Genomic DNA, 57,671 nt, shown 5'->3' with positions numbered 1-57,671 from the left:
ATTAATAGCAATTTTTCTAAATAATTTTTATCATCGTTACTGTTGCTTAAATAATTTTCCTTTAAAGGCATTTCACCTAATACACTTTTCAGGTAAAAATAACTTTCAATATCATTGGTCTTTTTTAATTCGAGGCGGTTATCCTGCACACAAGCTATTGATACCGCACCTTGCAAAGGCTGTCCATTCTGGCTTAGCATCTGCATACTCAGTTTAACCTTTTCGCGTGTATGATAAGTGTTTTTATCTGTTTTAATTTTCAATAAATCGCGCTCATTGTAATGTGCAAAAAAAATTCGCTCGGCATAAGGTTTACCCAGGCTATCGGTTAGGGTAATTACTGCCAAACCCTTAGGTATATTATTTAAACTAACCTTTACTTTACGTGCCGACAAAGCATTTACTTCTATTGCAGTTGATATAAATTGTTGCTGGTAATTATGGACATTTAAATATACCGTATTGTGCTGGCTGCTTTTTAATTGCAAGTGCAGGGTATCGTTCACAATTGCTTTATGCATGGTTAAAGTTATGCCGTTAGGCAATACAGCAGGTAATTGATACGCCGTATCTTTTAAGCCGGTAGTATTTAATTTTACCCAATATTTAGCGGCTGTTTGTGGATTGATGATAAACCTGCCCATACCGTAGCTGTCAGTTTCAATAGTATCTATAACCGTGTTATAATTATACAGCAGCCCGCTAATTTTTAACGGCCGCCCATCAGATGTTTTCACCTCTACGCCTACCTGCGATACTAAATTATTGACTAAACTACCGCCTTCGGGGTAAAACTTCACTTTGGGCTGGCCTTCACTTTGAGGCAGATACAAATGCAGGTACTGTGCGTTATTTTTACTTTTTACCTGTACCTGTACCATGTTTTTATTACTTGGTACCTGTATAATATATTGCCCTGCTTTACTGGTTTTACCCTTGCCATTTATTGTGGTTGTATCATTCCCCAATACTTTATAATCTACCGAAGCATTGGCTAAGGGTAAATAATCATTTCCATTAACATTAAGTAAAACCTGCCTGGGTTTATGGTAACTGTTTTTAGCAGTATCGGTTAACGATAAAATAGCTTTAAAGCCCGGTACCGAGGTTGATTTGATAGTAACTGGTTGACTAAAAAGAACTTCGGGAGCTTTATTAATTATTATGTTGGTGTACACGTTAAATGTATAATTACCTGGAGAAATAGAATCGGGGATGAAAAGGTTACCCAAACCAATTCCATTAACCATCACAAATTTTTCTTCCAGCGCAATCACACGATCTACATCGTTAACTAAACTCACCGAAAGCGTATGATGCTCTTGCTTATCTTCAGCATTAAGCAAATAAGCTGTAAACCAAACATTATCATTATTGGTGTAAAGCGTTTTATCAAAATGTACAAATAGTAACGAGGATGGATTAGATTGCCTGTAAAGATTCAATTGATGCTGCAGCGAATCACCCAAATGAGTATTACCCTGGCCATATACCCGCAAAGCAAACATGCTACATAACGTAGTCAATATCATTAGCCGGTAAAAAAAACTTTGTGTGCTCTTTATTTTATGCAGCAACATAGGTGTTTAAGTGTACTCATATTACACTCAATTGTTTGCCGGCAATTTATAAAAAAAGGAACCCTGTTAGAGTTCCTTTTTTTATAATATCATTTTTTCTTAGTTTCCTAATTCAGAGAAAAACTTGATCCTCATGAGCTGTATCTCTTCGCGCGTGTAATCGTTCGCGCCCAGGTCAACCAGCGCGTCATCAATCGAATCAACTTCGGCCGTGCGGAAATAGTCAAACACTTCTTCTTGCTTATCCTCATCTATCACCTCATCTACATAATAATTAAGGTTCAATTTGGTGCCCGAATTTACTATAGATTCTACTTCGTGCAGGATCTCTTCGTAAGTTAAACCTTTGGATGCCGCTATATCTGTTAAATCCAGATGCCGGTCGATATTTTGTATAATATAAACTTTGAGTGCCGATTTGTTAGCTGCGCTTTTGATCACCATATCAATAGGGCGGTCAATGTCATTATCTTCCACGTACTTTTTAATCAACTCAATAAAAGGTGCCCCAAACTTAGCGGCCTTACCTGCACCCACACCCGATATTTGTTTCAATTCATCGGTTGATATGGGGTAGTGCGTACACATTTCTTCTAAAGAAGGATCCTGGAAAATAACGAACGGCGGCAGGCTTTTCTGCTTCGCAATTTTTTTACGAAGGTCTTTCAGCATTTGCAGCAATTGCGTATCCAAAGCAGTACCACCTTGCTTAGGACCATCTTCCGAGTCATCGTCATCGGTAGATTCCATGGGCTTGTTGAGCACAAAACGCATGCTGTAAGGGTTATCCAAAAAGTCGTGACCTTTTTCGGTTAACTTTAACAAGCCATAATTATCAATATCTTTCGATAAAAAATTATCAAGCAAAGCTTGGCGCAGCAACGAATTCCAAAGATTTTTATTTTCCTCTTTACCAGAGCCAAACACATCCAGCAAATGATGTTCGTAATGGTGAACATGCGGATTGTCTTCGCCCATTAATACGCTGGTAATATGATGATCGTCAAACTTATCACCCAATTGCTTTATTAAACTTAATGCCCGGTGCAATTGTGATTCGGCATCAAAGAACTGACGGACGGAGCTGCAATTATCGCACATGCAGTTACAGTTGGCCGCATCATAATCTTCACCAAAATAATGCAGGATCTGCTTACGGCGGCACACAGCCGATTCGGCATAATCTATCACCTCTTTTAATATCTGAGTACCAATTTCTCGTTCCGAAACCGGCTTGTCTTTCATAAATTTCTGCAGCTTATCTACATCTTTTTCAGAGTAAAAAGCTACGCAGATACCTTCGCCTCCATCGCGGCCCGCTCTACCGGTCTCTTGGTAATACCCCTCCATGCTCTTCGGTACATCGTGGTGTATCACATAGCGTACATCGGGTTTATCTATCCCCATACCAAAGGCAATGGTTGCTACAATAACGTCAGCATCTTCCATCAAAAACCTGTCTTGCGTATCGGCACGTACCTTGGCATCTAAACCGGCGTGGTAAGGCAACGCTTTAATGCCGTTAAGCTTTAAGGCTTCGGCAACTTCTTCTACCTTTTTACGGCTCAGGCAGTATATAATACCCGACTTGCCCTGGTGCTGCTTAATAAAACGTACAATTTCTTTAAGCACATTTCGTTTGGCACGAACCTCGTAATACAAATTTGAACGGTTGAACGATGATTTGTATATCGTTGCGTTATTCATTTGTAAATTCTTTTGAATATCGTGCTGAACCTTTGGTGTAGCAGTAGCCGTTAAGGCTATAATGGGGATGTTTTCGCCCAGGTTGGTAATTACCTGGCGTATTTTACGGTATTCGGGCCTGAAATCGTGCCCCCATTCCGATATACAATGCGCTTCGTCAACCGCCACGAACGACAATTTATTCAAACGCAAAAAGTCTATATTATCTTGTTTAGTTAACGATTCGGGTGCTACGTATAAGAGCTTGGTTTTTCCGGCTAATACATCTTCTTTAACTTTAGCTGTTTCGGCTTTGGTTAAAGACGAGTTTAGGAAGTGGGCTACACTTTCTGAATTGCAAAAAGCCCTGAGCTGGTCTACCTGATTTTTCATCAGGGCTATGAGAGGAGAAATTACAATGGCTGTACCTTCCGTCATTAATGCCGGGAGCTGGTAACACATGGACTTTCCGCCGCCAGTAGGCATAATTACAAATGTATCATTGCCGGCCATTATGTTGGTTATAATCGCTTCCTGCTCACCCTTGAAATTATCAAATCCGAAAAAATTCTGTAGGTTATCAAAAAGCGACTTTTTTATTTCAATCATTTTTTTGTAGAAAGTATGAAGTTTTGCTTTTAAAGTTCAAAATAACAAAAAAATATATGCAGAGTGTGTAATGTTAACGAAATAGTAAACTAATATGATTTTTCTGCTATAATGAACCTTGATAATTAATAACTAAATATACCTTAAATTTATTACAAAACCGAATAATTTTTTACAAATTTGAGCACTGTGTTATCACTTCATCACACACTGTAAATAATATGAATAAAAATTATTATGCCATAATTATGGCCGGTGGTATCGGAAGCCGTTTCTGGCCAATTAGCCGTACCTCACATCCAAAACAATTTATAGATATTTTGGGTACTGGAAAAACGCTCATACAACACACTTACGACAGATTTCTGAAGATTTGCCCCAAAGAAAATATTTATGTAGTTACCAATGAGATTTATACCGACCTGGTAAAAACACAGATACCAGCCATGACCGATTCGCAAATATTAACCGAACCGGTAATGCGCAATACCGCCCCATGCGTGGCCTATGGCTGTTATAAAATTGAAAGCATGGACCCCGATGCGGTTATTGTGGTTGCCCCTTCCGATCACCTGATTATGGACGAAGCCGGCTTTGTAAATTCCATAGAGCAATCCTTGCAAACCGCGGCTAAACATCAGTGCCTGGTTACCTTGGGCATCAAACCCTCGCGCCCCGATACCGGTTACGGTTACATTCAGTATAACGACCGGGTTATTGATGAGCAGTTTCATAAAGTGAAAACCTTTACCGAAAAACCAACGCTTGATATTGCCAAAACATTTATACAAAGCGGCGACTTTTTATGGAACGCAGGAATCTTTGTATGGTCGGCCAAAGCAATTGTTGGTGCTTTTGATAAGTACCTGCCCGATATGCATGAGATTTTTGCCGAAGCACGTACCGTTTATAATAGTGCCGAAGAAAAACCGCATGTGCATAATGCCTATCAACGTTGCACCAACATTTCTATTGATTACGGTATTATGGAGAAGGCTGAAAATGTTTACGTACTTCCGTCAGAATTTGGCTGGAGCGATTTAGGTACCTGGGCGTCGGTTTATCAACTGGCCGAAAAAGATTACGTGGGCAATGCGGTTATCCCCTCCGAAAAAGTGATCATGTACGATTCATCAAACTGTATGGTGAACATGCCCGATGATAAATTAGTGATCATTAAAGGCCTGCACGATTACATTGTGGTAGAATCGAACAACACACTATTGATCTGTCCTAAAAACGATGAGCAAAACGTTAAACAAGTAGTAGCCGACGTTAAGCAGAAATTTGGAACGAAGTATATTTAATGTGCAAATTTTAAATGTGCGAATGTGCAGATGTTTAAAAGCATCTGCACATTTTTAATTTGCACATCAGCACATCTACTGCCTCTGCCTGATAGCTTCATACAATATCACCCCTGCCGATACCGATACGTTCAGTGATTCAATTTCACCGAACATGGGTATTTTAGCCAGGTAATCGGCCGTACGAATCAGTTCATTACGGATGCCTTCATCTTCCGAACCCATTACTATGGCGGTTGGTGCGGTATAATCGGGTTTATAAATATAATCGTTGGTTTTTTCGGTGCAACACACTATCTGCAAACCCGATTCTTGCAAAAATTTAACCGTTTGTACAAAATTATCATGACGACAAACCGGTATTTTATATAAAGCGCCGGCGGATGTTTTTACGGCATCTGCGTTAATTTGTGCCGAACCTTTTCCTGGTACTACAATGGCATGCACACCTGCACACTCGGCTGTACGGGCAATGGCACCCATGTTACGCACATCGGTAACGCTATCCAGTAATAAAATTAACGGCACCTCCCCTTTTTCGTAAATTTCAGGAATAATATTCTCAATTTTATGGTAAATAATGGGCGAAATTACGGCCACCGCACCCTGATGGTTTTTAGGGGTCATGCGGTCCAGTTTTTCAACCGGTACAAACTGTGCCGAAATTTCATGTTCGGCTACAACCTTTTTCAATTCCTGATACAGATCGCCGGTTAAACCACGTTGAACATACAAGGTTTCTATTTCTTTGCCCGATGTAATAGCTTCAATAATAGCACGGATGCCGAATATAAACTGATTGTTGCTGTTGTTGCGCTTGGGCGGATAATTGCCTGTCATTTAAATAAAAATAAGGCAGCAAAAGTAAGTATATTTATTTACCTAATGTTCATCACATTTTTAAGCATATTTTAAGGACCATTTAACACTTTCTAATTTATTAAGCTCATAATCAACCGCATAAAATTTACCAACATGGTTGTTAATTAATGGTTACGAAATGTTGACTAAGCAGGCCTGTTTTTTCTATATTTTTGTTCAGTATGATTTTTGAGAATAATAGCCGAACCAATAACGACCGTCGCACTAAAAATTACACCAGTACCAGCCTTGCCACAGGTAAATTACCGCCCCAGGCACGTGACCTGGAAGAAGCTGTTTTAGGTGCCCTGATGCTGGAAAAAGATGCCCTGTCATCTGTAATTGATGTGTTGAAACCCGAGGTTTTTTATGTAGAAAGTCATCAGAAAATATTTAATGCCATACGCGTACTTTTTGAAAAAACCTCACCTGTTGATATTTTGACCGTTACCGCGCAACTGCGTATGCAGGGCGAACTTGAAATGGTGGGCGGTGCTTATTACATTACCGAGCTTACCAACCGCGTGGCATCGGCAGCTAACATAGAATATCACGCCCGTATCATTATTCAGAAATTTATTCAGCGCGAGTTGATCCGCATTTCTACCGAGGTAATTAACATTGCGTACGAGGATACCACCGATATTTTAGAACTGTTAGATAAAGCAGAAAAAAACCTGTTCGATATTGCCCAGAACAACCTTCGCCGCGATTCGCGTAAAATGGACGATCTGATGCAGGAGACCTTGAAGGAGATAGAAGCACTAAAAGATAAAACAGACGGCCTTACCGGTATAGGTACTGGTTTCACCGATTTAGACCGCATGACCTCGGGCTGGCAAAAATCTGACCTGGTTATTATAGCGGCCCGCCCGGCCATGGGTAAAACGGCATTTGTTTTAACCTGCGCGCGCAATGCCGCTGTAGATTTCAATAAACCGGTAGTGGTGTTCTCCTTAGAAATGTCGTCGGTACAGTTGGTTAACCGTTTAATATCCGGCGAAGCCGAAATTGAGCAGGAAAAAATCCGTAAGGGTAAAATGGAAGAATGGGAATGGCAGCAAATCCACTCCAAAATTGGCCGTTTGGAGGCAGCCCCTTTGATTATTGATGATACCCCGGGTTTGAACATATTTGAGTTTAGGGCTAAATGCCGCCGTTTAAAATCACAGCACGACATTCAGTTGATTATTATTGATTACCTGCAATTGATGACCGGTAAGGCCGATGGAAAAAACGGAAACCGCGAACAGGAAATTGGTAGCATATCGCGTGCGTTAAAAATGGTAGCTAAAGAGTTGCAGGTACCGGTTATTGCCCTGTCGCAGTTAAGCCGTGCGGTGGAGAGCCGTCCGGGTGGTTCCAAACGCCCGATGCTATCGGATCTGCGTGAATCGGGATCTATTGAGCAGGATGCGGATATGGTATTGTTTTTATACCGACCAGAATATTACGGTTTAGAATTTGACGAAGACAACAACCCAACCAAAGGCGTGGGCGAAGTAATAATAGCCAAGCACCGTAACGGGGAAACCGGCACTGTACGCTTAAAATTTGTGGGTAAGTATGTAAAGTTTACCGATTTGGAAACAAATATGGACAGCTATATGCCACCATCGGCAGGTGGTGCCTTTTCAGGTTTAGGTCCGTCGCAAGGGTTCGATAGCAACCCGGGTAATATCATTATTCGCCCATCGCGCATGGATGATATGGAAGATGAGCCACCTTTTTAATTTAATAATTTAACCACTCTTCATTTTAACGATAAGGAGACCTTCGTAAACACAATTACTTACCAGGTGTGTTGAAGATATTTCGTTAACACCCCAATGGCAGGTATGCTGATATAAAAACGGCATTAGCTACACTTTAAGGCCGTTTTACATGTCTGTTTAACCAGGGATATGCTATGCAAATCAGGGTTTTTTTTCTGTTTGTGGTGTTATCCTTATTTGATGTTTGACCGTACCATTATCTGCCATCGTTACTTATACCTTTGGTTTCTGAACTTCTTTTTAGTCAACAAAGCTTAGGCGGGCAGTAGTGCTACTTGTGCAATTTTGTTTAAATTTTCCCTGGTTTTTACATTGAATAGGTTACCAATACATATTTTGGGTAATTTATAATCTGGTATATTACAGGCTACAACAACTGCCATTAAACCAAATAAAAAATCTCATCCAACCTCACAAACTAAAGGTTTATGGTTGAAGAGCAAAACCAGATAAAGGCAGTACTTTTAATAAATTTTTGGTGATATTAACGTTGAATGGCTAACTTGCCCGCAGCCCTCAATATTAACAACCTGGCCATGGATAAACAGCAAATTCTGGATTATTTAAAGCAAAACGATATACACCATATTAAGTTCGCGTTTGCCGATATGGATGGTATTTTACGCGGCAAGGTGATCCATACCCAAAAGTTTACCGCCGGGCTGGACCAAGGCTACGGCTTTTGCGATGTGGTATTTGGTTGGGACAGCAATGACCAGGCGTATGATAATGTGAACGCTACAGGCTGGCACACCGGTTACCCCGATAAGCCCTGCCGTATAGATCTATCTACCTTTCGTACAGTACCGTGGCAAAATAATATCCCTTTTTTTTTGGGTGATTTTAGCGGAGAGGGTAACGACCAGGTTCCTTGTCCGCGTACTTTGTTAAAAAAAATAGCCAAAGAATGTGATGACATGGGGTACCACCCCGAGTTTGCGCAGGAATTTGAATGGTTCAATTTTAGTGAAACACCGAAAACCTTGCAGCAAAAATCGTTTACTAACATACAACCGTTTACGCCGGGTATGTTCGGCTACTCTATACTGCGCCCGTCGCAACAAAGCGATTTTTATTTCGACCTCGTTAACCTCTTAGAACAGTTCGGCATCCCGCTGGAAGGTTTGCATACCGAAACCGGCCCCGGTGTGTACGAGGCCGCCATTATACACGACCACGTACTTGCCGCCGCCGATAAGGCCGCGCTCCTGAAAAATGCCATTAAGGAAATAGCCTCCAAACACGGTATTATGGCCTCATTTATGGCCAAATGGAAGGAGGACCTGCCCGGCTGCAGCGGCCACGTACACCAAAGCCTGTGGAGTATAGATAAAGCGACTAATCTTTTTTATAACGAGGGTGAAGAAAATAGGATGAGCGATTTGATGAAGCACTACCTGGCCGGCCAATTATATTGCCTGCCGCACATCATCCCTATGTATGCGCCCACGGTTAACAGCTATAAACGTTTGGTAGAAGGTGCCTGGGCCCCAACTACCATTACCTGGGGCGTAGAAAACCGTACCACCGCACTGCGCGTAATTAATACATCGCCCGAATATATGCGACTGGAAACCCGTATTCCGGGATCGGACACCAACCCCTACCTGGCCCTATCGGCCGCGTTGGCTTCGGGTTTGTACGGCATTAAAAATAAATTAACATTAAACGTACCGCCCGTAAAAAGAAACGGTTATAACGATAAAAGCAATGGAAGCATTGCCCCCAATTTGTTAGAAGCGGCCACCACCATGAAAAATTCGGCTATTGCGCGCGAACTGTTTGGCAATGCCTTCACCCGGCATTTTACCAATACCCGCATTTGGGAATGGCGGCAGTTCAGCAAACAGGTAACAGATTGGGAATTAAAAAGATATTTTGAAATTATATAAGAAGCTTTATACAATATAGAATGTTATTACAGTTATGCGCTTGTTGAAAACTTAGCAGCGCGGCAGATGCTTAAACAAGCTCATACTTACATGGGTATTTTAGGGTATAAAGGAAATTATTACAGCTTTTAGGTTAACCACCAAATATGGACCACGAATTAGGTACGCACATTGTAAAGAAAGCATGGGAAGGCTACGACGCTTCAAAAGTGATCAGGAGCATCGACGATATTAGTGCAAATGTATCAACCAACTTTGTTTTCCGCCTAACGTTTGAAGACGACGACATTATTATTGCTAAGCTATCCAACTTTGGCCAGCACGATTATTTTAAAGAAGATCACCGCATTATACACAGCCTAAGTAATAATTTACTGTACCCTTACGAGAACTTTTTGGCAAAATCGTTACTTAAAAACAACCGGGTATATATATACAGGTACCGGTTAAGCGGCACCGATGCCTGGGTGGTTTTTTACAATCCTACCCGTATTATGGAACGCCTGCCGCGTAGGCTGGAAGACAGCCACATTAAAAAACTGGCCCAGCAAACGGCCAAGTTTCATAAGGCTTGTTCACGCGCCAGTAAGGTACTGCCCAAATCATCCAAAACCATGCGAACCGATATTAACAGTTTGCTGGATCAGTTGAACAACGACGAAAACAGTTTTGGTTCCCGAGCACAGGTTGACCTGCTGCGTTATCACTGCGATTTGTACCTGAAAGGGCGTGCTAAATATGCGGCCAATACCTTTGAAACCATCCCGGTATTTATCGACTGGAACATCGGTAACTTTTCGGTTTCGCACAAACTGGAATTTTACTCGCGCTGGGATTACGATTGGTTTAGGATGAGTACACGTATGATGGATTTTTATTTTTTTAGCCGGGTGGTATCTGACGCGGGCGACCGTACCGTTTTCAGCTACCTCATTACCACCATGATGGAAAAACGTTTTATCCTGTTTATGGAAGAGTACCACAAACACAACCCTTTTACCATTAACGAGATCTATTTCCTGAAAGAAGCTTACCGCTTTTTTATATTAAATTATGTGATTAAGGACGGTAAACACTTTTTTCATGAGCAATACGCCGTGAAGCTACAGCAGGAAGCATACGATATTTACCTGCCCTCGGTTGACCGGGATTTTGATGCCGACGTATTAATCAGCGCATTAAAATTGAAGCATTGATGAACCTCTCCACAACCGTCTCTAAAAAAAAGATGCCTACTATTATTTTAAAGTCCTCTTTTTTAGAGAGAATTTAGGTGAGGCTGTTTGCGTTAGGAATTGAAGCGGATACCGGCCTGTGGCTAAGGCCTGTGCAGTATGAGCGTAAAGCCCGGCCCTGAGGGAAACGCCAATAAAATAGTTAAAAATAAACACACCCTTGCCCCTCTCAAGAAGGGAACCGCCTCACATGGCCTTTAAATATTAATTATTACAACGAACACCTCCAATGATAAACCCTGTTGAATTTAAAAGTATAGTTGACCGTTATAAAGTGATCTTTTTCGACTCGTTTGGGGTGATTAAGAATTACAAAGGCTTGGTGCCGGGCATGAAAAATACGTTCGATTACCTGGAAGAAAATCAAAAGGAATATTACATCGTTACTAACGATGCCTCGCGCAGCCCGCAGCAACTGGCCGAAAGCTTTGTAAAACTCGGCCTGGATATGATCACGGCCGATAAGATCATCTCTTCGGGCATGCTGGCCAAGGAGTATTTGGAACTGAAGGTACCCGATGGTATTGTAGCTTATATGGGTACCGATGATTCGGCACATTATATTGAAAGCGCGGGCTTGCGCACCTTGCCGGTTAAGGCTATTGACGACAGCAACATTAACGAAGTGAACGCGCTTGTATTTATGGACGATGAAGGCTTCAACTGGTTCAGGGACCTCAACAAAGTGGTAAACCTGCTGCGCAAACGTAACATACCAGCTATTGTGGCCAATACCGATTTTGCCTACCCACTCAACATGCACGACGTAGCCATTGCCGTAGGGGCCTTAGCTAACATGATAGAGCATGTGGTGGGCAAAAAGTTCATTCACTTTGGCAAGCCCGATTCGCAGATGTTTATGTTTGCGTATGACCTGGTGCGCGCCAAAGGCCCCATTAGTAAAAAAGACATTTTAATGGTGGGCGATACCCTGCATACCGATATTTTGGGTGGTAACAAATTCGGGCTGGATACTGTGCTCGTTTTCTCGGGAAATACCCAGCCTGAGGATGCCGAAACCAGCATTACCTCCACCGGTATAGTGCCCACTTATATTTGTGAAACGGCGGTAGTTTGCGGGAAATGAGGTTGCGAGGTACGAGTAAACTATTCAAAATTATTTAATTGCGGGCATAGCATGGTAACCACACGAGTTTAAATATACATGCGCGCAGTTGCTATGCCTATACTTAAAACTTGATTTTTATGCAGTAAAATAGGGTTGCCTATTACTAAACTACATGTTTAACTTCCGCAGTACTTTACGAATATAGTTACCAGCCGGAGTTAGCTGCTCTTTTGTCCAGCCGCCGTTAACCGGCGCACCGGGCCTTAAAATTGCCGTAGTCTCTTTTTTATCGGTAATGTTCCAGTTTGCCCAGCTTAGTTGATGTTGCTGCATCCATTTTAACCATTTGCGGTTTTTACCTTTATTAAATTCGCCATCGCCGTTAGCTTCGCCTACTCCCCATTCGGTAACAAAAAGTGGTAACCCTTTAGCAATGGCATAATTAGCCCTTAGCCGTAATCCATCCTGATGGGATGGCTCGGTGGCGTAGAAATGAAAGGAGTATGCAATGTTTTGGAAACCTGTAATAGGGTTATTGGCAGCTACATCTACGTCCTGGTCCCAATGCGGGCTTCCCACCACTATCAGGTTATCTTCATCGTACTTACGTATTTCGGTTATTAGTTCTACTGCGTAATTTTTTACCGTATCCCATCCTATACGTTCGGGCTCATTCCAAATTTCATAAATTACGTTTGGTACGCCTTTATATTTCCGGGCCATGTTTCCAAAAAATTCTTTGGCTTGCGGCGTATGCAGGTGAGCGTTGTGGTCGTGCCAATCTATTAAAACGTATATACCGTTTTCTATAGCCTTATCAACCATCGCAGTAATTAGTTGCCTTTGCTTATCTGGTTGTTGCAGGTAGCCGCTATCGGGCTGTACGGCCATTGATACCCGTAATAAACTAATCTTGAAATCCTGACAGAGCCAATTTACAACTGCCGGGTTATAATATTTACGCCCGCCCCATATACTCCAGGATAAGCTAATACCTGTTAGTTGTGCCGGAAGCCCCCCTTGGTTAACTATTTGCCCGGATTGTACATGCAGCTTACCGTTGTTTACAACAGGTGTGCTTTGCGCAAATGCAAACAGGCTACAGCTAATTAATATAAGCGAACACAGTATGGTTTTCATAATTGGTAAAATATGATTTGCAAATTATGCCAATTAATACCAATACGGTATAAAGTATAAAATTGAATTAAGAAACGTTAAAAGAGTATGATACGCCTTATTAATTGATAAAATTAAACACGAACAGCATACAGGTAGCAAATAGTATCATGAGCCCTCCTATGAAAACTAAATCGGCAATATCTTTGTACCTGCTGCCTACCTTAATATTGCCGCGTATAGCCAAAAAAGACAATAAACAACTCAACATAAAAAAAACGATAGCCATAGCAACCGTTTCGTCGATCATGGTTTTTTCTGATATTTTGAGAAACTTTAATGAGGTGAGCACTACAAAACATAACCCCAGTAAGTTGGATGATGCGTTTAATATATGCGGCGATTTATCGTTAATCATTAAATGTTTACAACTTATGCTACCTAATGATAAGATATTGCTGCCTGTTGCAGTGATAACAAATGTAGTATCTTAAAGGTAAAAAAAACAACAACAATTTCACGTACCGTTTGCGCGGCACTCGGTGCAGCGGCGTTTTGCCACATTTTGGGCATAGCATTCGGTTATAAGTTTCCATTGAGTTAAAGATTTAATAGCAGTTAGCAGAAGCGCATTAAAATTAATACTTACCATTAATAAATTAAAATATTTTTTGAATAATAAATTTACAACTAATTAATTGTTAATATATTATCGTTTTATACTTAACGTTGTTAACTATTATTATAATAATAAATTTACAGGCCGGGCATTAGGTTGCAGGTTGTTTAGCGATAATCATTTACCGTAGGTTTAGCCTTAAACACAACCGCTTTATTTACCTGGATTTTAACAAGTACATGTTTATACACTCATTACAATTTACTAAATGCCAGGTTTATAAAGCTTTAAAAAAATGTAATTAAATAACAACCTGCAGTTATAACAAATTTTCTCAAACATAAACCAGCACAAAATGTATAAATATCGCATTTGTAGTTAAGCTGTTCGTTATTAAATTTGATAAAAAACTATGCTAATTAAGCCTAATTTTAAGCTGATCCGTATATTAAAAACTACCTGGAAAGTGGATATACTGATGTTACTAATATGCGGTATAACATTTTACATACACGAGTACGTCACTAAAACCCCTATACAGCTGCCTGTTGCCATAGCAACCCTCTTGGGTACTGCTATAGCCTTTTTTGTGGGATTTAGCAATAACCAGGCGTACGACCGCTGGTGGGAAGCCCGTACCATTTGGGGCGGACTGGTTAACGATTCGCGCAGCTGGGCGCGTAACATATTACACAATATACCAAATTTGCCTCAAAACCAGGATTTAGCCGTTACCAAAAAACAAATGATACGCCGGCATATAGGATTTGTATATGCCCTTAAAGAAAGTTTGCGTGGAAAAAAGGAAGGTTACTTCAAAACCTTTTTAAGGGATGCTGAGCAGCAGGAAGTAACCAGGCAAACCAACGTGCCTAATGCTGTTATAGCTTTAAATGCTATTGACCTGCAGCAATTATCTGAAAGTGAATGTATAGATGGATTTCGGTTTATGCAGCTCAACCAGTTACTTACCCGCTTTACAGACCATATGGGTAAATGCGAACGTATTAAAAATACGGTTTTCCCTACCTCCTATGTGGTAATTACCCGGTTGTTTATATTTATTATGATTGTTTTTACTACCCTTATTTTAACCGAAAGCATTGGTGCATGGGCTATACTTATAAGTTGGATACTGGGTTTCGTTTTTCATATCACCCATCAAAACGGCATGTATTTAATGAACCCATTTGAGGAAATTGCTACAGGCATCCCACTCAACCAAATTGCCCGTACAATTGAAATAAACCTGTTAGAAATGCTGGGCGAGAAAGATATACCACCGGCTGAGAAACCGGTTAATGATGAATATTTTTTGTAGTGAGGTGATTGTTTTTATTTACGCTTGTATTAAAAAGCAGTACATTTAAAGTAAATCTTCTATATAATATCTGATATTATCGGCACATTCAACAGCCAAGTCGGGACTTTTCTTTGCCAAATCCAAGCAGGCCAGTTTACCATAAACATGGTCAACCGTGTATGCATAACCATGGCTAAGTTCGTGTGCTAAAATGCCTAATTGTGAATCGGCACCCGATATTGGCCTCGTCCAAAATAATGCACATAAAAATATCCGATGACAATAATGCATGCCGGCAGAACATTGCCGTGGATGCTCATTGTACTCCCTGGTATAAATTATATAAGCATAAGTATCTGGTTTACAGCTGGTAGTGCCTGAGCCGTCAAAAACAATATAGGAAGGACAAGCCCCAGGTTTTGCCGAAAGCATGGCATTATTAACTTTATTTAAATTGGCCGCACTGTAGGTACCAAACCATTTTTTATACAGGGCATCATTTTTCACCGGTTTAAATGTAAAAACCATTAACTCGAACAATGCCCTGGTTATTTGATTAACCCTATCCTTTTTGGCACTACTAAGATTGGAGGTTACCGGAAAACCCAGAACAAACCTTGACGTAGGTCCCAATTGTACATACCCATCATTATGCCCCGCTACACACAATGGTACATCATTTGTTGAAAACGAAAGATTCAAGTCTGTTTGGCTTTCCGCTTCTCTCCTGCTTAACACTTCTTCAATAAACCTGCCATCTACCAATAATTCATTGCTAACGGCAACAACTTTATAAAAGCTTTCAAACTTGTTCTTTAATGATGCATCGGTGTCATAAACGGAAAAACTTTCGTTAGCTATGACAATGCCGATGGGTTTTCCAGCTTCCATAACTTCCACGTTAAACTGCTGTAATATGTCTACAATGTCATACTCAATCGTTATTATTTCATCAACGTCAAATTCTTTGGTACTAACGTTGTCAACAAATTTCCGCTGATATATAGGCCCTGTGTATTTTACAATTTTTTCCTCTTGTTTTAGCATAAAGCCATGCACATAAGGAAAATCTAAAACCGTATTCCACACCAATACGCTGCACTTAACCGGTAAATTATTTTTAACAATAACAACAAGCTTGGTATCTGTTTGCTTTATAGAAATTTGAAAGCTTGTATTTTCCATATTAATTGATAACGGGGAAGTTGTTGATACCCGATGTACTGCATAAATATTTATTTTATTGGAATATTTGTTTACCTGCTAAGTATCATTATCTATTATGTAAAGTGCAGGTAACCTCCGTTAATTTTTATAATATAAGTGTACAAACCTTTTACCATCATCACCCTGGTGTATGGCTACCCTAATTGATGATAAATTTTTGATCTTATTAAATTCATCGTTTATGGTAAATAAAAATTCTGGTTCTACCTCAATTTTAACCATATCCCATTGGGCACCTTTTACTTTCTCTACAACACTTGCCTTAAAGTTTTCGGGAACTACTGTTAAATCAACCACTTTCAGGCTATCCTGCGCCTGAGGAAATGTATAGCCGCCATTGTAAAATACCCAGTATTCGTTTTTTGCCGGCTCTACAATTAAAGCAGATGAAGGCTTTTTAAGCACTTCGTTCAGAATATAAGCAACCTTTTCTGCCTCATAAGTAAATATGGTACCTTCAAAACCGTTACCCTTAATTTTACTTTCCATTTTATTTTAAATTTAAAATGATAATTGATGAATAGATAATTTCACAGGCAATAAGTTTTATATGTAACCGTAATTATTACCCTGTTAAAATTAGCAAGAACATTAAGAAAAAAATACAGTGTTTTAACTGTATTTATATCGTTAAAATATTCACGCCTTATCCTCAAATTTAAAAAGCTGCACTCTGTTACTTTATTAAAAGTATCTGAAGGGTAGTATTCTATTCAAAAATTACCTAAATTCATATCGCATACCCAACCTGTAATACATGAATTCTTTTCTTTATGAATTTCCGGCCATCTTAATTGCGTTCAACCTGTTTGTGCTGATGATTGCGGCTAACCTGGCGGGCTACTACCTGCAGCAAAGGGAAGCAAGCCGCCACCCCGAGCATGTTTCGGAAGGTTTGGGGCCGGTAGAGGGATCGTTATTAGGTTTACTGGCTTTGCTGCTGTCGTTCACGTTTGGCATGTCGGCATCTAAAAATGATGCGCAAAGGCAATTGATTGTGCAGGAAGCTAATAACATAGGCACGGCTATCCTACGGTGTGATTTGTACCCCGACAGTGTGCGTGACGAACTCAGGCCACTATTTACCTCTTACGTTAATACCCGCATAGCTTATTACGAGTGGGGTATAGATGAAGATCAGCTCAACCTCACGCTTAAACTTGGTAACGATTATTCGGCCAAGATCTGGAAACGGGTCATGGAATTATCGCAGGATAAAGAAAATACGCTCCGCACCCAGCAAATGGTGCCAGCACTAAACGATATGATGGATATAGCGACCACTCGTGATACCGGCAGGACCGCACATGTGCCCGAATCTATTTTATGGGTGTTGTTCATCCTTACCTTGGCGGGCAGTTTTGTAACAGGATACGGCTCCAAAACCAAGCGGTTTAACTATGTAATAGTTTGTAGTTTTGCTTTAATGACAGTAACCACCATCTACCTTATTTTAGACCTCGACCGCCCTCGCCGCGGCCTCATTAATATGGATGCCACACACCAAAAAATTGTGGAATTGAAAGACCTGCTTAAAGATAAACCGGAACCTACTCTGCCAACAAATTAAAAAAACCGGCAACCCAATGGTACCGGTCTGTAATTTTTTTCATTTTGTTTCAGCACGTGATGTATTGCCTTTGATGGGCCTTTTGCCGTAAGCTAAAAAACGAATGATAAAAATGCGGAAACATGAGGTTTCGTAAACTTTTAAAGCAACTATTTAGGTGATTAAGCGGTAGCTACCAACTTGCTCATGCTGCGGTAAACAAACTCATTAAAAATGTGCCTGCGTGCAAATCTTCCCGGCGAATCGGCATTGATGAACTTAACATATACCGCCTTGGGCACATCAAAATACTCGTACTCGCTGCCATCGGTAAAGCTAATTTTAAGCACCTGCGATTTGTAATCAAAGTCTGAAATACCTGCTGTAGTAGTTGTTGTGGTGTATTCGGCCAGGCTTTGGGCACGGGTTTCGGGCGCTATACTCACTAAAAAGTGGTAGGCTTCTATAATGGTCTTACTTTTTTCTTCGGCTTCTAAACGGCTTTCGGCACTATCGGTAAACTTATCGGGGTGCCAGGTTTTCATTAAACCACGGTAAATGCTTTTTAATTCCTGTAATTCGGCATCTTTGGTTACGCCTAATAATTTCCTGTAATCAACGATCTTTTTCATGCTATTATTCTTGTAATTTATTGTCGATGAAGAGAATAGCGTTATTAAAGCCAGTTACTTATTCAAAGAAAATAATTTTGCAAAGGTATGTTTTATTCAGCATAATTTTACCTAATAGCAAGTATTTACGCCAATAAGTTAATAATAGATTATCCATAGTACATGAAGTACAAGCATTGTAAATAAGTTTTTTTAAAAATTTATTTATGCACTGTAAACGCTTCAGCTATTGGGTAGCGAAACACAATTACCTGATAAATTATGCAGTAGTTATTTTATTCATTATTTTTATACGGCATAAACTACTAATATGCAAAAGCTTAGCAAAGCTTGTATAAACTAACGTTGCTCAGTACTTTGTATAGCTACGTAATACATTAGTATTAACACTGAACTCACAAAAGGTAACCGAATTTAAATTCATGATCAAAAGCATAACACGTAATCCATACATCATATTTCTCCCGTTTTTGATCTTTTACGCGTGCTTCATTATTATCAACAGGGCACCGGAATTACATGACGACGAAGTGAGGTATCTGGAGTTTGCACAACACCTGCTTAAAGGGTTTTATTCCCCAAAATACCCGCACATTAATTTATGGAATGGGCCAGGTTATCCTATTACACTAATGCCATTTGCCGCATTTAACGTACCAGTGATTTTTATTGCGCTTTTAAATGCCATATATATGTATATGGCGGTGGTGTTTTTATACAAAGGGTTACTCATTATCACTAATTATCAAACTGCCATACTATGTGGTATAATCATGGGCATATATCCCAATATTTTATCGGTACTTACCATGGTTTATACCGAACCATTAACCTACTGCCTGGTATCAGGGATGCTATACAGTATTATACGGTGTTGTTATAATAAAGAAACAAAATATCTGATTGTTGCTGGCTTAACATTGGGCTTTTTAACTTTAACTAAAATCATTTTTGGTTATGTGCTCATTATGTGTCTGATTATATGCTTAGCATTTATTTTATTTAAAAAATATAAAACTAATTATATCAGGTCGGCCAAGGTGTTATTAATAGCTTTTGCATGTACGCTACCCTACCTGGCTTATACATACACATTAACCGGCAAGTTACTATATTGGGGTAATTCGGGCGGGCTAAGCCTATACTGGATGAGTTCACCTTTTAACTATGAGTACGGGGACTGGAAACACCCGGGATTAACCAACAGGCAATACCCCAAATTATATAACATCAAATTAAAAGAATTTACCGGCCTGCTCAAAAAAAACCATTTACAAGAAGTTAAGATCATATTACGGCATAACGAAATAGACCGGGATGAACTGTTTAAACAGGCTGCTGTCAAAAACATTAAGCACAACCCCATCAAATTTTTGCAGAATTATTACTACAATATTTCGAGGATGCTATTCAACTTTCCCTACTCTTATGCTTACCAGGATGCGGCCATTATTCGTAATATTTTAACAGGCTCGTTGGTGTTATGGTCCTCATTAGCCTGTTTGGTTTTTACAATTTACAACTGGCGCAAAACTGTTTATCCTGTAAAATTTATATTGTTAATTACGGGTGTTTACTTATTATTAAGTGGTGCGTTAAGTGCTTACCCACGGCAATTGGATGTTATGATACCGGTATTATTATTTTGGTGCGGGTTTGTGAAAGCCAACGCTATGAAATTTAATTTTAAATATACAGTTGAGGGGCAAAATGTGATTGATGAACATCAACTTACATCAATAAATATCCCACTTCCGGTTGCTGTAGAACATGCACCTCCTTACGCTTCAGGCATTCCAACAATTAAATAGAGTTATAGATATTCCTGAAACTATCTGTACTGGCAGATGTTAAATCTATCATAACCAGGAAACTGTATGAGCGATAAACCCAATCCATTAACCAAGGAAGAACAAAAGCTATTTGGCGATCTGATGCCGGAAGAACTGGATGAGATCATTCAAACCGGCTTAAACCGGCGTCATTTTATGAAGCTGGTCGGCCTCGCTTCGGCGGGTTTACTGGCCGGGCACCTCATCGGGGCCGAACAGGTCCTGGCTCGTGGCGTAGCCTTAGGCGAGATCGAAGACTTACCGGCGGCAGCAATAGAAAATGGTGTTCAGGTCAGCTTCAAGGTTAACACTGCACCAACAAAGGTAATGGTAGATTCCCGCATGACCCTGCTGGATACCCTGCGAGAGCGTTTGGGGCTAACCGGCTCCAAAAAAGGCTGTGATCATGGTCAATGTGGTGCTTGTACGGTTATCGTTAACGGTAACCGTGTGCTATCCTGCCTGACGCTGGCCGCTACCTGCCAGGGCAAATCGGTCATCACAATTGAAGGGTTGGCTAAAGATCAGGTGCTAAATCCTATGCAGGAAGCCTTTTTAAAGCATGATGGTTTCCAGTGCGGCTTTTGTACATCCGGGCAAATCTGTTCGGCAGTTGCCCTGATGAAGGAAGCCAAAGAAGGCCAGGCCAGTTATGTGACCGCCAACCTTCGGCAAACGCAAACATCGCTGATGCTGAATAACGAGGAGATTGCCGAGCGTATGTCGGGTAATATTTGCCGTTGCGGTGCTTATCCAAATATTGTGGCTGCCATCAAAGAGGCCCAAACCGGTAAAAATGTGGAACAAAACTGGCTAACGATATGAGACCATTTAAATTTACGCCGGCCAAAACCGCAATAGCGGCCGTGAGCTTGTTAACTAATAATACGAAGGCCAAATACCTTGCAGGTGGAACTAACCTAATCGACCTGATGAAGGAAGATGTAGAGCGCCCGAACGAACTGATTGATTTAGGGGAAATAAACCTGGCTACGATTAAACCATTGGTCAATGGCGGCATTTCCCTGGGCGGACTGGGTAAAAACACAGCTGCTGCTAATTCTCCGTTGGTTCGCAAAAATTATCCCTTATTGAGTAAGGCCATTTTGGCCGGAGCTTCTGCACAGATCCGCAATATGGCAACTAATAGCGGCAACCTGCTGCAGCGTACTCGTTGCAGCTATTTTTATGATGTGGCTATGCCCTGTAATAAGCGTGAGCCGGGAACGGGTTGCGCGGCCCTACAGGGAATAAACCGCATGCATGCCATATTTGGCTGGTCGGACGCCTGTGTAGCCGTTTACCCCTCAGATATGGCGGTAGCTTTGATGGCACTTGATGCGCACATTAAAGTGATGCAGCCCGGCGGAACTGAACGCGCTATCCCGATCCAAAACTTTCACCGGTTGCCGGGTAATGAGCCGGAAAAGGACAATGTGCTGAACCATGGCGAACTCATCACCGCGATAGAACTCCCTGCCAATGCCTTCGCGGGTCATTCCGCTTATGCAAAAGTGCGTGACCGTAATTCTTACGCCTTTGCGCTGGTATCCGTTGCGGCGGGCCTTGTACTTGACGGAAGTAAGATCATATCGGCCCATTTGGCCATGGGTGGAGTGGCGCATAAACCCTGGCGGCTTTTACAAGCCGAAGAGTTTTTAAAAGGCAAAGCGGCCACCAACAACAATTTTACTTTAGCGGCCGAGGCGGCCATGCGTACTGCCAAGCCCTTAACCCATAATAAATTCAAAATTGAACTGGGCAAGCGCACGATCATCAGCGCGTTGGAACAGGCATTAAAAGGCGATAGCTATACCGGATAATCATAATGGAAGACAAAAAAAACATTGGCAAAGCCATTACCCGTATCGACGGTTTACTAAAAGTAACCGGTAAGGCAACCTATGCCACCGATTATCCGGCAAGGAATATGGCTTATGCGGTACTGTTTAAAAGCACGATCGCTGCAGGCCGCATCACTTCCATCAATACCTCGGAAATTAAAACCCTGCCAGGTGTTTTGGAAGTGGTTACCCACGAGAACGTACCTAAGCTTAATGTGAAAGGCGGCTTACGCGGCGGTGCGCTGCTACAGGGGCCCGAGGTGTATTTTTACGGTCAGCATATCGGCATTGTGGTCGCTGAAACTTTTGAGCAGGCTACTCATGCGGCCAAAATGGTGAAAGTAACTTATACTCCGGGCAATGACCCCAAAACGGATTTTGAAAAGCTGATGCCCGGCGCGGTTATGCCCAAGGGCAAGGAATTGGCCGATCATCACCGGGGAGATGCCCAAAGTGCCTTTAATAGCGCAGAAGTTAAATTTGAAGGTACCTACCATACACCGATAGAACACCATCACCCTATGGAACCGCATTCTACCGTTGCGGTTTGGGAAGGTGATAAAGTAATTTTGTACAATGGTTCTCAAGTTATCAACGGTGCGCAAAACTCCGCTGCAGCAACCCTGAACTTAAAACCGGAACAGGTACGTATCGTATCGCCATTTATTGGTGGAGGATTTGGTTCAAAAGGCGGGCAATGGGCCAACCTTGCGCTGGCGGCTGTAGCGGCCAAAGTTACCGGCCGACCGGTGAAGCTGACACTTACCCGGCAGCAGATGTTTAACTCGGTAGGCTTACGCCAGCAAAATTTTCAAAAGATTAGTCTCGGCGCCACACGTGAGGGTAAGCTGATTAGTCTTTCGCATGAAACCACCACCCATACCGCTATTCAGGATGAATACATTGAGGGTTGTGGCGAAGGTGCGAAGATCATGTACGACACCCCTAACCTGTTGGTGAGTTACCGGGTTGTGCCGATGAACATCATTTTACCGACCTATACCCGCGGGCCTGGTCACTCTACCGGCAGCTTTGCGCTCGAATGCGCTATGGATGAACTGGCACATCAGTTGGGGATGGACCCGATTGTGTTGCGCTTAAAGAACCAGCCGGAAAAGGATCCGTCCAGCGGCAAACCCTGGTCTTCGCGTGCAACTGTAAAATGTTTACAGGAAGGTGCCAAGGCTTTCGGCTGGGAAAAACGTAAACAGCAGCCAGCACAGAACAAAGTAGGCGACGACCTGATTGGGTACGGTGTAGCCTGCGGTACCTACCCGGCCCGGCAGCGGCCCAGCTCGGCTACGGTCCAATTAATTCGTAGCGGCAAAATCATTAATGCTGTAGTATCCATTGCAGCCTCAGACCTTGGTACTGGCACCTTCACTATTTTAACGCAAACAGCAGCGGATGGCCTGGGTATGCCGCTGGAAAATGTTACAGTTAAACTGGGTGATTCGGATCTGCCTCCGGCAGCCGGCTCGGTGGGATCAGTTGGTGCGGCCAGTTTTGCCAATGCGGTTAACGATGCCTGCGAAAAGATCACCAATGAACTGCTGACTAAATCGGGAAAACAGTTTTTTGTAAGACCTACAGCTTATCAGCTGATGCAATCCGAACAGCTAACTACATTTGAAACCCGTGCCGATGCCAAGGCACCCGAAACCGCTGCCGAATATTCTTCGCACAGCTTTAACGCTAACTTCGCCGAAGTAAGGGTTAATAGCCTAACGGGCATGGTTAAGGTAACGCGTTTTTTAGCCGTAGTAGGTGCCGGGAAAATTCTTAACCCTAAAACTGCACGTTCCCAGATCATTGGTGGAAACACCTGGGGCGTTGGTATGGCGCTGAGTGAAGAATCATTGATAGACCCGCGCTGGGGTAATTTCGCAACCCGGTCATTAGCCGATTATCATGTACCGGTTAATATGGATGTAGGCTACATGGATGCCATATTTGTGAATGAAAATGATAGCTTCGTTAATAAAATGGGTATTAAGGGAATAGGCGAAGTTGGAATTGTTGGCGTGGCAGCCGCAGTTGCCAACGCCATCTTTAACGCAACCGGCAAACGAGTACGCAATGCCCCTATTACACCTGATAAGTTATTGTAATAAAATATTGAGAGAACATTTTATGCAGTTTATACCTTAGTTATTTCAAACTTTGAAGCTGCCAAATGGTCACATCACCCGCATAAGTGCAACTACTACAAATTAATTAAAATATCATTAACGCACTGGTTTGCACTAATTTAAGGGAGGAATACTTAATAGTGCAGGAACGACATCTTACTCATTGGCCATAACAAAGTGTACTATTTTTAAATATATAATGTTACCCGATTCACCTTTATCATATTATTTAGAGATGTATGTATTCACCAAGTCGCTGTTGGCTCTTATTATAGTTTGCAGCAACTTGAGTAAAATGATTAAAGGCAAACACATCTTTCAGTCTTTTTAAATAAATCAGGCGGATTAAAAACATAAAAAAAGCCCTTTTACTGCTGTAAAAAGGCTTTTTAAAAAAGGGTAAATGATGGGGCTCGAACCCACGACCCTCGGTACCACAAACCGATGCTCTAACCAACTGAGCTACATCTACCGTGCTTGCGGGTACAAAAATAGAAATCTTTCGGCTCTTTGCAAACCCTTTTTTAAATATTTATTAATGGTTAAAAGCTGCTGTTTTCCTATCATTGCATTAAATTTATGATCGAAATATTTACAGACGGCGCATCAAGCGGTAACCCTGGACCAGGGGGTTATGGTGTAGTATTGCGCGCCGGGCAGCACTATAAAGAACTCTCGGAAGGTTTCCGCAAAACCACCAATAACCGTATGGAATTATTGGCGGTAATTAAAGGCCTGGAGGCTTTAAAATCTCTCAGCCAGCAGGTTACCATTTTTTCCGATTCTAAATATGTAATAGATTCGGTAGAGAAAAAATGGCTTAACGGTTGGGTTTTAAAAGGCTTTGCCGGCAAAAAAAACAAAGATCTTTGGCTGCGTTACCTGGAAGTTAGCAAACTGCACCAAGTACGTTTTGTATGGGTGAAGGGCCACGCCGGGCACCCCGAAAACGAACGCTGCGATCATCTTGCTGTTGCCGCATCGCAACAAAGAGATTTACTGGTAGATTCTGTTTTTGAGATAGAGAGCAGCAAAAGTACTCAATAATTAAGGCAAAATACGTAATTTCAGGTAATAGGATCAAGGAAATCGTTTGTAAAAGCTGAGGATTTTGCCGTAGCTTTTGAGAGGGTTAGAAGGGTTTGTACACCTTATACAGGTTATGGTTGAAGTACAAAGCCACTTACAATACACCCCCTCACAATGTTCAATCAAGCGCTAACACGCTCAAAAATGGTTAAAAAATCAAGCACGATTTCCTGGTAAACAGGGTGTGATGCTATACAACAGTGATACGTATTAACTATTTTTAATCAGGATACTTTCTACCACATAAGTCACTTGTTCACACTTGTCGGTAGTACGTTCTAAAGCACCTAATATTTCGCTGTGTTTAATTACCTGAAACGTATCGGTTTCCTGGGCATTCAATTGCGCAAAAGCCTTATCGTAAATGTTATCGGCATCGTGTTCCAATTGTTTAATACGGTTACAGCTTTGTGTAATAGTATCAGGATCGGCAATATTGCTTAATGCACTTATACATATTTCTATCTCCTGGCTGGCTTGGTATATAATAGCGCAAAGCTCACGTATTGGAGGGGTAATAGCATCAATAGAATATAAATTGATACGGCGGGCAGAAGCATCAATATAATCGGATACTGCATTTACCGCCGATACCAGCGCATACATATCGTTACGCTCAAACGGTGAAACCAATGCCTTTCCAGATACGGCATACACCTGTCTCTTAATTTCGCTCGATTGTGCTTTTAACCTGCTTATTTGCGCAAACTCGGTTTTTTGCTCGGGAATCCATTCGCCGTTAACTGCCTCATTTAACAGTTTGGCCATGGCTGTACTATTGGATGAAGCCCGGTTAAACAAATTAAAAAATACTTTATCGTTATCGGGCATTAACCGGGTTAGGAAATTTTTCATCAGGCTGCAAAGTTATAAATAAGAAGCAAGGCGTTACAAATAAATTTTAATATGATAAACCTATCGTATATCAACTAACTGGCAATGAAGTAACTCCATTAATGTTAAAAAAATATTAACAAAATGTTATTATACAATTAACAACAGGGGAATTGTTTTTTAAGAACTTATTCACAATTCAGAAAGGGAGAGCCGGATTAAGCACTGTCAGAGGTGTATTAAAGGTTAATTTATAGATGGTTTGCAGCCGGTAAAAGAAAGATACCCCTTTACCTCTCAAGAGGAAAACTGCATATTCCACAAATTTAAAGACGATCCCCTAAAATAAATAACCCTTAAATATAGCGCAATTATAAATGCAGTTAATTCAATTTTTTAATAACGTATAGAGTAACTGCAATTATTGAGGCTATACCTGCAGCACGAACCACTTTTTTGTTACTCATTTTTTTAGAAGAATAGCCTCCCGAAATTTGATTATGCTGACGGGTAGGTTCAAATACACTACCATTGGTTACAGCAGCAGGTTCGGCATTTTTTAAATACAGCTTCATAAATTGAGCAGTAGCCCAACGGGTAAGAGACGGTGATACCATTTGCCCAAACCTGGCCACGTAAGCCGCACTACCCAGCGTAACCGAATTTCTAGGATGCTGTGCTAAAGAAACTACCGTATGCGCCACCCTATAGGTAGGAACCACAGGCGGCGCGGGTTTCAATAGTTTACCAGTATAATTAGCCGCATGGCTTGGTCCGGGCGTATCAACAAATCCTGGAAATACATCGCAAATGTGAATACCCGGACAATCATATAATTCGGCACGTAAAGCTTCTGAGTAACCCCGCAAGCCAAATTTGCTGGCCGTATATGAAACTGAATACGGTAAAGCTACAAAACCACCAACCGAATTTAAATTAATAAGAATACCACGCTTTTGCTTCTTAAAATGAGTCATGGCCGCATGAGCACCATTAATGTACCCCAGCAGGTTGGTTTTAATAACCTGGTTATGCACTTCAATGGGTATGGTGGTAAACTCGCCAAGGGCACCAATGCCGGCCACGTTTACCCAAACATCTAAACTACCACCAAACAGGCAGGCATCCTTAGCCAGTTGTGCCATGGCTTGAGGTTCGGTAACATCAATTACAACGGCTATTGCCTTACCGCCCAGCCGATCGCACAGGTCAACCATTTCATCCAAAATATCTTTTTGACGGGCAGCTAGCACCAGTTTAGCGCCATAACGGGCAAATTCTAAAGCGGTTGCCCTGCCAATACCGCTGGTTGCACCGGTTATTACAATTGTTTTTTTTTTCAATGGCGTTGCCGGCAAGTATTTAAAAGCGGTCATAAATGGAGTTTTGCTGCGTTTTGAATATAACCTCAATTTTAACTAAAGGTTTTATTATGGCACAACATGAAAGAGTAAAAGCATTTTCACGTCACGATTGTATTAAGGATATTGTCAAATTTAACGTACCATACGGCGTTGTTTAACCGCGGGGTAAAACAAATAACCTGTAAACATCCCGCTTATAATACCAACTATGTGGGCTACATTATCTATACCGCTGTTAAAGCCATAAAGGTAGTAGTACACCATAAATATTACTGCAATACCTATCACTATTTTAGTTGCGCTCCAATTTATAATGGGCGAAATAAGCAGAGAAATACAAACACCCATTAAACCAAATATAGCTCCCGATGCGCCCACACTTACAGCCGAATACCAAAGCATACTGCCCACTCCAGCTGCTGTACCGGTAAAAAAATAAGCCGCCAAATATCTCCCCGAACCTATTACAGGCTCCAGGAACAGGCCTGTAAAAAATAGGAAAATCATATTCATGCCCACATGCCCGATACCCCCATGCAAAAAAATACTGGTCAGCAACCGCCACCATTGTCCGCCCATGGTGTATGGCCTGTAATTGCCTCCCCAAGCCAGCAAATCGGCAGCCTTAAATTCATTAAAACCCAACCCGGCAATAACCATAAGAAAAAAAACACCAAAATTAATATCAATAATAATGGGTGTTACTACGAACCCTGGCCGGGGTTTGAAAAAGAGCAGGTAATCGATCAGGTTTGTTTTCATTTAATACAGATGACGCCATTAATGTGCAAATGAATAAATATGCAGGTGTGCACATATAAGGTGAGCGTTCTATCTGCATATTTGCACATCTACTCATCCGCACATTTAAACCCATCTGCACATCAGGGAGCTTACTCTTCCCAGCTTCCAAACTTACCCTCCCGGTAATCCTGGTAGGCTTGCGAAATTTCTTGTTGCGTATTCATTACAAACGGACCTTGCGATACTACCGGCTCATTAAAAGGCATGGCATGGCCCAGTAGCAATACGCTATCAGTTTTAGTACTGATGGTTAGCGTATCTCCATTGTGGTTAAACTCGGCTAAATGTAGCGAACTAACAGAAGTACCGTTAACGTTGATCTCGCCGCTAATTACATAAAAGAAAATATTATGTGCCTCTGGGATACTTACTTCCAGCTCGGCACCTGGCTTTAAATACAGGGTACTTAAAAATACACCGTTAAACGATTCAAAGGCACCTTTCACTTCTTTCCATTCGCCCGAAATCAGTTGTGCAGTGATCTTTCCTTCGTTGAGTTGCAGTACAGGAATTTCTTCCCGTTGTTTACCTATATAATAGGGATCAGCCATCTTGAGCTTAGCGGGTAAGTTTACCCACAACTGCAAAATTTCGAGCGGGCCTCCCTCCCGTTTAAACTCATCCGATGAGATTTCGGCATGGATCAACCCACGCCCGGCACGCATCCACTGTACACCGCCTGCTTTAATTACGCTTTCGTTGCCGCTGCTGTCTTTATGGGCAATATCGCCTGTTAAAATAAATGTTACCGTTTCCATACCCCGATGTGGGTGCGGACCAAAAGGCAGACCGTTGTTATTCGGCGCATAAACCTGTGGCCCGTGATGGTTTAAAAACAAGAACGGGTCGATGTATTCAACCGAAGCTGTAGGAAGCGCACGGTAAGTTACCAGATCGGCAATGGGCGAATAAACCGCCTCATGAATTTTTTTTATTGTATGCATAAAACCCCTCCCAACCCTCCCCGGTAGGGCGGGTTTTTATATAAGTATGTTTGGCAAAACTAATAATAAAACGCAATTACTATTACTGCATTGCTGACCAAAAGCCTGCCTCCCGGGGAGGGTTGGGAGGGGCTACTACAATATTTTCTAATTTCAGCTGTTAAAGCATTGGTGTTAAGGCAAAATGGTGTTTATACTATTTTATTACCTTTGCGTGGCCCACTTTATAAATTGCATGCGATCTAAAATTTTACTTTCCCTTTTTTGCTCCTTATATCTTTTTTGCAGTTTGCCTGCATTTGCACAAAAGCGGTTCACGCTCAGCGGTACGGTTAGAGATGCGGCTACCGGCGAAACACTCATTGGCGCTTCGGTGAAAATTGAAGCTGGCACCAACCGTATAGGCACTGCTACTAATGCTTATGGTTTTTACTCACTTACCAGTGCCGAGGGAAATTACACATTAACGATAAGTTACATTAGCTACCAACCCATAACCCAAACCATTAGCCTTACTAAAAACACCATTTTAAATTTAGAATTACAGGCCGGTGCAGAATTAAAAGAGGTGGTAGTGCGTGCAGGTGAACGCAAAAACGAAAACGTGCGTAGCGCTCAAATGGGTGTAGAACAACTGGATATGAAATTGCTGGACAATATCCCCGTTTTATTTGGCGAAAAAGATGTTTTAAAAACCATACAATTACTACCGGGTGTAAAATCGGGCGGTGAAGGCAATACCGGCTTCTTTGTACGTGGTGGCGCCTCCGACCAGAATCTGATTTTGCTGGATGAGGCTACGGTTTACAACTCCTCTCACCTGCTGGGTTTTTTTTCCACCTTTAACGCCGATGCTATTAAAAATGTAGAACTTTATAAGGGCGGCATGCCGGCACAATATGGCGGCAGGTTATCATCCGTGCTGGATGTAAAAATGGACGACGGAAACAACAAGCAGTTTAGTATGCAGGGCGGCTTAGGATTGATCTCTTCGCGCCTTAAATTAGAAGGCCCGCTGGTAAAGGGCAAAAGCTCTTTCATGATCAGCGGACGACGCACTTATATTGATTTGCTGCTGAAAGCATCGCCAGATACGGCTATTAAGGGAAACACGCTCAATTTTTATGATTTGAATGCCAAGGTAAATTACAAGTTCGACGATAAAAATACGGTGTATCTTTCGGGTTACTTCGGTCAGGACAACATCGGCATTAAAGACCTTTTTGAAAACGACTGGGGTAATACAACCGGCACCTTGCGCTGGAACCATATTTTTAACAGTCGCCTTTTCTCTAACACATCGCTTATATATAATAAATACAATTACACTATCAAATTGCTGGATGATGTTAACAATTTTACGGCTACCTCCCTCATCCGCGATTATAACATTAAGCAAGATTTTCAATACTTCAGCAATGCACATACCCTGCGTTTCGGTGTTCAGGCCACTCATCACCGCATAGCCCCATCCGATATCAGTACCAGTGCCGGTTCCAGCTTTAATCCACTATCTATCGAGAACCGTTACGGCTTGGAAACATCGGCTTACGTATCGGACGAGTATGTAGTGAATTCGCACTTAAATTTGCTTTATGGAATGCGGGTTAGTTTGTTCAGCTTGTTAGGTCCGGGTACATTTAACAGCTTTGATGCAGGTGGCAACATTGTATCGTCATCTGCTTATGGCAGTGGCAAGGTAGTGCGTAACTACTTTAACCTGGAGCCGCGATTTTCGGCCAGTTATGTTTTTAATGACGAAAACTCGGTAAAAGCCTCCTACAACCGCAATACGCAAAATATCCATATCCTGTCAAACTCGGGTTCCAGTTCCCCTACCGATCAGTATGTAATGAGCAGTAACAACATCCGTCCCGAAATTGCAGATCAGGTAGCTTTGGGATACTTTAAGAACATTAAAGACAATACCTACGAGTTTTCGGGCGAGATATATTACAAAAGTATGCAAAACCAAATTGAGTACAAGAATGCTGCCCGCTTAATTGCCAATGCTAATGTAGAATCGCAACTACTTTTTGGCAAGGGGCGTGCTTACGGTTTAGAACTTTACGCCAAAAAAAGGACAGGTAAACTCAACGGCTGGATCAGCTATACCCTATCGCGCACGGAGCGCAAATTTGACGGGCTAAACAATGGTAATTATTTTGCCGCCCGGCAAGACCGTACACACGACCTGGCCCTGGTTGGCATCTACAAAGCCGGAAAACGCTGGACGTTCTCGGGCAATTATATTTACAGTACGGGCAATGCCGTAACTTACCCAGCCGGCAAATACCAGGTGGGTGGCCTTACCACCTTCTTTTACACCGAGCGAAACGCTAATCGCCTGCCTTACACCAGCCGGCTGGATTTGAGTGCTACGCTGGAAGGCAAGGATAACGGCAAGCGTTTCCGTTCAAGCTGGTCATTTGGGTTGTACAATGCTTTGAACCGAAAGAACCCCTACTCTATAGATTTTCAGGATGTGCCGGGCGACCCAACCAGAACAGAAGCGGTACAAACAGCATTATTCGGCATTATTCCCTCCATAACATGGAATTTTAAATTTTAATGAAACTCGATGAAGAATTTTAAGCATTATTTGTGGTTTATAGCGGTGTCAGTGGCCTTTGTTTCCTGCCAAAAAGTGGTAGAGATCGACGTAAACACGTCATCATCGCAACTGGTAATTGAAGGCGATATCACCAATATCCGTAACACGCAATATGTAAAAATAAGCCGTTCGGTAGCCTACACCAGTACCAATTTATATCCTTCCGTATCGGGTGCCATTGTAACCGTGAACGACAATGCAGGCAACTCCTGGCGGTTTAATGAAACCACCCCGGGATTATATTCGTTAGTGCCTATGCGTGGGCAACCCGGTCGTACTTATACACTTAATGTTACGGTGGGTGACCAAAATTTTACAGGCAGCTCTTTGATGCCGCCTGTGGTTAAGGTCGATTCGTTAAGCTTATCGCAGGTAACCTTTGGTAGCACTACCCGCAAACTGGTAGCCGTTAACTTTACCGACCCACGAGGTGTTGCAAACCAGTACCGGTACATTTTGCGCATTAATGGCAAACAAAGCAACCGCATTTACGCTCAAGATGACCGCCTGACCGATGGAAATATAATTAAGGAAGAACTATACCCCGATGGTGACGACGATAATGAAGAAGATGAACTAAAACCCGGTGATAAAGCCGAAGTAGAAATTCAGGATATAGATAAGAACATATTTAATTTTTGGTACACTTTAAGGCAGCAAAGGCGTGGTGGCCCGGGCGGTGGCACAACTCCGGGCAATCCCCCATCTAATTTAAGTAACAATGCACTGGGGTATTTCAGCGCCCATACTTACCAGTCACTCGAAATCACCATTCCATAATTTGCGATATTACCATCATATAGTCAATTTCATTTAACAATTGGCAATAAACCAATTCTATTGATTTAATATTTGTACTTTCACATGCTTACCCCTAATTAGCATTACAGGTATGAGCGAACAAGTTGTTTCCCTTTCTTATCCCAAACAGTATTTAAGATTAGCCGTAGGTGCCATATTTTTTCTTCCGGGTTTAATATTCGCCAGCTGGGCATCGCGTATTGCTACCATACAGCAAACGCTGCACTTATCCGATGCTGGTTTAGGCGCTATTCTGTTTTCCATACCCGTAGGTTTAATGCTTTCGCTACCCTTCGCCGGATGGTTTATTTCGCATATTGGCAGCCGTAAACTGGCTATAATTGGCTTACTTGTATATGCAATAGCACTGGTTGGTTTGGGTGCTGCACCAACCGTTCCCTTGTTAATTACCTGCATGGTACTTTATGGTTTCGCCAGTAATACAGTTAATATAGCCGTGAACACACAAGCCGTGGCTACCGAAAAAATTTACGGCAAACCCATTATGGCATCCTTTCATGGTTTATGGAGTTTAGCGGGCTTTGGTGGTGCTGCCATCGGCACCTTAATGATTGGTAAAAGCATAATCCCTTTACATCATTTTGTGTTGATATTTACAGCTATTATGATTGGCTTGGCTATTTGCCAGCGTTATTTGCTGGACGATAGCACACCGGCCGAAGTTGGCCCTGCATTTGTGCTACCCGACAGGCCGTTGATTAAGTTAGGTATTATAGCCTTTTGCTCACTCATTTGTGAGGGTGCTATGTTCGACTGGAGCGTGATTTACTTTAAAAAAGTTTTAAATGCTGAAGGTGCCTGGATGGGTGCCGGTTACACTTGTTTTATGTGTACTATGGCCATGGGCCGCTTTGTAGCCGATTGGTTTGCCGCCCGCTTTGGCTTAAAGCAGATTTTGCAATTAAGCGGTTTGCTTACGGCATCGGGTTTAATGGTAGCCGTAATATTTCCGCACCTGTACACCGCCATGCTGGGATTTTTGTTAGTAGGCTTTGGTGTTTCATCGGTAGTTCCTATGGTTTACAGCGTGGCTGGCCGCTCAAAAACCATGTCGCCGGGTATGGCTTTAGCCGCAGTTTCCACTATTGGCTTTGTGGGCTTTTTAATTGGTCCGCCAGTAATTGGTTTTGTGGCCCAGGCCTTTAGCTTACGCATGAGTTTTATATTAATAGCCGTAATGGGCTTGTGTGTTACCGGTATTTCGAGCAAGGTGAAATTGTAATTGTCAGAATCTAAATTTACTGAATTTTAGAATGAACCGAATTTTTGTATAATACAATTTTTGTTAATTCACCAATTCAGTAAATTCAGATCCAAAATAAATTTATCGCTAACAATATTAGCATCATTATTTTTCTTTAATTTTGAAGTGAGATGTATGCGATTGTTGATATTGAGACCACGGGCGGGCATGCCAGCGCTAACGGTATAACCGAAATAGCCATTTGTATTCATGACGGGAACGAGGTAGTGCAACGCTATCAAACGCTCGTTAATCCGGGTAAAGATATACCGGTTTATATACAAGCCCTAACCGGCATTAGTAACGATATGGTGCAGCAAGCTCCCTACTTTAAGGAGGTTGCGTACGATATATATCACCTGCTGCAAGGCCAGATTTTTGTGGCCCATAACGTCAACTTCGATCATTCATTTGTAAAGCACCACCTGGCTGCTGCAGGCTACGATCTGCAATGCAATAAGCTTTGCACGGTTCGCCTGAGCCGCAAAATTATACCGGGTATGACCTCCTACAGCTTAGGAAAACTATGCCATCAGTTAAGCATAGGTAACTCGGCCCGTCACCGTGCCGCGGGTGATGCCGATGCCACAGCCGAACTATTTACCCTGCTCCTCAACAGCGACAAGGACAACCACATTACCGACGCCCTTAAACAACGCTCTAAAGAAAAGGTATTGCCACCAAATTTGCATCGCAAGTTTATTGATAAGCTTCCATCCACTCCGGGTGTTTATTACTTTCACGATAATAAAGGAAAGGTAGTATATGTGGGCAAAGCAGTAAACATCCGTAAACGGGTAGATAGCCATTTCAGCGGTAACAATACCGGCGCACAACGCCAGGATTTTATGCGCGACATCCACCAGATCAGCTACCAGGAATGTGGTACCGAACTCATGGCGCTACTTACCGAAGCGGTGGAAATCAAACGCTTGTGGCCAAAATTTAACCGGTCGCAAAAAAAGCTGGAATTTAACTTTGGGCTATATACTTATGAGGACCAGCGCGGTTACCTGCGTATAGCGGTTGATAAACGCCGCAAGTATTCTACCCCGGTGCATACCTGCGGATCTTTAATTGACGGCCGCAACCTGTTAGTGCGTTTGGTGGAGGTTTATAACCTTTGTCCTAAATTTTGCTTCATTCAAACCAATAGTGATACTTGCACCAGTATAGGGCAGGAACGCTGTGCCTGTACCGGTTATGAAAGTGCATACGATTACAACAGCAAAGTTCAGCAGGCCATTGATGGTTTAAAACAAGCCTTACCTACCTTTGCCATTAGGGATGAAGGCCGCAAAGAAGATGAGCATAGCTGCATTTTAATTGAAAAAGGCCGTTTGTACGGCATGGGCTACATTTCACATTACTTTGAGGCCAACTCATTATCGCAGTTAAAAAACTATTTAACACCTTACCCGGGCAACGATTACATGCACAACATGATCCTGAGCCATGCCGAACGCTTCCCCTTGAAAAAAATAGATTTTGAGGCGTTACGGGAACTGGCGTAGTCAGTAGTCAGTAGTCAGTAGTCAGTAGTCAGTAGTCAGTAGTCAGTAGTCAGTAGTCAGTAGTCAGTAGTCAGTAGTCAGTAGTCAGTAGTCAGTAGTCAGTAGTCAGTAGTCAGTAGTCAGTAAGGGGAATTGCTAATGCAGGTGGTTGTTTTATCTAATAATACTTTTTTAAACTACTCAACCACTCACTACTCAACTATTCTTAAAATATTTCACACAAAAAGTTTTTCCAAGGGTTATTCATAAGCATTTACCAATACAAAATATATTACCATGGATAGCATTAACCAGCAACAACCCGAAGATAACTTTAAAAACTTACAGGGTGAAGAGGCTAGAAAAAGAATTAAAGATATGGCAGATAAAGCCAGCTGCTTTTTTTGCTCTAATATTAAAACCGGTCTGCCGTTTTCCACACGTCCTATGGCAGTTCAACAAATTGACGATGAGGGTAATTTCTGGTTTTTAAGTGCTGATGACAGTCATAAAAACGAAGAAATAAGCCATGATCCTTTTGTACATCTGCTGTTCCAGGGGTCGTCGTATTCCGACTTCCTGAACATTTACGGGATAGCCGAAATAAGCAAGGACAAGGAAAAGATCAAAGAACTATGGGAACCGATATTGAAAACCTGGTTTACCGAAGGTGTAGATGACCCACGCATTACCGTTATTAAAGTAGAACCTACAGAAGGTTATTATTGGGATAATAAACACGGTAATGCTATTGCTTTTGCAAAACAATTAGTTGGTGCCGCTTTAGGCAAAACCCTGGATGATTCTATTGAAGGAAAACTGGATATAGATTAACATTATTCGTTATTGAATTAAAGCCCTGATATGTTTTTCATGTCAGGGCTTTTTAGGTTCAAGAGTAAATGCTTCTTGAGTAAATTACTAATACAATCCTGAAATTTATAACAATTATAACGTTATTTGTAAAAAGCCAATGAAACATATTGTAAACAAGCATCCCTTAGCTATCCGCTGGTTTCACTGGCTTAACTTTCCGTTGCTGGCTATTATGATATGGAGTGGTTTGCTCATTTATTGGGCGTATGATCCGTATGCCATTAAACTGTTTGGACATACTTTTTTCAAGTTTTTCCCCGAAGAATTCTATCAAAAATACCATATTAAACGCCGCTTGGCCGAGGGTATGGCCTTTCACTTTGTGTTTATGTGGCTGTTTGCGATTAACGGATTTTTGTATGTGCTGTACACTATAATTTCGGGCGAATGGCGTTACCTGTTGCCTAAAAAAAGTTCGTGGCGCGAAGCCTGGCTGGTATTACTCCACGACTTGCATTTGCGGAAAACAGCACCACCGCAAAATAAATACAACGCCGCACAGCGTATTGCCTACACGGCTGTTATAGTAATGGGCTTAGGCTCCCTACTAACCGGTATAGCCATTTACAAACCTATTCAATTTAATTGGTTGCTTTTTATTTGTGGCGGCTATCAAACAGCGCGCATTATCCATTTTACGCTTACTATTGGCTATTGCCTGTTTTTTGTGATCCATATTATACAAGTGCTTTTAGCGGGTTGGCAAAACTTCATAAGCATGATTAGGGGGTTTGAAGTAACCGATACCCTTACAGCCAAAATTATAGCTAAACAAACCGAGGATGAAAAAGCAACCTGAAGACTTAAAGCAGCAGGAACTTACCGGCGTTGAACCGTACGATAAGGTCAAGGTAAATCGTCGCACTTTTTTATCGTCGCTGACTTTTGTGGCGGGTAGCGCCCTGGCCTATTGGGGCTGGGATAAACTTTACCTTGCCCCTAAAGAAACCATTGCCGATGCTACCGCCGGTGCCCGTGCGCCATTAAGACAAGTTTTAGATGCCAACGGCCGTGTATTTGAAGGTTTGGTAAACTCTAAACGTTTGGCCCGTACCTATCCTAAATACCAAGCTGTTTTGAAGCCACGCATAAATGGCAAACTGGGTATAGCTGATGTAAAAATTGATAATTGGCAGCTTAACGTGGTGAAAAATGCAACTAATACTCTAAAAATTAACTTAAATGAGTTGCGCAAACTTCCCAAAACCGAATTTGCTTTCGAGTTTAAATGCGTGGAAGGCTGGAGCCAGATCAGCCATTGGGGAGGTGTAAAATTTAGTGATTTTATAAACCATTATGGCTTAACCGAGCAAGCCAAAATGCCTTACATTGGCTTGCACACCCCCGATAAAAAGTATTATGTAGGTATTGATATGCCCAGTGCGCTACACCCGCAAACGTTATTGTGTTACGAAGTAAGCGGTAAATTGCTATCTGCAGAACACGGCGCACCATTGCGGTTAATTATCCCTACCAAATATGGCATTAAGAATTTGAAGCGAATAGGCACATTGTTTTTCAGTAATGAGCGTCCGCCTGATTATTGGGCCGAACTGGGATATGATTATTTTTCGGGATTGTAAGTTGGTTATACTTCTTCCGTCTCCATAATATCTAAAATAATCATCCCAACCCGAAAATAAATCTTTAAATTACTCCTTACAGGAATAAACACTTTAACTTTCGTCGCATTAAGCTTTAAATAATTTCAAAAAACCTCAAATAATTATATTTTTCTTCATAAAACCGCATTAAACCTCGGCCAGGTATTTGTGTACAAAACTGATAGCCATAGACCCCTCACCCACTGCCGAAGCTACCCGGTTCATGGCTCCGGCTCGCACATCTCCGGCGGCAAAAATACCCGGACAACTGGTCTCTAATAAAAACGGATCCCGCTTGAGTTTCCAGCCTTTGGCAAAAGTTTCGTAACTGTTCAGGTCGCGGCCGGTTTCAATGAAGTTGCCTTTATTTTTAATAATGCCCATTTGTATCCAATCGGTATAAGGTTTAGCCCCGATAAAAATGTAGAGCGCGCTGGCTTCCTTGGTAACTGTCTCCTTTGTATTTACATTAATTAGCGTAAGGGTTTCTAAACAGTTTTCACCTTTGGCTTCAATAACCTCTGTAAAGGGTAACACTTGTATGCCTGGCGTATCGCCTATCTGGTCTATCAGGTAAGCCGACATGGTTGCCAACAGACTTTCCTTACGGATAATAATGTACACGTTTTTAGCGAATTTAGACAGGTACATAGCCGCCTGGCCAGCCGAGTTGCCGCCGCCTATTATATACACTTCCTTATCCTTACAGGCTGAGGCTTCGGTTATGGCAGCACCGTAGTAAATGCCTGCACCGGTAAATTTATCTACACCCTCAACCTCTAATTTGCGATAATCAACACCAGTTGTAATTACTATAGAACGGCTGATAATTTCCGACCCGTTATCCAGGATGATATATTTGTAACCATCGCGTTCCTGAATGTCATGTACAGTGTGTGGTGACAAGAACTCGGCACCCAGGCGTTTAGCTTGTGTTATAGCCCGGTGTGTAAGATCGGCACCGCTTAAACCTGCCGGAAAACCGAGATAGTTCTCGATCCGTGAGCTGGAACCTGCTTGTCCTCCGGGTGCCCTCCGCTCAATCAATAATGTTTTTAACCCTTCGGATGCTCCATATACCGAGGCCGCTAACCCGGCAGGGCCTGCGCCTATGATCACTACATCGTAAATTTCGTTGGTGAGCTGTGTGCCGGTGCCCATTTTTTCGGCAATGTTTGATATAGACGGTTTAACCTGGTAGCTGCCATCTTCAAAGAAAACAACTGGCAACTGATCGGCACAAAGGTTGTTAACTTTGTAAAGATTTTTACCTTCTTCGTTCCGTTCAATATCCAAAAACTGGTAAGGGATCAAATTACTGCCCAAATAATCTTTAATGGTGTGCGATTGCGGCGAAAACTGGTAGCCTATCAGCTTCACACCTTTAAATACGGGTATATAATGGGTATGCCAATCGTCCAGCAATTCGTTTATAACCGGGTATAATTTTTCCTCTGGCGGGTCCCAGGGTTTCATGAGGTAGTAATCCAAACCTACATCGTTAATAGCTTTTATAGCCGCATCGGTATCCGAATAGGCTGTTAACAAAATCCGCTTGGCTTCAGGATAAATTTGAATAGCCTTTTGTAAAAAATCCACGCCAGGCATTTCGGGCATGCGCTGGTCGCTAATGAAGATAGCCACTACATCTCCCGCGTTCTTGATCTCTACTAATGTTTCCAGCGCTTCCTGCACCGATTCGGTATTCATTATTTTATATTCTTTGCCATAGTGCGATCTCAAATCGCGACTTATAGCCCGCAATACCTGCGGATCATCGTCAATGGCAAATATGATAGGGCGGCTCATCTGTTTAAAAACTTTAATTAGTGGTAAATTCAGGTTGTTATCTGTTGTACATTTATACTTCAACCGGTTTAAAAAATTGCATTAGTACCGGTTATGCATCATTTAATTATTAATAGGGATGCAAACAATAAACTGGGTATGGCCGGGCCTGCTGTTCACCTTAATTGATCCCTGGTGCTGTTGCTTAATAATACGCTGAACCACTTCCAGCCCCATACCTGTGCCTTTTCCCATTTCCTTAGTGGTAAAAAAAGGGTCGAAGATGCGGTTTTGTACATCGGGCGGTATTCCGGGGCCATCGTCGGTTATGGTAATTTCGGCAAAGTCCCTATCTTGGCGTGTTTTAATATGCAAATGGCCTTTGCCATGTTCCTCCATAGCATCTATAGCATTATCTATTAAATTGGTCCATACCTGATTAAGCTCGCCTACCAGCATTTTTACTTCAGGTAAGTTTGTATCATATTCTTCGCTTACAGTAATATTGCCGGCCTTTATTTTATGATTGAGCATAGTAAGTGTATTGCGTATTCCGGTATCAACATGCGCAAACTGGCGGTCGGCCCCGCGGTCCATGTGGGTAAATGTTTTAATGGAACTAATTAAATCGGCAATGCGCTGTGAGGCATCATGAATATCGGCCACCATTTTTTCTGATACGAGCGTATCGTGGATCCAGCCAAATACCGGCGATGCCGTTCTTTGATCCATGCACTGAAAAATAGCACCCAGGTCATTAGCTTCAAAACCCTGTTCTACAAAGTTTTCGGCCATGTTGTAACCGTTTTCAATACCGTGTTTATCAAACCAATCTGCCAGTTCATCTTCCTGCTGGTTACGCTGGCGCAGGGTTAGCTTAACTTTACCCTTATTTTCGAGGATATGTTTTATTTTTTCTTTAACGGTACCTACTTTGTTAACATCCATTTGCACGGCTACCAGTTTGGCAAACATTTCGGGTTGCGCCAGCAGGTGCTGTTTTAAAGAGGAAGCATTACGCACAATAGAAGCTGCCGGGTTATTTAACTCGTGCGCTAAACCCGCCGAGAGTTTTCCCAAAGCCATCATCTTTTCGTTTTGCTGTAACAAAGCGGTAGATTCGCGTACGCGGTTGCTCATCACACTTACCAGCGCCTGGGTTAGCTCAAAATAATTTTTGATCATATCCATCACCTTTTCTACAGGAAAGGTCATGATTTGCGTATCGCCAACTGCATCGCCATTTACTTGAGCAATTTTACCGCGCGAATAAGGTAAGTAACCGGTTATATCGAGCGACAACATGTTCACGAGTTCGCGCCTAACGCCGTTTTGGGTAATATATAAACGCACCTTGCCCGATACAATGAAATGCGTACCGTTAATAGGCTTATCTTTCTCGAACAGGTAATCGCCATCGTTTAAAATATAATGACTGCTATTATCAATCAGCCATTGCAACTGTTCATCGGGTACGTCTTTCAGTACTTCAATACCTTTGAGCCATTCGGTTGTTATCTGTTGCATATTGCCCCTCCCAACCCTCCCCGGGAGGGAGGGCGTTTGATATTATATTTGTTAAGTTTGTTATAAAAAGCGCTGGTAATACCGAATTTATTTCGGTATATCACCTACTAAGTAGGTGCGTTATACACTTTTATCAATGTTCAATATTTATCTTGAATGCCAAAACATTCAGCATGATATTGTAAAGTTTAAGGATGCTATGTCGTTTTTAAATCTTTTTTTAGGTTTGTTTATCTGCTTACCAAGTCATCACGAGTTATTTGAGATTTAATATAATTTTGACCATTTATCCGGTCTATTGCATAAAATTCAATTAGCTTGTGAGATGCCGATATTCATCGGCATTACGGGCGTACAAAGCTATGCTTGTCATACTGAATTACTTCGGCATCCCACTTGCTAATTGTACTCTATTTCCTAATCAAATGTTCAGCATTTATTTGGGATACCGAAATAAATTTGAGCAGGAGATTGTAAAGTTTAAGCGCCTGCCATATCGTTTAAAACAGGTTGAAAATCCCGTTTGGGTATATTGACAACAAATTCGGTGTACAGGCCTTCTTCCATATATACCGTAATTTCCCCTTTATGTTCTTTCACAATTTCCTGGCTTAAATAAAGGCCCAGGCCGGTACCCCTGGCGGTGGGCTTGGTGGTAAAAAACGGCGAGAAGAGTTGCTTTTGTTCGGTAACGGATATTCCCTTGCCATTGTCCCTTACCACAATTTCAAAATCATCACGTTTAAATACGGTCGATACGGTTATATGGGCTTGGTGTTTAGTATCGGTTAGCGTTCTTTCGGCTACTACATACCAGGCATTCATTAACAGGTGCGTAAGTACGGTATTGAGCTCGGTAGGTAATACCATCACATGCTCGTGCCTTGGGTCCAGTTTCATCACCACATTAACATTAACACCCGGAAACTCTTTGTTACAGTCTTTTATAACATGTGCAACCGTAGCCTCTACCAGGCGGTTTATGTCTGTATCAATAAATACGGTAGATTTTTCGCGCAAAATTCTTTCCATGGCTTTGATAATGCGCGATGCGCTTGAACCATGATCGTTAACCTTTTGCATGTTGTTTTTAACGGTAGCCAGCAGGTCGAAGATCTCTTCCTTGTCGTCGGTACCCAGCTCCGGCTTTTCGAAGATCTCTATCGATTCGTCTATCAGATCGGCCGAAAGCGATGAAAAATTATTGATATAGTTAAGCGGGTTCAGTATCCTGTCTACAATACCCTTGGTAAGCTGCCCTATAGAAGCCAGTTTCTCCTGGCGGATGAGCTGCTCCTGGGTATCTTTAAGGTTGGTAAGCGTATCCTGTATATCTTCCAACAGTGTGGTTTTAATTACCGCGGCAACAAAGTGCTCTTTCAGGTTTTTAAGCAAGCTGAAGTCGCGTTCCTCAAAAGCGTTACGTTTTTGCCAGTTTTCTATAATCATAAAGGCGTGGATCTGGTGATTTAATTTGATCACCATCATTAAGCTCGATTTTGCCTTATTTACACTGGCTAACTGCTCATCGTTTTTAATACTCTTTACCGATTTTACAAAATAAATATCCTCATAAATCTCTTCGGCTGCCGAAAGGTAACGGGTTTGCGCATCTACCGGGCTTATCTGAATCTGATCAAGCACTACGGTATTGTAACCGTAACTGGCTTTAAATTTAAAGCTATCGGTAGCTTTATCATAAACCAGCATGGCGGCCTTTTCGGCACCCCTTATAATCCTGGCCTTCTCCAAAATAGCCTGCATCAGGTTACTGAAATTAATTTCGGCATTAATAGATTTGACTATGAGGTTAATTTTTTCCAGTTCGTCGTTCTTTCCGGCCAGTTCCAGCGACTGGCTCTCAATAGCTTCCTTTTGAGTAATTACTTCAGCCGTTCGGTCGCGGATGAGGTTTTCCAGACGAGATTTTTCTCTCAATAACTTTTGGGAACGCAGCCTTACTACCAGCAATATAATAACTGCCAGTACCAGTGCGTAAATTAAGTAAGCCCATATAGTTTGATAGAAAGGTTTAGTAATGGTAAACCGATAGGTAGCTTCACGGCTTATAAAGCCGAATACGTTTTTAGCCTGTACATGAAAAGTATATTCTCCGGCGGGCAGGTTGGAGTATTCTTTTTGCTGCTGTTTTACCCAGGTGGTGGTATCGGCATCAAAACCCTGCAGGTAATACTTGTACAGCATATCTCCGCTACCTGTTGACGAGGGTGAGGTGAACGTAAAGCTGATATTATTGTGCTGGTAATTGAGCTTGGGCGTAAACTCTTTGTTTTGATTATAACTCACCAGTTTGCCGGCATCAAAGTAAGTTCCGCTAAACAGTACCGAATCGGTATTTACATTAACCGAGCGGATAAGCGCCGGTTTAACTTTTGAAAAGCTGACCGCATAGCGGGTATCAAAAAAGATCAGATTATCGGTACTGCCCAACCATACGCCGGTCCCGTTATCATCAGGAAAGATACTGAACACCTGCTGATCTTTAACCGGTGCCAGTATGGCATTGGCTTTTGTGTACCCATTGGAGGTTTTAACAAAATTATTAATATCGGTACCGTTACCCGATGTTGTCCATAAACTCCCTGCCTTACCCTCCACCATCTGGTTGATCCAGGTGTAATTAGTTACCGAATCGCCTTTAAAAATATTGGTATGGGTAAATTTATTTTGAGCAAGGTTAAATTTATAAACACCTTTTATAGTACCTATGAGCAGCTTGCCACCTACCATATTTAAGTGATTGCCCGAGTTGTAAGGCAGGCCCCTGCTTTGGTTGTACAAAACCGATTTGCCGTTGCTCACATCAACATTTATTAAACCTTTTGATGGTACCTGTAGCCATAGGTGCCCGTTGCCGGTATCGGCAATTTCCCTTATCTCATCGGTAATGCCGGGCAGCCTTGCTTGCAGTTTAAACTTACCACCGTTATACTGCAAAACAGCAACTCCTTTTAACTGCCCTGCATAAACCATATTAGCTTTGCTTTTATACTGATGTAAAAACAGCGAATACCCTTGCACTATGATTTGCGCCACCGTACCGTTAAAGCTGTAAACCCCTGTTGAGGTGGCCACCAATAGTTGGTTATTTACCCGCAACAAGTGTTGGCAAGGCATTTGCAAACCGGGCACGGCTTTAAACTGCATTTGCTGGCCGTTGTAATAGAATAAACCCTGGTCGGTAGCTATATACAACTTATTTTGAAAACGGGTAATGCCCGTTACGTTACCGTTTACATTCTTTTTACTGTTATAAAATACCAGGTACGACGGCATTTCAATCCTACTGATATTTTTTTCGGTAGCTATCCAGAAGCCGTGGTTATCATCCTCATACAAAAAGTGGATGTTATTATTATATAACCCGGTAGTTCCCTTACTAAAGATCTGTTTTAGTAAGCCATCGGCAGTAATAATAACCACGCCACCATTAACTGTGCCTAAAACAAAGGAGCCGTCTTTTAACCTGGTTGCGTACGAAACCAAATTAGTTTTTAAATAGGCGTTGGCTTCTGACCGGTAAGGTGTGATACCCTTATCGGTAAGCATAAACAAGCCCTGGTTACCCGAACCTATGAGCACCCGGTTTGCTCCCGCGCTTACCATAGCGTTAACCGTTTCCTGTTCCGAAAACCGATCGCCACCATTAATGCTATTGAATCTACCGTTGTTAAATACCTGCAACCCGCCCACTTTAAGCTGTACATACAGCTTAGTATTTACATAAAAAGCACTGATAATAGGGTTGGCAATACTTTGAACTTTCAGCTTTTTACCATTCCATAAAATAATATGATTAGCCGTAATAAAGTACACACCTACGGCTGTTGCATAACTGCTTATAACATCAGGGAAGGCGATGTTATAGGGTTTGAGGTAGCTATTGATACTAACAAACTGCATATCGCCCAGCGTATCGGGCTGTAAATAACCAATTTCGCCACGGGTACCTACATATATCTTGCCGCTACGGTCGGTTACCAGGGTATTAACTTTGGTACGCTCTTTAGTGAGGATAGTACGCCAGTTGGTGCCATCATATTCCAGCACGCCGGTAAAGTTGGCAAAGTACATAATGCCCCTATGGTCGGCTGTTATGGCAAAATTCTGGCCGCTGGCCTTATAGTCTGCAGGTAAAAATTCTTTTTGAATAGGGATACCGGTTTCATTGCCCAGGGTTTGCGCGTACCCTGATGTGTATATGAGGCCTATCATCAGCATAACGCTTATCAAGCTCCATAAAAAACGACTGCGTTTAAACGTATCTCTCATAAAACAGCTTCTTGAACAGTCTCGTTACTTAATGTATTAATCATTTTTCTGATTCGGGTATTATGGCCGGCCAGCAACTCATACATAGCACTGGCACTAATCCTGATGTAAGCAGTATTTACCAAAGCCTCTATAACCAGGTTGCTGCTGGGCCCATTTTGTATATACCAGTAAAACCGGGCTTTATGCAATTCGGTTTGGCCGTAACTATCGCTTATACGCAGCAAGCCGTTCATTACAAAGTAGGCAGCTTCCGTATCGTGCTCATCAGTTAAGTTAAGGGTAGTGCCTTGCGCCATATATTGCTGTTTTATTACTTCGCAAAGGTGCATCAGTTCAAACATGGGCAGGCTTTTAAAAAATGTGTTCAGTTTAAATAAGCCAATTACATCGGTGAGTAAATATCGTTTAAAATTAATGTTCTTAAAACGTTTGGTACGTTCGTACACCCGGTCCCTATCGGCAGCGGTAAGTCTTTGGGTTATGGCAGTAATTAAATAAGTATTACTATTATGCAGTTTCCAAAGCACGGTTTCGCAATACATTTTGTTGTGGCTCAGCATTTGCCCCACCAGCACCTCATCGCTACCCGCAAATGTAGCCAGCAGGTTAACAGCCATACACTTGGTCCAGTAATTAATTTTGGTGTAATCCTTGTTAATAATGTCTATCAAACGGTCTTTAATGGTTAACTTCTGCTGAATATAACTCACCTCAAAAGCATGCACGAGTTCGGCATTGGTTAAATCGCCCAGCAAGGGCATAATCATGGCTTTTACATCGGCAGGTATGGTCATATCTAACACTTCCATAGCGTAAGCCCTTGTTTCATTAGATGAATCTTCAAAGCTATGGATAAAGAAATGGATGACGTTGGCATCGTACATCATAGATAGCAGCCTGAACGTTAAGCCAATTTTATAACGAAGTTCCAGTTGCAGGCTTTTCAGCAGTTCCTCCGCACCCTCCATAGCTTCTATATCTAAAATAGCGGCCGCTATCCAGGCAATAGTGCTGATCTCTGAATCAATATACTCTTTTATAACCGGGTGCTCGGCTACAGGAAACTGGAAATGACGATTATACAGCGCAGTTAACAGGTTATTGCGAATGTCGGGTTCTACTAAATTCAGATGTGCTTTCAGCAAAGGCTCCACCTTGGGGCTCTCGATTGCGGCAATGGTTTTAACCAAGCGGATGTAACTGTTTTTAGACAGATCGGCCCGGTTAAGCAGCGCGGCCAGGTAAGGCAGCAACGGTTCGCCCACATGGCGTATGGCGTGTGTAGCCGCATAAGCGGTTTCCTCATCAAGCAGGCTTTTTACCATTAATGGCCATAATTCTCGCTTTTTAATATTGCCCGATGCCATTAAAGCTGCATTACGTACCGGTGTAACCTCATCCTGCAATAACTCGGTTAGTATTTTATAGCTATTATAGTTTTGATAGAAAGCCATTAAATGAGCAATGCCTACCCTGTCATTAGCCTTATCAGATCGCGAGAGATCCACCGCCGATTTGTAATCCATCCGTTGAATATGGTTGAGGTAACGCCTTGTTTCGGTAAAGCGGTTTGCCATGCCATTCAGCTCCTTGTTTTTTATACAAATATCCAGGATGGGTATGGCAATAGTGATATTTCCTTTTTCCATTTTAGCTAATAGGTTATTTTGCAGTAGCTCGCCGCTTTTGGGCAGCAAACGCAGCAACATTAAATTATAAGCCGACGGAGCTATTTTTTCAAGCAGGTTTAAGGCAACACCGGTTTTACGGACGTTGTTAACATCAACCATGCCCATGTAACGGCTGAATACCAGTGCTCCTGCTTTTTCCTCGGCCTGGTTATGGTTCGTTAGTTTTGATATAACGGACTTTAACAAGTGCTTATATTCGTGATACAGCCGGTACGATACCCACACCCATACCGCTATAATAATCAGTAAGATGTAGTTGTAAATAACCACATCTAAAAACTTAGCCTTCGACAGCAGTACCAGCATTCCTCCTGCAAAAATAAACCCGATGGATTTGGATACGCCCTCTACCTTGCTTTGCAGCAATAAGCGGTTTTCTATAGGTATAGGCTGATACAATATCTGGAATGAAGGATCGAAAAATAAGGTACGCACCACCCTTACGAACAAACGGCTCAGGATAACGAAGGAAAAGAACAAACCTACCGTACCGTAAACCGTACCCAGCGTAGCGGCCAGCAGGGTTGAAAAAGCCAGCATCAGCGGTAGCAACAACAAGCTAACCAGCAAACCGTATTTAGTGAGCACCCTCCCCGAAACAAAGGTTTTCAGAAAAAACTCGGCAACCGACATGCTGCCCATGAAAATACTGATGAACCCGCCAATAACTTTAGGATTAACGAACTGCACCTTAACCTGTCCTAAAAAAATAAAATCGACATAAAAGGTGGCAAAAAGCGGGAACAATGCCAGCACGAACATGAACAGAAAATAGCGGTTTTTGAAAATGCTGCTACTTTCTTTTACAGGCTGAATAATGTTGCCATCAACAGGTTTAACCACATTAATTTGCCCTTTAAGGTGACGGGTAATCATGGGCATAATGAGGAGACAAACTACCAGCCCGCCCATAGAAAAGTAAAACAGATCGGATGTTTTGAGCGATTTAAGCAAAAAAGGTACTGATAGAAAACTGATGACCCGGGCCAGTATCTCCCCCGAACCTATTAATCCGAAAAGCCTTTTGGCCTGGCCAAGGTTAAAGATTTTAGCGGCTATACCCCAAAAGCCGATACCGTTGAGCAATAAAAATATGTTGTACCAAACAAATAGCGAGAAAACGGCAAACCTGCTTTGGTTAACCAGGTATTCAATTGATAAGCCCACTACACTGATAAACAAGAACACCCCCCCGCCAATAAACACTTTGGAAAAAGAAAAGTACCGTTGCAAGCGCTTAAATAACAGCCATACTACGTAACTGACCACACCTTGCGCCATGTAGGCATATGGCAGTACGGCTGTTTCAAATTTACCTACAAACAGGGAGTTAGATGCGGTGTAGAAATACGCATAGGCCAGCCCCATAAAAAACGAATAAGCCGTAAGCAGCATCACCACTTTTTCTTCACCTTTTTTAAGATTGAATACTTTGCTGCTAATGGTTTTTAGGGTTAGGGGCATTATTTTATTATTAGCGTGTTATGCAAGGGGTTTTATATTATTTAATTTAACCCCTTGTTAGTATGAGCTTGCCAAAAACCTACAATGGGCTAAGTTTTTAACAAACTTAAAGGTTGGTTATTGCGGGCAACGAAACATGCAGTTATTATTAAACCAGTGGTTTCTCCAGTAAAAATACCCCGCGTTTAAAGTTGATGTAAATATCATCATCCAACGATTTTATTTGTAAAGTCTCACGGGTTTGTTCATCCAGTTGCTGCGCTATCTGCATAATGTAACCGTTCCATTCTTGCAGCTTCATTTTATCGCCCGAAAACTCTTCGTTTAGCCGGTTAACGGTATGCAGGTGATAATCAAACGTCAGCAGCTTTTCTACACAGGTAAAACCGGCTTCTTCCATTAAAGCGCAAAAATCGTGGTTGAGTAAAAAATGCCGGTTTTGCACCAACGATTCGTACCCGGCCAGTTCATCTTTCTTTTTAATAACACTCGTGTAAAAATGGTAATCGTTTTCTTCCAGGTCGGGGTTCCACACTATTACCCTGCCGCCGGGCTTTACAATGCCGAATAAGTTATTTATCAGGTCTTTTTTATATCGTTGAGGTATTTCGTGCAGGAACATTTTACATATTACCAGGTCGTAATGATTGGCTTGCAGGTTCAGTTCCAAAGCATCCTGATGCAGGTAGCGCACTGTTGACGGGTTATCGTATTTCTCTAATAATATACTGATCTTCTCTTCTCCCTTCTTAAGCTGGAACAAGCCCCCGTCCAACAGGTCGTATTCAAAACTTACCTGTGGCTGGCGTTGAATAAGGCGGATAAAAATAGAGCCGTAACCGCCCCCAACATCAATCACTTTTTCACCGTTTTTTATGTCCAGTGCCTCAATAAACTGGTCAAAATCCACTTCCGATTCGCTGTGTACAACGGCATAATCGGCGTTGCGTATTTCGTAGGCGTTCAGGATAGGCTGTTTCATAGGTCGTATTTTAGGGTCAGTAAAAAATTTCTGTCGCGTTGGGCCACGTAAGGTACAAAGCCCGAAATAGCTGTAGTAAAATTGGCATTGGCATTACGCGGGCCTGGGCTATAATACAGGCTGTTCATGATGTTGTTGAGTACCAATTGTAGTGTAAAACGCTGGTATTGTTTATGCTGATAGGTTAATGCCGAATTAAAGATTACAAAACGGGGAATGAAACCGGTACCATCCACACCCTGGTTGGCAGCAACCGTGGTACCATCGCCCACGGGCTTGGCATCTACGTAATTACCCCGCAAATTTATGTTAAAAGTATTTTTATGTAGCGCAAAAGCATAATTAACTCCGGCATTTAGCTTAATGGGTGCAATATCGGCTATAATTTGTTCTTGAAAATCAACCACCGAGCTGTTTGCTGTTTGGCGGGCGCGGGTATAGGTGGCGTTAAAGTAAGCATCCCAATGCGATTGCTGCGGATGATAGATCAAATTGCCCTGCGCGGTAAATATGGAGTATTGCCCATTGTTTTGATTAATAACCCTGTTGGGGATTAAAGGATCAGGTCCGCTGGAAACAGCATCTATAATGGCTGAATATGCTGCCGAAACATCCCAGTTAAAAACACTTTTGCCATGCTTGTTCAGCACAATAAGTTCGTAATTCCTAATCTTTTCGGCTCGGAGAGTGGGGTTGGCATTACGTGTGGTACTGGTGGAAAACTTGGTGAACTGCGACGGATTTTGAATACCTTGCGAATAAATCAGTTTCCAGACCGTGGTTTTTAATGAAGCTACCAATGCCAGTTTGGGTGAAAAAACCTGCCCGAAACCCGCATTGGTATTAATGCGGTTATAATCAAACCGGCCACCTGCCGTAGCGTACAATAACGAATCTTTAACCTGGTAAGTGGCCTGGCTATACACCCCCAAATCGAGCGTATTGTATTGGTTACCACCTTTAGGCAGCGTTGCGGTGGTACCCTGCTCTTGTGCAAATGCAACGCTGCTTTGGTCAATGGCATTATTACCGGCAAAGCTGGTATAAGTTAAATAATCGCCCTGTAACTGGCTGTAACGATACTCGAAACCACCTAATAACGAAAGTTTGTTTTTAGTATAGGTAACCTTGGTATCACTCCTGAACTGCTGACCTTTATAATAGTAAAACCTGTTGGCAAAGCTGTTTTTATTACCATCAATTAACGTAGTTGGTTCAAACAGGCTAAATAGCGGCAAACGGGCAACTTCGCTGTAAAAAGTGTTGGCCGTAACTAAATTGGAAGCCTTATCCAAACCCGAGATCACAAAGGAATTTAAGTTAGAGAAAGTAAAGTTTTCAAAGCGTTTATCGTAATTGGTATAAAGCGTGGTATTGATGGGTGCCCAGCGGCCGCCGTTTTCGGTACCGGCACTATACAAACTCTGGTAGTAGTTAAAGCTCTCTTTTAGTTTCCACGTGCGGAAACCAGCCTCCAGGCTCCCGGTACGCAATTTGCCGCTTACAAACCAATCGGCCGCCTGGTTGCTATAACCTAATGGCTTGCCGTTTACCAGGCCGCTATAGGTGGCCTTATCGGCTGCGCGTGCGCGTTCAATAAGCGAAGGCATTGCAGCCTGGTTAACTCTTAGGGTTGAGGTACCGTCGGCATTTACCGTTCGGGTAAAGTTGGCGGCCCCGTATTTGAGCAGCGCAGCATCAACAGCGGCTGCGGTGCCTGTAAACGACATCCTGTTTAAGTTGGTGACATAAGTAGCGTTGCTTACTTTATCTATTTGGTTAGGACCGTAATTATAAAAGCTCTGAAAATCGAGGTTACGCTCGTTTGACTGGTAATAGGCGCCCGACAGCATATAGGTAAAGTTAGTGGTTTTACCTCCCAGTGTAACGTCTGCATTGCGGGTATTATAGCTCCCAACCGATACATTTGCCGTTCCGTGGATGCCAAGCGTAGTACTATCGGCGCTGGCTGTATAAGGTTCGGATTTGGTACGGGTGAGGCTCTTGTATGATTTGGTAATCACATTAATTGCACCCACAAAGGCACGCGGACCGTACAAGGTTGATGCTGGCCCGTAAATAACCTCCACCTCGCTGATGCTGGAAAGCGGGTATTGCCGCGATATGTAAGCAATGTTAGACCATACATCGTTTTCTTCCACCCCATCTATCATAAACAGGGTACGCTCGGTATTTTCCTGCCGGAAACCGCGCTGGTAAATATTAGCATAGGTTACCGAGTTGGTTTTGGAAATATCGAAACCCGGGAGATCGCTTAACAGATCGACCAAATTGCCGTAGCCCCTCTTCACAATATCGGCAGCTTTAATAACGATCACCGATGCCGGGGTGAGGTCAATATCCTCGGGACGTTTGGATACCGACGAGATCTGCCGCTCGGCTAAACTATCCTGCACGTACTGTACCATGCTTTTAAAAACGGCCGGGTCATCATCGGTAATATAATTGCCCGGTTTCGATTTTACATATTCGGCAATATTTTGCAGCGAATAAGTGTTGGAATCCAGCGCCAGAAATATCTTGGCCTTGAGCTTAAAGTAATCGCTGGTGCGCAGGCCCGAACATTTCTGATACTCATCAACCAGCTTTAAAGCATCATTAAGTTTACCGCTTTCGTACAAATCGCGTGCAAGGGCAAGCCTGGTAGCGCAGGTATCTGCCTTTTGGGCAAACACTTGAGCCGAACATAGCAAAAGCACAAAAAAACAATAGCGTATATATTGCCTCATGCAGATCTGTTTATATATTTATTAGTCATAGCGGTCCAGAAATCCTGAAAGTTCTTGTACTTACCAGCCCATAGTCTCCTGTATATATCGGCCCCAATTTCTTTTTCAATCTCCCGGTCTTTTAAGTCGCCGGTGATGATCCTTTTGTTATCGGCTATGCCGGTCAACTCTTGCAACACAATACGTTCGGTAACCGGCCATAACTGTATTAAGCCCGATTGGCCAACCGATAATACATACTTGTAATTAGGCGATATGGCAATATTACGCACCCAGCTTTTGCGCTCCTGAAAAATAAGGTCCTCCCCTTTATCATCCTTGTTTTGCCATTTTACCAGCCTTACCGTATTATCGAGCGATCCTGATGCCAGTGTGCTTTGATCGCGGTTAAAGCTTAGCCCGGTAACCCTCGAGCCGTGGCTGTTCATGCGGGCATCCAGCGAGGGTTTGGCACCTGTAATATCGTACATCTCCACGCTTCCTGCATCGGTACCCACAGCAAGCGTACTATTATTGCCGCTTACGGCCAAGCTACTTATTTTTTCGCGCAGGGCTATAACAGTATTCATGGCGGTAAGCTCGCCGCTATTATCAAAGTTTAATGCACAAACCGTTGCTCCCTGGGCCACAAAAACGTTTACGCCATTTTTTTTCACCTGTACACAACCGGCTTGCGAGGCATTATCGGCTGATGCCTTACATAGTACGTAGCGGTTCAATAATTTATTGCCGTTTTTACCAAAACTATAAATGCCGGCATATTTATCATTTTTAACCAATACCCGGTAATCATCGTTTGCCGGTAAAAACGTAGCATACTGTGCTTTACCTACCGCATCGGGCAGTAAAACCGGCATAGCGGCAATATTATCTGCATTCCATATACTAACTTTTCCATTTACGGTACGGCCCAAAAGGTATTTTTTATCGGGCGATAAGGCGATAGCCGTAATACTCTCTCCTATACCCTTACTTACTTTTTTAGCTTTGATTTGCACCGGGGAAGCGGTTATAACCCATTCTTTAATGGTGCCATCATCGCAGGCCGTAAAAAAGTCGTTATTATTAATAAACAACGCTCCCCTAAAATCATAACCGTTAGGATTAGTTTTTACACCGTAGCTATAACGCAGCACCTTGCTGTAATATCGGTTCAATTGCGCTTTTAAAGCATTGTAAATAGCCCTGTTTTGCCCTGTGCCGCCATACTCGCGGTTTATAACATAGGATAGAAAAGCCATTTGCATACTCAGTGTATCCTTTTGGGCATCGCCCGACAACTGGTTGGATTTAAAGGCGATTGAACGTGCTTCTGTTAGCATGCGTAAGGTTTCTACCTCACGGCGGGCTACAATAGCGTTATCGCGCTGCCGCTGTGCCGCTTTTCCCGAATCTACCGCGGCTATACGGGCAGTATCGGCCTGGCGTTTCAGATAAAGGGCTTGTGTACGTTGTATGTTGGCCTCACGGCTTTGGGCTACGGCAACTAATTGTTGCAATTCTGCGTTACGCCGCTCGCTTATGGCGGTTAGTTTTTGTTCCTCGGCCAGTGTTTGCTGTTGCGATGCGATGCTTTGCTGTTGCTCTGCAATTTTTTGCTGTAACACGGCCTGCTTTTTTTGAAGGTCGGCTTCTATACCTTCTATTTTCAATTTCTTTTCATTATCCAGAGCCCTCTTTTCGCTTGCCTCGGCCTTAAATTTAAGGTTGAGCGCAAATACCAGTAATAATATAGAGAGTATGGATGCCGTTCCTAATATAATGGCGGTACGCCTTGCCCTGCGCAACTCGTTGGCCTGCTTGCGCGCCCGTTGCTCTATTTTAAAAAGACTTTCTTTTTTGCTGTACTCTAAAAAAGCCATAGCCCGTTCAAAAGCGGGGTCGTACCGGGTGGCCCAAGCTACGGTGGGCTGGTTATCCTGCTGCCACTTAATAGCCAGTGCCAAATCAGGATCAACCCATAAACCTGCCTTACCCTGCTGGTACATATCGGCCGATTTAGACAGGCGCATATACAACTCTGCCGACTTTTCTTCGGCATATACCCAGTCTTTCAAACGGATCCAAACCCGCATTAAACTTTCGTGTGCAATATCTATTACGCTATCTTCTTCCAGTCCTACCGTATAAATGGGCATTAAAAACGCCCTTCCCGGGGCGCGGAACTCATCAACTACATCAACCACTTCCTGTTCGCTGGCATTAGCCAGTTCCATTAATTCAAACAATTGTGCGGGCCTGCGGGTACCTTTACTGTTAATGGTAACATCGGTAAGGGCTTTAAATATTTTTTCGGCAACCTTTTGTTTGCGCTCACCAAGGCCATTATAAATTTCTTCGGCATGAATAGAAAGCGCGGCTTCCATGGTACCAATGGCCTCATAATGGGCTATAGAAATTTCGGTATCATTGGTTTCGTATTGTTTCCAATGATCCCAGGTACGCATCATGGCATGCTGTAGTACAGGTAACTGATCTAAATTATCGTTCAGGTCTCCCATTAACCGGGTAACCAGGTCGGCCGCTATCGTGCCGTCGCACACCTCTGCCGGTTTAGTAATAATATCGTAAATACCCTCATTTGAAACTTTGGGCAACAGGTAAGAACCTTTATTGATGGCATGAGGCAAGCCTTTGAACTCGGTACAATTATCTAGAAAATCTGACCGCATGGATACCATGATATATACCGGCAGGTTGCTATTATGCAACCCGGAAAGCAGCAGATCAATAAATTGCTGGGTATCATTAGGTCCGTTATCTTCGCTTATATTGTTACGAAAACGGAATACTTCTTCAAACTGGTCAATTACAATGAGCCAGTTCTTATCTACCTCATTGACGAATTTTTGATAAACATTTTGCAGGTTACCCGCATCCTGTTTTAAATACCTTGCTGTTGTTTTAACATGCTGTTCTTCATTTTCATATTTATTATCACCTAAAGTATTAATTAACGATTCGGCAAAGGAATTAAAAGGATTGCCATTAGGCCTGAAATAAATGGTTGACCAGCTGCCCTCCGCCCCATTAACCGTTTTATATTTGGTGATACCCGGAATAATACCGGCTTTTATAAGCGACGATTTACCACTGCCGGAGTAACCGATGAGTGCCAGAAAATGTGTGGCCGAAAGCAGCCCGATCACATCACTGATCTGCTGATCCCGGCCAAAAAACAGGTAGTCTTCATCAGATTCAAAGTTCCTGATGCCGGGAAACGGATTAACGGTGTATCTTAACTTACTCATTAAGCGCTATAACATGATGAACCATTAATGAGCTGTATTAATACTTTTTGCATGTGATTGGTGAGCAGTTTTAGTCCTCTAAATATAAAAACAACTCCATCATTAACCTAATAAAGTTTTAAACTACAGTAATTTAGATGTAATTGCATAAGCATTGGTTAATGAAATCAGCCATTTCACTACTTTGAATTAATTCATTTTCTTTGAAATATAATTCAAAATTGAGAACCCAATGCCGTTTTATTGATACCCCTTGCGCTACCGGTTGGTTATTCAACCAAAATACAGTACAGCTGCTTACTTATTAATTAACTTAAACCGCTTTTAACAAATTGCGGTTATAGTATTTTTTACGGAAATAAAAGGACAGGTTTACTAAGGCGATAAGCGCCGGTACTTCAACCAGCGGACCGATAACACCTGCAAAAGCTTGGCCGGAGTTAATACCGAACACACCAATGGCTACTGCAATGGCCAGCTCAAAATTATTACCTGTAGCCGTAAATGCTATGGAAGTGCTTTTGCTGTAATCGGCACCGAAAGTTTTGCCGATGAAGAAACTCAATACGAACATTACAAGGAAGTAAATAACTAACGGTACGGCAATTCTTACTACGTGTAACGGGATAGTAACTATGAGGTTACCTTTGAGGCTGAACATAACCACAATGGTAAATAATAAAGCGATGAGGGTAATGGGCGAAATAAAAGGAACATACTTGTTATGAAACCAGTTTTCTCCTTTTAATTTGATTAGTGTGTAACGGCTTATTACACCTGCTGCAAACGGGAGGCCGAGATAGGTACCTACGCTTTTAGCTATTTCTGCGATGGTGATATTGACTTCCAAACCTTTAAAACCGAACACAGGCGGTAAAACCGTAATAAAAAGATAAGCATAAACACTGTACAACAATACCTGAAAAATGCTGTTTAAGGCAATTAAACCCGCTGCATATTCGCGGTTACCTTCTGCCAGCTCGTTCCATACTACAACCATGGCTATACAACGGGCAATACCAATAAGGATCAGGCCTACCATATATTCAGGGTACTGGTGAAGGAATATAAGTGCCAGGCCGAACATTAGCACCGGACCAATGATCCAGTTTAAAAGCAAAGAAACGGTGAGTACCTTTGTATCTTTAAATACTTCGCCCATTTTTTCAAACTTAACTTTGGCTAATGGCGGGTACATCATCAGGATGAGACCTATGGCTAAAGGTATATTTGTAGTTCCGCTCGAAAAGGAATTAATAAAATTTGATGATGATGGAATAAAATATCCGGTACTTACGCCAATAACCATAGCCAGGAAAATCCACAAGGTTAAATACCGGTCTAAAAAACTTAGTTTTTTACGTTTTACCAAGGGTACGAAATTATTTGCAGCCATTATATACTAATTAAAATATGCTTAGCCGAAGCCGTATTTATTTTAACGATACTCATTTTCTGAGTTAAGAGCTTGTTTAAATTTATAAAAATCCTGTCATTTCGAGGTTACGAGAAATCCTGTTAATCCTACAAAGTCGGCTAAATGCAGGTCTAAACAAGATCTCTCAAATCGTTCGAGAGGACAATTGCAATTTTAAACAGGCTTTAAGGATTATTGAATATGCTGTTTTACGAAGTTGGCGGCGTATGCTTTGATCATATCTCTTACTCGTTTAAACTCATTTAATATTTCTGCTTCACTACCCAAGGCTTTAGCCGGGTCGGGGAAATTTTTGTGGAAACGTTCAACCGTACCCGGAAAGAAAGGACAGGCCTCGTTGGCATTGTCGCATACGGTAATTACCTGGTTAAAAGCAACAGCCGAATACTCATCGACATGATTGGATGTATGCCTGGAAATATCTATCCCGTCTTCTGCCATAACCTGTATGGCTTTAGGGTTTACCCCATGTGTCTCAATTCCTGCACTATAAATATTTGCGCGTTCGCCTGCAAAATAGCGCAGG

General features: G+C 42.2%; 40 protein-coding genes and 1 tRNA gene (2 of these 41 cut by a window edge). 19 read left to right on the top strand and 22 right to left on the bottom strand.

Annotation, left to right across the window (positions count from 1 at the left end):
• Both ACFQ3S_RS07765 and recQ read right to left on the bottom strand, forming a co-directional pair.
• A protein-coding gene (locus tag ACFQ3S_RS07765; RefSeq protein ID WP_377162992.1) for a hypothetical protein crosses the window boundary here: on the bottom strand, positions 1-1,532 show its 5' portion. The gene continues 883 nt to the left of window position 1, outside the view; 1,532 of the gene's 2,415 nt are visible here — the first part of the coding sequence; it begins with the start codon at positions 1,530-1,532; its stop codon lies beyond the left edge, outside the window.
• A 147-nt stretch (positions 1,533-1,679) separates the two neighbouring features.
• Positions 1,680-3,872, bottom strand: coding sequence for a DNA helicase RecQ (recQ, locus tag ACFQ3S_RS07760; protein ID WP_377163127.1), 2,193 nt, complete (start codon positions 3,870-3,872; stop codon positions 1,680-1,682).
• 224 nt (positions 3,873-4,096) lie between these two features.
• Between recQ and ACFQ3S_RS07755 the strand changes: the two genes are divergently transcribed.
• Complete coding sequence (locus ACFQ3S_RS07755) at positions 4,097-5,182, top strand: mannose-1-phosphate guanylyltransferase (protein ID WP_377162990.1); 1,086 nt, start codon at positions 4,097-4,099, stop codon at positions 5,180-5,182.
• 75 nt (positions 5,183-5,257) lie between these two features.
• Here the strand turns inward: ACFQ3S_RS07755 and rlmB are convergent, their stop codons facing one another.
• On the bottom strand, positions 5,258-6,022 hold the full coding sequence (gene rlmB / locus ACFQ3S_RS07750) for a 23S rRNA (guanosine(2251)-2'-O)-methyltransferase RlmB (protein ID WP_377162988.1): 765 nt from the start codon (positions 6,020-6,022) through the stop codon (positions 5,258-5,260).
• Between the two features lie 203 nt (positions 6,023-6,225).
• Between rlmB and dnaB the strand changes: the two genes are divergently transcribed.
• The 4 genes from dnaB to ACFQ3S_RS07730 all read left to right on the top strand — a co-directional run bounded on the left by dnaB (position 6,226) and on the right by ACFQ3S_RS07730 (position 12,032).
• Entirely contained in the window at positions 6,226-7,776 is a 1,551-nt protein-coding gene (gene dnaB / locus ACFQ3S_RS07745) for a replicative DNA helicase (protein ID WP_377162986.1), read from the top strand.
• A gap of 536 nt (positions 7,777-8,312) precedes the next feature.
• Entirely contained in the window at positions 8,313-9,710 is a 1,398-nt protein-coding gene (locus tag ACFQ3S_RS07740; RefSeq protein ID WP_377162984.1) for a glutamine synthetase family protein, read from the top strand.
• Between the two features lie 146 nt (positions 9,711-9,856).
• Complete coding sequence (locus tag ACFQ3S_RS07735) at positions 9,857-10,906, top strand: hypothetical protein (protein WP_377162982.1); 1,050 nt, start codon at positions 9,857-9,859, stop codon at positions 10,904-10,906.
• Between the two features lie 268 nt (positions 10,907-11,174).
• Positions 11,175-12,032, top strand: a complete 858-nt coding sequence (locus ACFQ3S_RS07730; protein WP_377162980.1) for an HAD-IIA family hydrolase — start codon at positions 11,175-11,177, stop codon at positions 12,030-12,032.
• 150 nt (positions 12,033-12,182) lie between these two features.
• Here ACFQ3S_RS07730 and ACFQ3S_RS07725 read toward each other — a convergent pair whose 3' ends face one another.
• Together ACFQ3S_RS07725 and ACFQ3S_RS07720 are read right to left on the bottom strand one after the other, a co-directional pair.
• Positions 12,183-13,154, bottom strand: coding sequence for a glycoside hydrolase family 5 protein (locus ACFQ3S_RS07725; RefSeq protein ID WP_377162978.1), 972 nt, complete (start codon positions 13,152-13,154; stop codon positions 12,183-12,185).
• A 100-nt stretch (positions 13,155-13,254) separates the two neighbouring features.
• Complete coding sequence (locus tag ACFQ3S_RS07720) at positions 13,255-13,551, bottom strand: hypothetical protein (protein ID WP_377162977.1); 297 nt, start codon at positions 13,549-13,551, stop codon at positions 13,255-13,257.
• Positions 13,552-14,164: 613 nt separating this feature from the next.
• On the opposite strand from ACFQ3S_RS07720, the gene ACFQ3S_RS07715 reads away from it, so the two are divergent.
• Complete coding sequence (locus ACFQ3S_RS07715) at positions 14,165-15,073, top strand: bestrophin family protein (RefSeq protein WP_377162976.1); 909 nt, start codon at positions 14,165-14,167, stop codon at positions 15,071-15,073.
• A gap of 45 nt (positions 15,074-15,118) precedes the next feature.
• Here ACFQ3S_RS07715 and ACFQ3S_RS07710 read toward each other — a convergent pair whose 3' ends face one another.
• Both ACFQ3S_RS07710 and ACFQ3S_RS07705 read right to left on the bottom strand, forming a co-directional pair.
• A complete protein-coding gene (locus ACFQ3S_RS07710) occupies positions 15,119-16,240 on the bottom strand; it encodes a M35 family metallopeptidase (RefSeq protein ID WP_377162975.1) in 1,122 nt (373 codons plus the stop codon).
• A gap of 120 nt (positions 16,241-16,360) precedes the next feature.
• A complete protein-coding gene (locus tag ACFQ3S_RS07705) occupies positions 16,361-16,771 on the bottom strand; it encodes a hypothetical protein (RefSeq protein WP_377162973.1) in 411 nt (136 codons plus the stop codon).
• A gap of 268 nt (positions 16,772-17,039) precedes the next feature.
• Between ACFQ3S_RS07705 and ACFQ3S_RS07700 the strand changes: the two genes are divergently transcribed.
• Entirely contained in the window at positions 17,040-17,852 is an 813-nt protein-coding gene (locus ACFQ3S_RS07700; protein ID WP_377162971.1) for a bestrophin-like domain, read from the top strand.
• 161 nt (positions 17,853-18,013) lie between these two features.
• Here ACFQ3S_RS07700 and ACFQ3S_RS07695 read toward each other — a convergent pair whose 3' ends face one another.
• Positions 18,014-18,463, bottom strand: coding sequence for a KTSC domain-containing protein (locus ACFQ3S_RS07695; RefSeq protein ID WP_377162969.1), 450 nt, complete (start codon positions 18,461-18,463; stop codon positions 18,014-18,016).
• 422 nt (positions 18,464-18,885) lie between these two features.
• On the opposite strand from ACFQ3S_RS07695, the gene ACFQ3S_RS07690 reads away from it, so the two are divergent.
• The 4 genes from ACFQ3S_RS07690 (at position 18,886) to ACFQ3S_RS07675 (ending at position 24,250) form a co-directional block, all read left to right on the top strand.
• A complete protein-coding gene (locus tag ACFQ3S_RS07690; RefSeq protein ID WP_377162967.1) occupies positions 18,886-20,274 on the top strand; it encodes an ArnT family glycosyltransferase in 1,389 nt (462 codons plus the stop codon).
• Positions 20,275-20,340: 66 nt separating this feature from the next.
• Positions 20,341-21,120, top strand: a complete 780-nt coding sequence (locus tag ACFQ3S_RS07685; protein ID WP_377162965.1) for a 2Fe-2S iron-sulfur cluster-binding protein — start codon at positions 20,341-20,343, stop codon at positions 21,118-21,120.
• A complete protein-coding gene (locus ACFQ3S_RS07680; RefSeq protein ID WP_377162963.1) occupies positions 21,117-22,118 on the top strand; it encodes an FAD binding domain-containing protein in 1,002 nt (333 codons plus the stop codon). Before ACFQ3S_RS07685 ends, ACFQ3S_RS07680 begins: the two co-directional genes overlap by 4 nt.
• 5 nt (positions 22,119-22,123) lie before the next feature.
• A complete protein-coding gene (locus tag ACFQ3S_RS07675) occupies positions 22,124-24,250 on the top strand; it encodes a xanthine dehydrogenase family protein molybdopterin-binding subunit (RefSeq protein WP_377162961.1) in 2,127 nt (708 codons plus the stop codon).
• 419 nt (positions 24,251-24,669) lie between these two features.
• On the opposite strand, the gene ACFQ3S_RS07670 is transcribed toward ACFQ3S_RS07675, so the two are convergent.
• A tRNA-His gene (locus ACFQ3S_RS07670) sits at positions 24,670-24,743 on the bottom strand.
• Positions 24,744-24,850: 107 nt separating this feature from the next.
• Between ACFQ3S_RS07670 and rnhA the strand changes: the two genes are divergently transcribed.
• Entirely contained in the window at positions 24,851-25,318 is a 468-nt protein-coding gene (gene rnhA / locus ACFQ3S_RS07665) for a ribonuclease HI (RefSeq protein WP_377162959.1), read from the top strand.
• 252 nt (positions 25,319-25,570) lie between these two features.
• Here rnhA and ACFQ3S_RS07660 read toward each other — a convergent pair whose 3' ends face one another.
• The 4 genes from ACFQ3S_RS07660 to ACFQ3S_RS07645 all read right to left on the bottom strand — a co-directional run bounded on the left by ACFQ3S_RS07660 (position 25,571) and on the right by ACFQ3S_RS07645 (position 29,306).
• Positions 25,571-26,215 (bottom strand): DUF47 domain-containing protein, encoded by a 645-nt coding sequence (locus ACFQ3S_RS07660; RefSeq protein ID WP_377162957.1) that lies wholly within the window; start codon positions 26,213-26,215, stop codon positions 25,571-25,573.
• Between the two features lie 362 nt (positions 26,216-26,577).
• On the bottom strand, positions 26,578-27,570 hold the full coding sequence (locus tag ACFQ3S_RS07655; protein WP_377162955.1) for an SDR family oxidoreductase: 993 nt from the start codon (positions 27,568-27,570) through the stop codon (positions 26,578-26,580).
• A gap of 120 nt (positions 27,571-27,690) precedes the next feature.
• Positions 27,691-28,320 carry a rhomboid family intramembrane serine protease gene (locus tag ACFQ3S_RS07650; RefSeq protein WP_377162953.1) on the bottom strand — a complete coding sequence of 210 codons (630 nt, stop codon included), beginning with the start codon at positions 28,318-28,320 and terminating at the stop codon, positions 27,691-27,693.
• 131 nt (positions 28,321-28,451) lie between these two features.
• Complete coding sequence (locus ACFQ3S_RS07645) at positions 28,452-29,306, bottom strand: pirin family protein (protein WP_377162951.1); 855 nt, start codon at positions 29,304-29,306, stop codon at positions 28,452-28,454.
• A gap of 235 nt (positions 29,307-29,541) precedes the next feature.
• Between ACFQ3S_RS07645 and ACFQ3S_RS07640 the strand changes: the two genes are divergently transcribed.
• The 7 genes from ACFQ3S_RS07640 to ACFQ3S_RS07610 all read left to right on the top strand — a co-directional run bounded on the left by ACFQ3S_RS07640 (position 29,542) and on the right by ACFQ3S_RS07610 (position 37,937).
• Positions 29,542-31,878: a TonB-dependent receptor gene (locus ACFQ3S_RS07640; protein WP_377162949.1), complete on the top strand. Its 2,337-nt coding sequence runs from the start codon at positions 29,542-29,544 to the stop codon at positions 31,876-31,878.
• A gap of 9 nt (positions 31,879-31,887) precedes the next feature.
• Complete coding sequence (locus ACFQ3S_RS07635) at positions 31,888-32,700, top strand: DUF4249 domain-containing protein (protein WP_377162947.1); 813 nt, start codon at positions 31,888-31,890, stop codon at positions 32,698-32,700.
• Between the two features lie 112 nt (positions 32,701-32,812).
• Positions 32,813-33,964: an MFS transporter gene (locus ACFQ3S_RS07630; RefSeq protein WP_377162945.1), complete on the top strand. Its 1,152-nt coding sequence runs from the start codon at positions 32,813-32,815 to the stop codon at positions 33,962-33,964.
• A 152-nt stretch (positions 33,965-34,116) separates the two neighbouring features.
• The gene (locus ACFQ3S_RS07625; RefSeq protein WP_377162943.1) at positions 34,117-35,499 is read left to right on the top strand and encodes an exonuclease domain-containing protein; all 1,383 of its coding nucleotides are present in this window, start codon (positions 34,117-34,119) and stop codon (positions 35,497-35,499) included.
• A gap of 276 nt (positions 35,500-35,775) precedes the next feature.
• Positions 35,776-36,312 (top strand): pyridoxamine 5'-phosphate oxidase family protein, encoded by a 537-nt coding sequence (locus ACFQ3S_RS07620; protein ID WP_377162941.1) that lies wholly within the window; start codon positions 35,776-35,778, stop codon positions 36,310-36,312.
• A 139-nt stretch (positions 36,313-36,451) separates the two neighbouring features.
• Positions 36,452-37,153: a cytochrome b/b6 domain-containing protein gene (locus tag ACFQ3S_RS07615; protein ID WP_377162939.1), complete on the top strand. Its 702-nt coding sequence runs from the start codon at positions 36,452-36,454 to the stop codon at positions 37,151-37,153.
• Positions 37,137-37,937, top strand: a complete 801-nt coding sequence (locus ACFQ3S_RS07610) for a molybdopterin-dependent oxidoreductase (protein ID WP_377162937.1) — start codon at positions 37,137-37,139, stop codon at positions 37,935-37,937. Before ACFQ3S_RS07615 ends, ACFQ3S_RS07610 begins: the two co-directional genes overlap by 17 nt.
• A gap of 168 nt (positions 37,938-38,105) precedes the next feature.
• On the opposite strand, the gene ACFQ3S_RS07605 is transcribed toward ACFQ3S_RS07610, so the two are convergent.
• The 9 genes from ACFQ3S_RS07605 to ACFQ3S_RS07565 form a co-directional block, all read right to left on the bottom strand.
• Positions 38,106-39,767, bottom strand: coding sequence for an FAD-dependent oxidoreductase (locus ACFQ3S_RS07605; RefSeq protein WP_377162935.1), 1,662 nt, complete (start codon positions 39,765-39,767; stop codon positions 38,106-38,108).
• Between the two features lie 102 nt (positions 39,768-39,869).
• Positions 39,870-41,273 carry an ATP-binding protein gene (locus tag ACFQ3S_RS07600; protein WP_377162933.1) on the bottom strand — a complete coding sequence of 468 codons (1,404 nt, stop codon included), beginning with the start codon at positions 41,271-41,273 and terminating at the stop codon, positions 39,870-39,872.
• A 480-nt stretch (positions 41,274-41,753) separates the two neighbouring features.
• Positions 41,754-45,566 carry a sensor histidine kinase gene (locus ACFQ3S_RS07595; RefSeq protein WP_377162931.1) on the bottom strand — a complete coding sequence of 1,271 codons (3,813 nt, stop codon included), beginning with the start codon at positions 45,564-45,566 and terminating at the stop codon, positions 41,754-41,756.
• Positions 45,563-48,724, bottom strand: a complete 3,162-nt coding sequence (locus tag ACFQ3S_RS07590; RefSeq protein WP_377162929.1) for a hypothetical protein — start codon at positions 48,722-48,724, stop codon at positions 45,563-45,565. Before ACFQ3S_RS07590 ends, ACFQ3S_RS07595 begins: the two co-directional genes overlap by 4 nt.
• A 148-nt stretch (positions 48,725-48,872) precedes the next feature.
• Positions 48,873-49,706, bottom strand: a complete 834-nt coding sequence (locus ACFQ3S_RS07585; protein WP_377162927.1) for a class I SAM-dependent methyltransferase — start codon at positions 49,704-49,706, stop codon at positions 48,873-48,875.
• Positions 49,703-52,456 (bottom strand): TonB-dependent receptor, encoded by a 2,754-nt coding sequence (locus tag ACFQ3S_RS07580; protein WP_377162925.1) that lies wholly within the window; start codon positions 52,454-52,456, stop codon positions 49,703-49,705. The genes ACFQ3S_RS07585 and ACFQ3S_RS07580 overlap by 4 nt, the downstream gene beginning before the upstream one ends.
• Positions 52,453-55,707, bottom strand: a complete 3,255-nt coding sequence (locus ACFQ3S_RS07575; protein WP_377162923.1) for an NACHT and WD repeat domain-containing protein — start codon at positions 55,705-55,707, stop codon at positions 52,453-52,455. The genes ACFQ3S_RS07580 and ACFQ3S_RS07575 overlap by 4 nt, the downstream gene beginning before the upstream one ends.
• Positions 55,708-56,020: 313 nt before the next feature.
• Complete coding sequence (gene arsB, locus ACFQ3S_RS07570; RefSeq protein WP_377162921.1) at positions 56,021-57,103, bottom strand: ACR3 family arsenite efflux transporter; 1,083 nt, start codon at positions 57,101-57,103, stop codon at positions 56,021-56,023.
• Positions 57,104-57,316: 213 nt separating this feature from the next.
• On the bottom strand, positions 57,317-57,671 hold the 3' portion of the coding sequence (locus ACFQ3S_RS07565) for an arsenate reductase ArsC (RefSeq protein ID WP_377162919.1). It continues 68 nt past the right edge of the window; the window shows 355 of its 423 coding nt (coding positions 69-423); its start codon lies off the right edge, out of view; the stop codon is at positions 57,317-57,319.

Origin of the sequence: Mucilaginibacter terrae (assembly GCF_042679325.1) — a bacterium.
In the GTDB taxonomy this organism is placed as follows: domain Bacteria; phylum Bacteroidota; class Bacteroidia; order Sphingobacteriales; family Sphingobacteriaceae; genus Mucilaginibacter; species Mucilaginibacter terrae.
This window is presented reverse-complemented; position numbering and strand designations above follow the sequence as displayed.

Bases quoted from the DNA above. Each gene is read 5' to 3' on its own strand.
- ACFQ3S_RS07755 (WP_377162990.1), top strand. From the start codon at position 4,097: ATGAATAAAAATTATTATGCCATAATTATGGCCGGTGGTATCGGAAGC.
- rlmB (WP_377162988.1), bottom strand. From the start codon at position 6,022: ATGACAGGCAATTATCCGCCCAAGCGCAACAACAGCAACAATCAGTTT.
- dnaB (WP_377162986.1), top strand. From the start codon at position 6,226: ATGATTTTTGAGAATAATAGCCGAACCAATAACGACCGTCGCACTAAA.
- ACFQ3S_RS07740 (WP_377162984.1), top strand. From the start codon at position 8,313: ATGGCTAACTTGCCCGCAGCCCTCAATATTAACAACCTGGCCATGGAT.
- ACFQ3S_RS07735 (WP_377162982.1), top strand. From the start codon at position 9,857: ATGGACCACGAATTAGGTACGCACATTGTAAAGAAAGCATGGGAAGGC.
- ACFQ3S_RS07730 (WP_377162980.1), top strand. From the start codon at position 11,175: ATGATAAACCCTGTTGAATTTAAAAGTATAGTTGACCGTTATAAAGTG.
- ACFQ3S_RS07725 (WP_377162978.1), bottom strand. From the start codon at position 13,154: ATGAAAACCATACTGTGTTCGCTTATATTAATTAGCTGTAGCCTGTTT.
- ACFQ3S_RS07720 (WP_377162977.1), bottom strand. From the start codon at position 13,551: ATGATTAACGATAAATCGCCGCATATATTAAACGCATCATCCAACTTA.
- ACFQ3S_RS07715 (WP_377162976.1), top strand. From the start codon at position 14,165: ATGCTAATTAAGCCTAATTTTAAGCTGATCCGTATATTAAAAACTACC.
- ACFQ3S_RS07710 (WP_377162975.1), bottom strand. From the start codon at position 16,240: ATGGAAAATACAAGCTTTCAAATTTCTATAAAGCAAACAGATACCAAG.
- ACFQ3S_RS07705 (WP_377162973.1), bottom strand. From the start codon at position 16,771: ATGGAAAGTAAAATTAAGGGTAACGGTTTTGAAGGTACCATATTTACT.
- ACFQ3S_RS07700 (WP_377162971.1), top strand. From the start codon at position 17,040: ATGAATTCTTTTCTTTATGAATTTCCGGCCATCTTAATTGCGTTCAAC.
- ACFQ3S_RS07695 (WP_377162969.1), bottom strand. From the start codon at position 18,463: ATGAAAAAGATCGTTGATTACAGGAAATTATTAGGCGTAACCAAAGAT.
- ACFQ3S_RS07690 (WP_377162967.1), top strand. From the start codon at position 18,886: ATGATCAAAAGCATAACACGTAATCCATACATCATATTTCTCCCGTTT.
- ACFQ3S_RS07685 (WP_377162965.1), top strand. From the start codon at position 20,341: ATGAGCGATAAACCCAATCCATTAACCAAGGAAGAACAAAAGCTATTT.
- ACFQ3S_RS07680 (WP_377162963.1), top strand. From the start codon at position 21,117: ATGAGACCATTTAAATTTACGCCGGCCAAAACCGCAATAGCGGCCGTG.
- ACFQ3S_RS07675 (WP_377162961.1), top strand. From the start codon at position 22,124: ATGGAAGACAAAAAAAACATTGGCAAAGCCATTACCCGTATCGACGGT.
- rnhA (WP_377162959.1), top strand. From the start codon at position 24,851: ATGATCGAAATATTTACAGACGGCGCATCAAGCGGTAACCCTGGACCA.
- ACFQ3S_RS07660 (WP_377162957.1), bottom strand. From the start codon at position 26,215: ATGAAAAATTTCCTAACCCGGTTAATGCCCGATAACGATAAAGTATTT.
- ACFQ3S_RS07655 (WP_377162955.1), bottom strand. From the start codon at position 27,570: ATGACCGCTTTTAAATACTTGCCGGCAACGCCATTGAAAAAAAAAACA.
- ACFQ3S_RS07650 (WP_377162953.1), bottom strand. From the start codon at position 28,320: ATGAAAACAAACCTGATCGATTACCTGCTCTTTTTCAAACCCCGGCCA.
- ACFQ3S_RS07645 (WP_377162951.1), bottom strand. From the start codon at position 29,306: ATGCATACAATAAAAAAAATTCATGAGGCGGTTTATTCGCCCATTGCC.
- ACFQ3S_RS07640 (WP_377162949.1), top strand. From the start codon at position 29,542: ATGCGATCTAAAATTTTACTTTCCCTTTTTTGCTCCTTATATCTTTTT.
- ACFQ3S_RS07635 (WP_377162947.1), top strand. From the start codon at position 31,888: ATGAAGAATTTTAAGCATTATTTGTGGTTTATAGCGGTGTCAGTGGCC.
- ACFQ3S_RS07630 (WP_377162945.1), top strand. From the start codon at position 32,813: ATGAGCGAACAAGTTGTTTCCCTTTCTTATCCCAAACAGTATTTAAGA.
- ACFQ3S_RS07625 (WP_377162943.1), top strand. From the start codon at position 34,117: ATGTATGCGATTGTTGATATTGAGACCACGGGCGGGCATGCCAGCGCT.
- ACFQ3S_RS07620 (WP_377162941.1), top strand. From the start codon at position 35,776: ATGGATAGCATTAACCAGCAACAACCCGAAGATAACTTTAAAAACTTA.
- ACFQ3S_RS07615 (WP_377162939.1), top strand. From the start codon at position 36,452: ATGAAACATATTGTAAACAAGCATCCCTTAGCTATCCGCTGGTTTCAC.
- ACFQ3S_RS07610 (WP_377162937.1), top strand. From the start codon at position 37,137: ATGAAAAAGCAACCTGAAGACTTAAAGCAGCAGGAACTTACCGGCGTT.
- ACFQ3S_RS07605 (WP_377162935.1), bottom strand. From the start codon at position 39,767: ATGAGCCGCCCTATCATATTTGCCATTGACGATGATCCGCAGGTATTG.
- ACFQ3S_RS07600 (WP_377162933.1), bottom strand. From the start codon at position 41,273: ATGCAACAGATAACAACCGAATGGCTCAAAGGTATTGAAGTACTGAAA.
- ACFQ3S_RS07595 (WP_377162931.1), bottom strand. From the start codon at position 45,566: ATGAGAGATACGTTTAAACGCAGTCGTTTTTTATGGAGCTTGATAAGC.
- ACFQ3S_RS07590 (WP_377162929.1), bottom strand. From the start codon at position 48,724: ATGCCCCTAACCCTAAAAACCATTAGCAGCAAAGTATTCAATCTTAAA.
- ACFQ3S_RS07585 (WP_377162927.1), bottom strand. From the start codon at position 49,706: ATGAAACAGCCTATCCTGAACGCCTACGAAATACGCAACGCCGATTAT.
- ACFQ3S_RS07580 (WP_377162925.1), bottom strand. From the start codon at position 52,456: ATGAGGCAATATATACGCTATTGTTTTTTTGTGCTTTTGCTATGTTCG.
- ACFQ3S_RS07575 (WP_377162923.1), bottom strand. From the start codon at position 55,707: ATGAGTAAGTTAAGATACACCGTTAATCCGTTTCCCGGCATCAGGAAC.
- arsB (WP_377162921.1), bottom strand. From the start codon at position 57,103: ATGGCTGCAAATAATTTCGTACCCTTGGTAAAACGTAAAAAACTAAGT.